The following is a 56508-nucleotide window of genomic DNA, read 5'->3' as shown; positions in this document are numbered from 1 at the left end:
TGTGCCGCTGCCACCGCGGGACATCCGCCGCCGGTTCTTGTGTCGCCGGGCGAGGAGCCGGTCTTCGTCGGCATGATGCCGGGACCGCCGCTGGGAGTCGGCGGAATGCCTTTCGAGGTGACGGAGTTCGATGTACCGACCGGCAGCATGCTCGCGTTCTTCACGGACGGACTCGTCGAGAGCCGCGACGGCGACATCGAAGAGGGAATGGAGAGACTTCGGAGCGCGCTCGCCGGCGCGGACTCAAGCCGGGCCCTGGGCGAGATCAGCCAGAGCATTTTCGAGAGCGTGCTGCCTCAAGAGCCTGCCGATGACGTTGCCTTGCTGCTCGCCCGCACCCACGTCCTCTCGTCCGATCACGTCGCCGAGTGGGAACTCGAAGCCGACCTTTCCCTCGTCGCGCACGCTCGTGAGCTGGTGGTGGGGCAGCTGTCCGATTGGCAGTTGGACGACCTGGGCTTCGTGACGGAGCTCGTCGCCAGCGAACTCGTCACGAACGCGATCCGCTACGCCGGAGGCCCGGTCGGTCTCCGGCTCATCCGGGACCGGGTGCTCGTCTGTGAGGTATCCGACCCCAGCAGTACTCAGCCACGCCTGCGGCGCGCACGGGAGACGGACGAAGGCGGGCGGGGCCTCTTCCTCGTCGCTCAGCTCACCGACCGCTGGGGCAGCCGGTTCACCCGTACCGGGAAGACCATCTGGACGGAGCAGGCGATAGGCGGCCCCCTGGCCTAGTGCTTCTGTCGGTGCGGCTTGAGATGTGAAACGGCCGCGGTGACGGCGTCGAAGCGCATGGTGGTGCGGGATTGCTCGTCGTATCGGTCCCAGTGCGGCATGGCCGGGTGGTTGGGGTCGCCGGTGCGTATGAACGATATCCATGCCTGGTGCATGGTCCTGGCCAGGCCGTCTCTGATCCTGGTGTCCATCCCCGCCAGGAACGGTGCGTGCGACCAGCTGTCGAAATTGTCGAACATGAAGGGCAGCTCGAGGCAGTGCGGGGCGCCCAGGCGGCCATCATGCGCGGGTGTGGGAAAATCGAACTCGTACGCCCAGACCGGGCGGCCCCGTGCCGCCCGCGCTTCCGCGAACGCCAGGGTTGGCTTCCTGAACAGCTCGTCGGTGTTCAGGTCGATGAGGACGTCGATCGGCTGTGCGCCTGGGCGGGCGGCTTCGTACGCCGCGTACGCCTCGGCTGCGCCGTCTCCGAAGGTGTCCTGCGCCCTCCGGAGCACCTGTTCTTTGGTCGTCGACGCGTACGTCTCGTTGAGCGCGAAGCTGAAGGCGGTCTCTTCCCTGGTCCAGCCGATGAGGACGTCGATATCGGCGCCCGGACCGTCGAGCAGGTTCTCGACGGGTTGCCGCGACGCCGTCGAGCCGTCGAGAACCGGCATGAACGGTGCGGCCCAGTGTCCCCATTCCATGGTGGCCGTGAGGAGTTCGGCCGTGGCCTCGACCAGTCGTGGCCACGGGGCCGTGCGCAGTTCGTCCTCGTCCTTCGCGCCGACGATCTCCAGATAGGTCGCGGTGCGGGCCAGGGACTCGGCAGGCGTGGCGAGGAGCATGGCGAGCGGGACGCTCTGGAGGATGGCTCGGCGGAAGAGTCGGCCGTCACCTCCGTGGCCCGCGAGTGCCGCGGTGGAAAGGGCGCCGGCGGACTGGCCGGCGACGGTGACGTTCCCGGGATCCCCGCCGAAGGCGGCGATGTTGTCCTGAACCCAACGCAGCGCGGCGAGTTGGTCGGTGAGCCAGACGTTGCCTTGCTCGGCGCCGTCGTCCGATGCGAAAGAGAGGAGGCCGAGCGGTCCGAGCCGGTAGTTGAGGTTCACCACCACCAGGTCGCCGTTGCGAGCGAAGGTCTCACCGGAGTAGTTGGGCATCGCGCCGGACCCGGAGATGAAGGCGCCGCCGTGGATCCAGACCAGGACCGGACGGCGGACGTCGTCGGTGCCGGGTGTCCACACGTTGAGGGTCAGGCAGTCCTCGTCGAAGGGCGGGAAGCCGTGGCCACCGAGTACGGGGTCGCCCTCGCGGACGGCTTGCGGTGAACTGGGGCCGTGTGCGGTCGCGTCGAGGGTCCGGCTCCAGCCGGGATGCGGCTGCGCGGGGCGCCACCGGAGGGGCCCGACAGGCGGCGCGGCGTAGGGCACGCCCTTGAACACGACGAGGTCGCCTTCGACGATGCCGCGGATCGGACCTGAGCGAGTGTTCACGACGGGAGCGTTGTGGTCCTGAGCGAGACCCATCCGGTGCTTCCTTCCACCACGGTGATCGAGCCCTTGGCAACCATCAAGCTATTGCGTATTTGTAGCGAGCGTCAATATTCTTCGATCCTCTGTTGAAGTGGAGGCTCGGATGGCGACGTGGAGTATCGGTACGACCATGATTCACAAGGTGCTGGAGGCGGAAGTGCCCGTTCCCCTCACCGCGGCCTTGCGGACGGATGACACCGCGCTCCTGAAGAGGTACCCGTGGCCTGCTCCTGAGTTCAGCAGGGTGGACGGCACCTTTGTGCTGTCGGTGCACGGGCTGGTCGTGGACACCGGTACGCGCAGGATCCTCGTGGACACGTGCGTGGGCAACGCCCGGCAGTCGGTGCCGTTCCTGCAGATGCTGGACACCACGTGGCTCGACGACCTCACTGCCCTCGGCTACCCTCCGGAGTCGATCGACACCGTGGTGTGCACCCACCTTCACTTCGACCACATTGGGTGGAACACGCGTCTGGTGGCGGGGAAGTGGGTGCCGACGTTCCCGCGTGCACGTCACCTGGTCACACGTGTGGAGTGGGACCACTGGGCAGACGAAGTAGATGCCGGCCTCCACGACACGATGCGGCCTCTGGTCGATGAAGGTCTTGTCGACTTCGTCGAAACCGATCACCGTGTGTGCGACGGCGTGCGCCTGGAGGCCGCTCCCGGGCATACCCCGGGGCAGGTCGCCGTCGTGGTCGAATCCGGGGAGGAACGTGCGGTGATCACCGGTGACCTCGTACACCACCCGGTGCAATTCATCGAGCCCGACGTCCCCAGCCTCGCCGACAGCGACGCGACGCTGGCCGCCGCCACCCGGCGGGCATTCGTCGAGCGGTATGCCGACACGGGAACGCTCGTCATTGGCACGCACTTCCCCGCCCCCACGGCCGGCCTCCTCCAGCGCGGCGGTGACGGGACCGTGCGGTTCGTCGCGGACGGCCGGCGCTGAGCGGTGGACTTCCGGCAGCTGGAGTACTTCCTCGCCATCGTGGACCACGGCGGCTTCAACCGCGCGGCCGCGGCACTCTACGTGTCCCAGCCGTCCCTGTCCCAGGCCATCCAGGTCCTGGAGCGCGACCTGGGCAGCAGCCTGTTCCACCGGATGGGCCGCAACGCGGTCCTGACCGAGGCCGGCACCGCACTGGTCCCCCCGGCGCGCGAAGCCCTGCACGGCCTGGAACTGGCCCGGGCCAGTGTCGGCGCCGTCCGTGAACTGCGCGCCGGGCGCCTGCACATCGCCGCGATGGCCTCACCCACGGTCGAACCCCTCAGCACCATGGTGCAGCGCTTCACCGACCGCTACCCGGAGGTGTCGCTCGGCCTGCGCATTGCCCTCACCCCCGCGGACGTCATCGAGATGGTGCGCACAGGAGGATGCGAACTGGGGCTGCTGACCACCTCCTCGCCGTTGTCGAGTCCGGACGTCGTCACCCACCACGCCGGAGACCACCGGCTCGTCCTGGTCACCCCGAAGGACGGCCCCTTCCCGGCCTGCCGGGCGGTCCGACGCGAACAGCTCGAAGGGCACCGGCTGATCGTCGGACAGCGAGGGACCGGAATCCGCTCCTACGTCGACGACCTCGGAGCGCAGGGCATCGACGTCCGCATCGCGGTGGAGACCGAACACCGCATGGCCTTCCTGCCCCTGGTGCTGAAGGGCGTCGGGCTGGCGGTGGTGACGGAATCCTGGGCCGACCTGTCCGAACGGGCCGGAGCGCTCGTCCTCGACCTGGAGCCGGCCTCCCTCCAGCACAACGTACTGGTGAGCCGCAAGGCGCAGCTGACGCCGGCTGCCCGCGCCTTCCTGGACATCGCCGTCGACACGGCACCCCGACAGGCCGGCTCATAGGGCCCGCCTATAAGACACATCGGGGATACGTGTTGGACCCGGACGGCACCCGATTGCTGGAATTCGGGCCATGACGAACCACAGCATCGCCCTCATCCCCGGTGACGGCATCGGCACCGAAGTCCTCCCGGCGGCACGCGAAGTCCTCGACACCGTCGGACAGCGCCACGGCATCACCTTCACCTACGAGCAATTCGACTGGTCCTGCGAGCGGTACCTGCGCCTCGGATCGATGATGCCCGAGGACGGCCTCGAGCAGCTCCGCCGTCATGACGCGATCCTGCTCGGCGCGGTCGGTTACCCAGGCGTGCCGGATCACGCCTCCCTCTGGGGACTGCTCATCCCGATCCGCCGGGCCTTCAACCAGTACGTCAACCTCCGCCCGATCCGCGTGTTCGACGGCCTTCCCAGCCCCGTACGCGCGGCCACGCCCGGAGACGTGGACTTCGTGGTCGTCCGGGAGAACACCGAAGGCGAGTACAGCGAGATCGGCGGCCGGATGAACCGCGGGCTTCCCGATGAAATGGCCGTGCAGCAGGCCGTGTTCACGCGGGCGGGAGTGACCCGGGTCCTCGACTACGCCTTCGAACTCGCCGAACGACGCGACGGCCGCCTCACGTCGGCGACGAAGTCCAACGGCATCGTGCACACCATGCCGTTCTGGGACGAGCTGGTGGCCGAGCGTTCCGCCGATCACCCCACGGTCGCCTGGGATCAGGAACACATCGACGCGCTGGCCGCCAAGTTCGTCCTCGACCCCGCCCGCTTCGACGTCGTCGTCGCCTCCAACCTCTTCGGGGACATCCTCAGCGACCTGGCAGCGGCCGTGGCCGGCGGCATCGGCATCGCGCCGTCCGCCAACCTCAACCCCCAGGGCGAGTACCCTTCCATGTTCGAGCCGGTCCACGGATCAGCCCCCGACATCGCCGGGCAGGGCATCGCCAATCCGATCGGCGCGATCTGGTCCGCCGCGATGATGCTCGACCACCTCGGCCACCCCGAGGCCGCGACGGACATCACCGACGCCATCGCCCGCGTCCTGGCCACCACCCCGGTGCGCACGCGCGACCTCGGCGGCTGCGCCTCCACCGCCGAATTCACTTCCACCATCCTTCAGCACCTCTGACGGGGCGCCGAGGAAGGGCACCGTAAACCGTGATGAGGGCGGAGCGCACATGCGCTCCGCCCTCATCCGATGGTTCGTGTCAGGGCCGCAGCCCGGCGAGCAGGGCGCTCGTTCCGGCGAAGTGGGCCGGCCCGGTGTTCCAGTTGACGGACATGGGGCTGATCGCGATCTTGTCAGCGATCACGGCCTCTACGTCGCCGCCCTTGGCGGGAGGCCGCGGCGCGAACTTCACCGTCACCTTCCACGTGCCATCGCCGGAATCGGTGAAGTCAGGCTCCAGCGGCTGCTGGGGGTCCTGCAAGGTCATGGCGACGCCGGCGGCGGTTCCCGTGCCGTCCGCTCCCACGACGGGGTGGTTGATGTTCAGCCCGACGCCCTCGGGCAGCAGGGGGCCGGAGTTCGCCCGGTCCCGCAGCCGGTCGATGAGCTTGACCGCGAAGTCGACGGTGGGGCGCATGGCGTTGACGGTGGCGACCGCGTCGGGGCGGCGAAGCCGCCGGTGCTGAGTGCGATGGCCGGCACGCCGTACTCAAGGGCGGCGACGGCCCCGCCGACCGTACCGGAGTGGTTGGCGAGCCCCGCGACGTTCGGACCGAAGTTGGTGCCGGAGACCACCAGGTCGGGAGCCCGGCCCTCGAAGACCTCGGAGAGACCGAAGGCCACCGAGTCGCCAGGGGTGCCGTCCACGGCCCACACCTTGGGCTCGGGGTGCTTGACCGTCACGGTCGGGGCGCTGAGCACTTTCGTCCCGGTGCCGCTCTGGTTCGTCAGCGGCGCGACGATGGTGACGTGGTGCCCGGCGGCGGTCAGGAGCTGGAAGGCCGTACGGATACCCGGAGCGTTGTAGCCGTCGTCGTTGGTGAGCAGGATCCGCAGTGGGCCGGAGGGCGCACCCTGCGGTGACGCCGCTGCGGGCGCCGTCCCGGCGAGGAGGGGCGTACACAGCAGCAGGACGGCCAGCGGCAGAACTCGCGTACGTCTCACGTCGTGCTCCTTCGAGAAGGGAGGGACGGACGGAGGGAACCCGGCGGGCGTACGACCCTCGGCGTACGCCCGCCGGAGCAGGGTTCGGGCCACCGCCGGGCGGGAAGCGGCCCGGGAGGAGATCAGCGCACGGTACGGATCGGCAGGATGGCGAGGGCGCCGAACAGCGAGAGCACGCCGCCGACCAGGAACAGCGGGGTGTATCCGCCGAATGCGGTGACGACCGCCGAGGCGACGAACGGGGCGATGATCTGCGGCCCGGCATTGGCCATGTTGAGGACGCCCAGGTCGCGGGCGGCATCCTCGGCCCGGGGGAGGACCAGGGTGACGAGCGCCGTGTCGACGGCCATGAAGCAGCCGAAGGCCAGACCGTTGAGCGCGTTGAAGACGATCATGCCGGTCCAGGTCGGGCTGACTACGGGGACCACCATGACGAGCCCGGCGAGCGCTGCGGAGACCCCGACGAACACCTTGCGCCGGTTCCAGCGGTCAGACAGCACACCGCCGACCACCGTGGACACGGCCATCGCGACCATCGTCACCGGGGTGAGGACTGCCATCGCGGCGGCCGGGGAGAGGCCGGCCGGCAGCTCGATGTGGTCGTCCAGGATGTACAGCTGATATCCGATGACCATGAAGTAGCCGAGCACCATGAGCGCACGGCCGATGAAGGCCCATCGGAAGTCGTGGCTGGACAGTGCCGAGAGGAACGCGGCGATCTTCTGGCGCATGGGCACGGCCGGCGCAGGTGCGGACCGGGGGACATCCCGGTAGAACGCGCTCAGCAGCAGTGCCGAACCGGCGGTCAGGGCGCCGAAGATGAGGTACCCCGTACGCACCTGCCCCACGGTCTGCGAGGCGATCAGTACGCCGACGGTGCCGCCGATCGGCAGCGCCAGCCCGACCACCGCGGATGCGGTGCCGCGCTTGGCCACGGGGATCCGGTCGGGCACGACAGCGGTGACTGCGGCCTGGTAGACGTTCAGCGTGGCCTGGATCAAGCACCAGGCGATGCCGACGAGCAGTGCGGTCCGGACGGAGCCGAGGAAGGCCAGTCCGGCCAGGGAAGCCAGGGCGCCGCCCAGGATCCACGGGTTGCGACGGCCGGACCGGTCGGACAGGGCGCCGGCGATCGGGTTGAAGGCGGTCGCGAAGACGGCGCTGATCCCGCCGATCAGACCCAGGAGGGCGACCTTGTTCTCCGGGGCGATCGCTGCGATCTGCGTGGGCAGCAGGACCGAGCCGACACCCATGTAGACGGCCAGCATCGATGAGTTGGCTATCAACAGCAGCAACATGAGTCCGCGCTGCCGGGGCGCTTTCAGCGCCTCATGGGTGCGCGGCTCGGTCAGTTCGTCGGCGGTCATGACGACTCCTCGGAAAGGGAGCAGAGGGGGAGGGGAGCCGCGGGATCGAGTGGCGCGCGGCGATGATGGCTCCTGAACCGGGGCGCATCGAGTTACACGTGTTAGCAATGTGTATGAACACTGTGTAGCACGCGGCCTGTGATCCCGGCTAGAGCGGAATCGAGCTGTCGGGTGGCCGTGGACGGGCAGCGATGTCCGAAAGTTATATCGCATCAGTGATGGCCGTCAGATATACGCGATACTCTCTGTTGGCGCGACGCTACCGCCCGTTGCGGCCGCGACCCGACCGCCGCCCACCGGCGACGTTCTCGGTGTCGCCCTCCCCTGCATCTCTCCGGGTTGCTCCGTGGAGTGAGACGTGCCGCGCTCGCTCGTGTCCGAATCCGTGCACCCGTGCTCCGCGTCCTTCCCGTGTTCGAATGCCGGGAAGGCGGCCATGATTGTAGGTAAAGGTGATCAAATTGACCTTCCTGGGGCGCCCACCCCTGATGCCGTCCGCTTCTCCTCGGCACTACGTGCCCGCTCCCCCGCCGCGCGGCGCGCTGCTGTCCGGGGTCGCGCTCTTGTTGATGGCTTTGTCTGTCGGACTCCTGCTCGGAGGTGAGCAGCCACCGTTCTTCCAGACGCTCGACGACAGCTGGGCGCAGTGGATGGACGGCGGGGGAGGCGGGGCGGCCGCGGACTTCGTCTTCGTACTCGACCGCCTGGGCGGCCCGTTGGGGATGATCTTTCCGCTCGCGCTGTCCGGCGGTCTGTGTGCCTTCGGGCGCTGGAGGTCGGGACTGTTCGTATTCGCAGCCGCTGTCGTGGCGAACATGCTGGTGGTTCTTCCGCTGAAGTCGCTGGTTGACCGCCCGAGGCCGCCGCATCCGTTGGTGCTGGTCAATGACGGCTCGTACCCCTCCGGCCAGGTGTTCACGGCCGTGACTCTCGTGATCGCGGCCGGCATCGTGCTGTTTCCTCCCCGTGCGCGGCGCTGGTGGTGGCTGTTCGGCGCCCTGTACGTCGTGGCCATGATGTGGAGCCGGACCTGGCTGCACGCCCAGTGGCTCAGCGACGTCGTGGCCGGAGCTCTCGCGGGGGGTGGGGTGTGCCTGTTGCTGCACCGGGCCTTCGCTCCGTTGCTGGATCGGGAAGCGCTGCTCGCCTCGGAGGACCGACTCTGGCTCTAGGCTCTGTCCGAAAGTTTGTTACACGTGTAATCTCACCATTGGGGCCGCCGTGACGGGGGAAGTGGCGGGCCGGCCCCGGGTGCGGCGGGAGCGCCCGGGGCCGGTGCGGGGAGCGACTGCGGTCGGCCTTGAGACGGCGGCCCGCGGCAGGGGCCGGCCCACGGAGCCCGCAGTGCGCGTGGGCGGTCCATACGCCTTTTGAAGCTCGGAGGAGAATTCAATGGCACATACTCCGGCGGCCCGGCCGCGCATCCTCGCCGCTCCGGACGGCACGCCGTTCCGCGATCTGAACGGCAACGGCGTCATGGAACCTTATGAAGACCCCCGGCTTCCCGTGGCCGAGCGGGTCGCGGACCTGCTGCAGCGCATGACGCTGGAGGAAAAGGCGGGCCTCCTCTTCCACACCATGATCGCCATCAACCCCGACGGCTCCCTCGTGGAACCGGAGCCGGGAGCACCCGACGACGACCCGATGCGCGCCTCCACCTCCGCGATGGTGACCGGCAAACTGATGAGCCACTTCAACCTGTTCGGAGCGGCAGCCCCGCGCCGCATGGCCGAGTGGAACAACCGCCTCCAGGACCTTGCCGCCACGACCCGACTCGGGATCCCGGTGACCCTCTCCACCGACCCCCGCAACGGATTCGTCGACAATCCGGCAGCGAGCGTGCACACGGAGGGGTTCTCGCTGTGGCCGGAACCGCCCGGCTTCGCCGCCGTCGATGACGAGGAACTCATCCGCAGCCACGCCGACATCGTGCGTCAGGAGTACCTCGCGGTCGGCATCCGCCTCGCCCTCCACCCGACGGCCGATCTGGCCACCGAGCCCCGCTGGCCCCGCGTCCTGGGCACCTTCGGCTCCGACGCCGAGGTGGCCGCCCGCATGGTCGGCGCGTACATCCGAGGGCTCCAGGGCGAGACGCTCGGCACCGGCAGCGTCTCGACGATGACGAAGCACTTCCCCGGCGCCGGACCGCAGCTGAACGGCGAGGACGCGCACTTCCCGTACGGGCGCGAACAGGTCTACCCGGGCGGCAACTTCGACTACCACCTGATCCCCTTCGAGGCCGCTTTCGCCGCCGGCACCTCGCAGGTCATGCCGTACTACGCCATACCCGTCGGCACGCCCTACGAGGAAGTCGGCTTCGGCTTCAACAAGGGCGTCATCACCGGCCTGCTGCGCGAGAAGTACGGGTTCGACGGCATCATCTGCACCGACTGGGGCCTGGTCACCGACGCGCAGATCTTCGGGGGTCCCTTCCCCGCACGTGCCTGGGGCGTGGAGGAGCTGGACCGGCTCACCCGGGTGGAACGCATCCTCGACGCCGGAGCCGACCAGCTCGGCGGCGAGGCGGCCCCCGATCTCATCGTGGAACTCGTTCGCACCGGCCGGGTGACGGCCGAGCGTATCGACAGCTCGGTCACGCGGCTGTTGAGGGAGAAGTTCGTCCTCGGCCTCTTCGACGATCCGTACGTGGACCCCGACAGTGCGGCGCGGATCTGCGGCAACCCGGAGTTCACCGCGTCCGGCCTCGCCGCCCAGAGCCGCTCGATCACCGTCCTCAAGGACCGCCCCAGCGACGCCACGGGACCGCTGCTGCCGCTCGCTCCAGGGGTCCGGATCTATACCGAGGGCCTGGACCCCGCTGTCGCGGCACGGTACGCGACCGTCGTGGAGACACCGGAGGAGGCCGATGTCGCCGTGATGCGCATTGCGGCCCCGTACGACAAGGAGCGGACGACCGGCTTCGAGTCGTTCTTCCGGGCGGGCCGGCTCGACTTCACCGAGGACGAGCTGCGGCCCGTACTCAAGGTGGCTTCCGCCGTTCCGGCCGTCGTCGACATCTTCTTGGACCGGGCGGCGGTCATACCCGAGATCGCGGACCAGGCGGCAGCCCTCGTGGCCAACTTCGGCGCCTCGGACACCGCACTGCTGGACGTTCTCTTCGGCCGGGTAGCGGCCGAAGGGCGGCTGCCCTTTGAGCTCCCCCGCTCGATGGAGAGCGTCGTCGCCGGGCACGAGGACGTGCCCAATGACTCCGCAGACCCGCTCTTCCCTTATGGGCACGGCCTCCGGCTCGGCTGACCTCGGCTCGCCAGGGGGTGGCCGCCGCCCAGCAGCTGCCACCCCCGAGGGGACAGGCTGGTTCCGGTGAGTCGTATCACCAGCCGTTCATGGAGTTCCACCAGCCCCACGCCTGCGGCGTCGGGCTGCTGTCGGCTGCCCGCGCGTCCTGCCGCTTCTCTGGTACTCCCATCAGGGTGGGGGTCGCAGGCGCGGCGGCCGGGGCGTTCGGGGCGGGCCGGATCGGGGCGAACGCCACCGGCAGTTGGTCCGGGGTGCCGCTCCACAGGGAGGGCTGCCAACGCAGAGCGGCGGTGTCGCAATCGCCGGGGCGGACCAGGCTCAGCCGACGCATCAGGACATCGACGGCCGTCTCGGCGATCGAACGGGCCGCGTCCTTGGCGGGGCATCCATGAGAACCGGTTCCCCAGGCCAAGTGGGCACGGCTTCCGATGTCTTGCGAGTCGTGGATGAGGAGGTCGGTGTTGGCGGCCGCCAGGCAGGGAATGAGCAGGTCCCCGGCGCGGACCCGGCATCCTGCGAAGGTGAGATCGTTTCGTGCCCAGCGTCCGGAGATGTTGGGGACCGGCGAGCCGTCCCACAGCGCGCGGTCGGCGGCGTCCGTGACGGTCATCCGACCGGTGGCCACCGCCGAATTCAGGCGGTCGTCGCCCATCAGCAGGCGCATCGTGCCACTGATCCAGCCGATGGTGCTCTCTCCTCCCGAGAAGAGGATCGCCGCCAGGTTGTGTGCCACCTCGGCCCCGGTCAGCTGGGCGGAATGAGCCAGCAGCCATGAAGTGAGATCCGGACCGGGCACTTCACGCTTCTCGGCGACCAGACGATGCAGCGTCCGCATCAATTCGGCCTCGGCGCGCGCCGCGTCGTGGGAGCCCCCGGCGATCGAACCGAGCAGCGCGGCAACCCTCCGCTCCTCGGCCCCCGGTAGTCCGATCAGCACCCTGAAGGCGTACGACACCAGGGGACGCGCGTACTGGGTGACGATATCGGCAGTGCGGTTCATGCCCCATCCATCCACCAACACCTCGGCCTGCCGCCTTACGGCGCTGCGCAGCCGGCGCAGGTCGATGCCGTTCAAGGTCTCGGTCACGGCCTGGCGGTGACGGCGATGTGCCTGGTCGTCGAGGCGGTTCAGGGCCGGACGCCAGCCCAGAACCGCCAACAGAGGGGAGTCCTCGGGCAGCGAGCCCTCGACGATCGTGTTCCAGCGCCGTGCGTCGCTGGAGAAGGCCCGCTCGTTCCATACGAGCTCAAGTACCTCCTGGTAGCCCATCACGAGCCAGGCTCCGACCCCCGGACTGAGTTCCACGGGGGCGATCGCCCCCCAGCGTCGGCGCAGGGCCTCGTAGACATGGCGCGGATCCTGGGCAAGCAGGCCGCCGTGCAGCGGAACCAGACCGCCGTGAACCGGAACGGGGCATTCACGTGGTGACTGGCTGCTCTGATCCATCGGGCTCCTTCCTTAAATATCCAGAAAATCCAGTAATCATCAATGAATGGTGGTGAATGTTAGGGATCGCGAGAGGCACGCCTTGGCGGCCTTGCCTGCCGGTAACGCGTGTAACCTTGGAGGAGAAGCGGTCGGCCGGCCGGAAAAGCGAGCGAAGGAGGACGGCATGGCCAAAGAAACACCCGGCGCTGCCTCCATCACCAGCACGGATGTGGCCCGCCTCGCGGGTGTGTCCCGTGCCACCGTGTCCTTCGTGCTGAACGACACCCAAGGTCACCGGGTCGGCGACAGCACCCGAGCCCGAGTGCTGGCCGCGGCCAAGGACCTCGGATACGTGCCGCACGCCGCCGCCCGCTCTCTGCGTGCCGGGCGCAGCAATCTGGTACTGCTGCCGGCATCGGTCTCCGCGATCGGCAGCCTGGTCAGCGGCTGGGTGGACGAGCTGCAAAGCGAACTCGACCGCCACGGCTACACGACCGTGCTCCACACGGGCCGCTTCCCCGACGCGGCGACCGCCGCGCGCGCGTGGGCGGAACTGCGGCCCGCGGCGGTGCTCGCCATGAACGGTGACCGGATGACCGGCGAGGCCGGCGCCATCCTGCGCCGCGCCGGAGTGCGCGGGCTGCTCGCTGCCGCCGCCCAGCCGGTGGAAGGAATCCACACCGTCGCGTTCGACCACGGGCGTATCGGCGAGGTCGCCGTAGAGCACCTCATCGCCCGTGGACGCAGCAGGATCGGTGTGGTCATGCCGCAGGAGCGCGGCCTTGACGCCTTCGGCCAACCGCGGCTGGCCGGTGCCCAGCGAGTCGCCGCCCGGCACATGGCCACCGTCACGCCGGTGGAACTCGCCTGCACGCGCGAGTCCGCCACGGCCCTGGCCGCGCACTGGGCGGCCCTGGGCCTGGACGCCGTCTTCGCCTTCAACGACGAATACGCCGCTCTCCTCATGCACGCACTCCGAAGCGAGGGCATCGCCGTCCCGGACGAGGTCGCCGTCGTCGGCTGTGACGACCTCGTACTCTCCGCTCTGCAGCAGCCGCCGCTCACCACGGTCCGCCTGCACCTGCCCTCGGCGGCGACCATCGCCGACACCCTCCACGCGCTGATCGAGAAGGGCGCGGCACCGCCGGTGCAGGGCATGGAGGCCGAGTTGGTGCACCGGCTGAGTTCCTGAAGCGGCCTCAGCCCCGGGAGGCGGCGCCCTCGCGGGCTAGCCCCCGTCTGAAGAACCACCAGAGCAACAATGCGGCGCCGGCGCCGACCGAGGCGCCGGCCACGGTATCGCTGAGCCAGTGGGCGTGCAGCCAGGTACGACTCCACATCATGGCCAGGGTGAAAAGTGCGCCCGAGATCCACCATGCGCGCCGCCGCGCCGCCGGTACGAGCAGAGCGCCCACGATCACCACGAGGAGCGCCGCCCCGGCAACGTGACCGGACGGGAACGAACCGTGGTCGACCCGGACCAAGGGGTTCGCCGGTCGGGGTCGGTCCACCAGGTGCTTGAGGACCTGCACGAAGGCCATGTTCCCCACCAGGTAGGTGGTGAGCAGGTAGGACAGTGACCACCAGCGCTTCCGCACGATCAAGAAGATCAGCAGACCGACGGGAACGATCACTCCCAAAGGCCCTCCGAACCAGTTCAGGACGGCTGCCACGGCGGCGTAGAGACCGCCGTGCGGACCTGCCATCCATGTCAGCCAGCGCTCGTCCAGCCCCTGGAAGGGCGGACGTTCGGGATGCGAACGGACAGCGATCCCCAGCAGCGCGGTGACGAGTAGGAAGAAGATTCCCAGGAGAAGTACGCCGCCTCGTGGGGGAGCCGGTATGGATCGGCGGTTCCTGGGAGTGGCCGGGGCGGGAGGGCGAGCAACGCGGATACCGGACATGACAGCCTCTCACGGCCGCGGCAATGCCCGCGGCCCGTATCTGTGTGTCGTACGTGGACTCGCGACGCGAGCACGGGAAGGCATGAGGCGCTGGCAAGCGGCGCGCGGCGCCCCATGCCGCGACAGGAGCGCCGGGAGTGTGGTCAGGCGCCCAGGTGGCGGGCCAGGAAGGCGACACTCCGGGTGACGATCGGAGTGACGTCGGGGGCGCCGAGGAAGATGTGGTCGGCGCCGTCCACGGGCTGGAGGATGACCTCGCCGCCGGCGCTCCTCAGTGCCTCGGCGAGCACCTCGCTCTGGCTGTAGGGCACGAGCTTGTCCGCAGTGCCGTGAACCAGAAGGAATGGCGGGGGAGTCGCTCCATCCGCGTAGGTGAGGGGGCTGGCGGTCCGGGCCAGTTCAGGCTGCTCGTCGGGGGTGCCGCCCAGTAGCGCGGTGAACGGGTTGGGGAATTCGGCCCCCGGCGGAGCCGGCGGCAGGGGATGGGAGAGGAGTGATGCGATCTCGGACACGCCGTACCAGTCCACCACGGCCCGTACCGCGGTGTGCCCGTCGCGCACCCCCACGCTGCCCTCCAGGGCCTCACCGACCGGGCCGTCGGGGCGGGTGAGCCCGGCGAGCGCGGCCAGGTGGCCGCCCGCGGACTCGCCCCAGACCCCGATCCGCTCCGCGTTGACCCCGAAAGTGTCGGCGAACTGCCGGACGTAACGGATGGCGGCCTTCACGTCGTGCAGCTGCGCGGGGAAGGGGGCCTCAAGGCTGTGGCGGTAGTCGATGCAGACCAGGGCGAGCCCGGCCCGCAGGATCGAACCGTGCAGCAGCTCGACGGGAATCGTCGGCGGGGGATAGCGCCGGTCGCCGTGCAGCCAGCCGCCGCCGTGTATCCAGATGACGGCCGGGACCGGTTTGTCGCTCGCGGGCACGTGGACGTCGAGCAGCCGGGGCCGGTAGCCAGGGGTGGTCGCGTAGGTGACCGCGTCGAAGTGACGTACGCCGTTCTCGGCCGCCACGGGCGGCGCGGGAGCCTGGTAGGGGGGGCGGAGGCCACCCCGGGTCGAGCCCGGCCGGAAGTGCTTGCGGCATCGGAGCCTTCTCCATTCGGCATAGATCCAGAAATTCATGCTTCGCGATGTTTGTCCGAAATGCTTGAACTTCTCCAGGGGAGATGCCTAGCATGTTACACGTGTAACACCACCTTGGTCGGTGCTGGCGCCCCGGCATCGGCGAGCGGCTGTGCAGCGCGCCGTTAATGAAATCAAGCATTGCGTATCATTGACGGTCGCAAGATTAGCGAGATACTTGCTCCACTCTCCCTGCTGCCCCGAGATTGAGGTGCCGCCCCATGGAGCTCTCCCCGTCCGCTCATGTCGATACGTTCTGTCGCGATCGGCTCCCGCCCTTCTCCCTCTGGCCCGAACTGCACTTCGATCTACCGGAGTTGCACTACCCGGACCGGCTCAACTGCGCCCGGCGCCTGCTCGACGACACCGTTCGCCAGCAGGGAGCCGACAGGCCCTGTCTGCTGACTCCCACGGACCGGTGGACGTACGGTGACCTCCTGGAACGGGCCAACCAGGTCGCCCAGGTCCTCACCGAGGACTTCGGTCTCGTCCCCGGCAACCGGGTTCTCCTGCGAGGCCCCAACAACCCCTGGCTGGTGGCCGCTTGGTTCGGCGTCCTGAAGGCCGGCGGCGTCGCCGTCACCACCATGCCGCTGCTGCGTGCGGGCGAGCTCGCGGAGCTGCACGAGATCAGCAGGCCGACCGTCGCCGTGTGCGACCACCGCTACCTCCAGGAACTCGCCGCCGCCGGCGCTTCCGCCACTCCCGCGCTGGCCTACGGCGGCCCCGGCGAGGACGACCTCACGGTCCGCTGCGCGGCCAAGGACGGCGTCTTCGACACCGTGGACACCGCCGCGGACGACGTGGCCCTGATCGCCTTCACCTCCGGGACGACCGGGCGGCCCAAGGCCACCCTGCACTTCCACCGGGACGTCCTCGCCAACGCCGACACGTTCTCCCGGCACGTCCTGCGGCCCCGCCCCGACGACGTGTTCACCGGTACCCCGCCGCTCGCGTTCACCTTCGGCCTCGGCGGACTGGTGGTCTTCCCCCTGTACGTGGGTGCGTCGACCCTGCTCGTCGAGCAGGCGGCCCCGCAGCGACTGGCCGACCTCGTGGAGGAACACGGAGTCACCGTGCTCTTCACGGCGCCCACCGCCTACCGGGCGATCATGGAGGCCGGCGCGGTGCACCAGCTGGCCGGACTGCGCCGCTGCGTGTCCGCGGGGGAGGCCCTGCCGGCGGCAGTGTGGGAGGAGTTCCACGCCGCCACCGGACTGGCGATCATCGACGGCATCGGCGCCACCGAGATGCTCCACGTGTTCATCTCGGCTTCCGACGGCGAGATACGCCCCGGCTCGACGGGCAGGCCCGTCCCCGGATACCGGGCCCGGGTGGTCGACGAGGAGGGCCGGCCCATCCCGGACGGGCAGCCGGGGCTCCTCGCGGTCACCGGTCCCACGGGCTGCCGCTACATGGAGGACCCGCGCCAGAGCGTGTACGTGAGGGACGGCTGGAACATCACCGGGGACACGTACATCAGGGATGCCGACGGCTACTTCTGGTACGTGGCCCGCAGCGACGACATGATCGTCTCCTCTGGGTACAACATCGCCGGCCCCGAGGTGGAAAAGGCGCTCGCCACCCACCCCTACGTCGATGAATGCGGCGTCGTCGGAGCCCCGGACGCCAAGCGCGGAATGCTCGTCAAGGCGTACGTGATCCTGCGCCCGGGTGTCGCGCCCGACGGGGCGACGGTCAAGGAGCTCCAGGACCACGTGAAGCGGACCGTCGCGCCCTACAAGTACCCGCGCGCCGTCGAGTTCGTCACCGACCTGCCGCGCACGAGCAACGGAAAGCTCCAGCGCGCCGAGCTGCGCAAGCGCGCCCACACCACCGCCGGCTAGCAGCCGAACGAAAGGCACGATCATGGACACCTCCAGCACGCGGCAGGCGGCCTCCGTACCCACGGACAGCTGCGCCGCCGGATGCCCGGAAGCCCTCGCGCAGAACCTGCCCAGCGTCGTCATCGAGCGGCGTGTCGAATGGCCCGACACGGACGCGGCCGGCCACTACCACCACTCCACCGTCGTGCGCTGGGTCGAGGCGGCCGAGGCTGTCCTGCTGCGCCGCCTGGGCCTGTCCCACCTCTTCGGCAGCACCCCCCGCGTCCACTTCGAGGCCGACTACCGGGCCCGGCTGTGGTTCGGCGAGACCGTCCGTACCGAACTGAAGGTCACCAAGGTCGGCACCAGCTCCCTGCACTACGCCTTCACTGTCCGCGGTGAGGGGGAGGGGACGGCCGCCAGCGGGCGCATGGTCATCGCCCACTCGGCTTCGCACGCCACCGGATCCGCGGCCTGGCCCGATGACGTGCGGGAGGTCCTCACGAAGGCCGGTCCTCAGGCCCCCGAGCTCTTCGCGTGAGCCGAGGCGAGACACCCCCCAGGAGGTGTCAGGTGTGTCGAATTCTTGACGCTCGCCAAATACTCAACATATCCTGGTTTCTGGAACCACTAGGAGGAACACCGTGCGTGTAGCAGTCATCGGGGGAGGGCCCGGCGGGTTGTACTTCGCGGCCCTGGCCCAGCAGCTCTCACCGGAGTGGGAGATCACGGTCTGGGAGCGCAACGCCCGCGACGACGCGTTCGGCTTCGGCGTCGTCTTCTCCGACGAGACGCTGGACGGCATCGCGCAGGCCGATCCCGCGGTGTTCGAGGCGATGTCCGCGGAGTTCGCCCGGTGGAGCGACATAGACGTCCGCTACGGCGGCCAGGTCCACGTCTCCGGCGGCCACGGCTTCGCCGCGCTGGACCGCAACCGGCTGCGGGAGATCCTGCAGAAGCGCTGCGCGGAGCTCGGGGTGCGGGTGCACTACGGCACCCAGGCGCCGCCCGTCGAGGAGCTCTCCGCCGAATACGACCTGGTGGTCGCCGCGGACGGAATCCGCTCCGCGGCCCGCGAGACGTATGCGGCGAGCTTCCGCCCGGACCTGGACGAGCGCCAGTGCCGCTACATGTGGTTGTCCACCGACCGAGTCTTCGAGGCGTTCACCTTCATCGTCGAGAAGCGGGACTTCGGCAGCGTCCAGGTCCACGCCTACCCGTACGACGACAAGCGCAGCACCTTCATCGTGGAGATCGCGGAGGACGACTGGCGGCGAGCCGGCTTCGACGCCCTCGCCGACCGGGAGTTCGAGCGGGGCGAGAGCGACGAGGCGAGCGTACGGCTGTGCGAGGAGATCCTGGCCGACCACCTCGACGGCCACCGTCTGATCCCCAACGCCTCGAAGTGGATACGGTTCACGACCGTCCGCAACGCCTCCTGGCGCCACGGCAATGTCGTCCTGCTCGGCGACGCCGCCCACACCGCCCACTTCTCCATCGGCTCCGGCACCAAGCTCGCCATGGAGGACTCGCTCGCCCTGGCCGCCTGCCTGCACGAGCACGCCGACGTGGCCTCGGGACTCGCCGCGTACGAGAGCGAACGCCGGCCTGTCGTCGAATCCACCCAGCGCGCCGCCCAGGCCAGCCTCGAGTGGTTCGAGAACGTCGGCCGCTACACGGACCAGGACCCCCCGCAGTTCGCCTTCAACCTCCTCACCCGCAGCCGCCGCGTCACCTACGACAACCTGCGCGTGCGGGACGAGGAGTTCACCACCTCCGTCAACGCCTCCTCGCCGGTGCCGCCCATGTTCCGCCCCTTCCGGCTCGGCGGACTGCTGCTGCGCAACCGGGTCGTCGTCCCGCCCACCGCCCTCTACACCGCCCGCGACGGAGTCCCCGGTGACTTCGACCTCGTCCACCTGAGCACCCAGGCCCTCGGCGGCTCCGGCCTCGTGCTCGCCGGAATGACCGCCGTCAGCGCCGCCGGGCGCGCCACCCCCGGATGCCCGGGGCTGCACACCGACGAACAGGAGGCCACCTGGCGGCACATCACCGACTTCGTCCACGGCCAGACCGACACCCGCCTCGGCATCCAGCTCACCCACGCCGGCCGCCGCGCGGCGGCCCACGCTGACGGGCCGCCGGTCGCCGCCTCCGCCCTGGCCTGGGACGAACGGAGCCCGGTGCCACGCGAAGCCACCCGCGCCGATATGGACACCCTCGTACGGGACTTCGTACGCGCGGCCCAACGCGCCGACCGGGCGGGCTTCGACGCCCTGGAACTCCAGTACGGCCACGGCCACTTGATCTCCGGCTTCCTCTCCCCGCTGACCAACCAGCGCACCGACGAGTACGGCGGCACCCTGGCCGGGCGCCTGCGCTTCCCCCTCGAAATACTGCGCGCCGTACGGGCGGTGTGGCCCGCGGACAAGGCGCTGCTCGTGCGGATCTCCGCCGCCGACTGGGCCGAGGGCGGCCTGAGCGAGGCCGACGCGGTCGGGATCGCCCGCGCCCTCGCCGAGGCGGGAGCCGACGCCATCGACGTCTCCACCGGCGAGGTCGTCGCCCATGAGCGGCCCCGGTACGGGCGCAGCTACCAGACCCCGTACGCCGACCTGATCCGCAACGCCACGGACATCCCCACCATCGCCGTCGGCGCGATATCCACGTACGACGACGTCAACTCGATCATCCTGGCCGGCCGGGCCGACCTTTGCGCCGTCGGCCGCGCTCACCTCCACGACCCCCTGTGGACCCTGCACGCTGCGGCCGCCCAGGGCTACAGCGGCCCGGCGGCACCATGGCCCGCATCCTGGAGGGCGGGCAGCGGCCGCCCGCCCGGTGCACGCACCGACCGGATCGCGCCCCGGCTCCAGCTGCTCCGCGAGGCTTCCGCCCCTGTGCACCAGCGCTGGGTTCCGCACCTCCCTGCTGCCGCAACCCCAACGGCTGCCGCATCCGCCTGCTGACCTGGAGAACTGATGGACAATCTGCCACGCTTCACCGCCGCGGCCGTGCAGGCGGCTCCCGTCTACCTGAACCCCGCAGCCACCGTCGAAAAGGCGATCGGGCTCATCGCGGAAGCCGCCTCCCACGGAGCCCGGCTCGTCGTCTTCCCCGAGGTGTTCATCCCCGGATACCCGTACTGGAACTGGACGATGAACCCGGTCCAGGGCTCGCCTTGGTACGAGCGCCTCTACCGCTCCGCCATCGACGTTCCCGGCCCTTACGTCGACCAACTGCGCGCTGCCGCCCGCCAGTACGGGGTCGTCCTCGTGATCGGCGTCAACGAACGCGGACCGCACAGCCTCGGCGTCCTCTACAACACCCTGCTCACCATCGGCCCGGACGGCGCACTCCTCGGCGTCCACCGCAAACTGGTCCCGACCTGGGCGGAGAAGCTCACCTGGACCGGCGGGGACGGCAGTTCGCTCAAGGTGCACCAGACGCCCGTCGGCCCGCTCGGCGCCCTCGCCTGCGGGGAGAACACCAACACTCTCGCCCGCTTCGCCCTCCTCGCGCAGGGTGAACTGGTCCACGCCTCCTGCTACATCGCCCTGCCGGTGGCGCCCGCCGACTACGACATGGCCGAGGCCATCGCCGTACGGACCGCCGCCCACAGCTTCGAGGGCAAGGTCTTCTCCGTCGTCGCCTGCTCGACCATCTCCCCGGAGATCGTCGACGCCATCGCCGGGGACGACGAGGAGCTGCGCAAAAAGTTCGCCCGCCCGCGCAGCGCCCTGTCCGGGATCTTCGGCCCCGACGGCCGCCCCGTCTCGGAGCCGCTCGTCGACGACGAAGGCATCGTCTACGCCGAGATCGATCTGGCCCGCTGCATCCAGCCCAAGCAGATGCACGACATCGTCGGCCACTACAACCGGTTCGACATCTTCCAGCTCCACGTCGACAACCGCCCGCGCACGCCAGTGACCTTCGCGACGGATCCGGCGCACACCACGGCACCCCTCTCACCCCTCTCCACCGAAACCACCGGCATCACGAAGGAGGACGCATGACCACCGAGTACGACGACAGCCAGCTGGGCCGGGCCCGGGTATCCGACTCGCCTGAACTCGCCGCGTTCTATGGCGAACTCGCCCAGCTCGAAGCCGGCGCGCTGTGGACCGTCGCCAACGACATCGAGCCCTGGTACCCCCAGCCGAAATCCGTACCCGTGCTGTGGCGCTACAGCGAGCTGCGGCCCCTGGTCCGCAAGGCGCTCGACCTGGTCAAGGCCGACGACGCCGGCCGTCGAGTGGTGATGCTCGTCAACCCGGGCCGCAAGGACGTCAGCGCCGCCGTCGGACTCCTCTACACGGGCCTGCAGATCATGGGCCCCGGCGAGGCAATGACCGCCCACCGCCACCAAGCCGCCGCGCTGCGCTTCGTCCACGAGGGAACGGGCGCCTGGACGATCGTCGACGGCCAGAAGCTGAAGGTCGGCCCCGGCGACTTCGCCATCACCCCGAACGGGACCTGGCACGAGCACGGCAACGAAGCGGACGACGCCCCGGTCATCTGGCAGGACGGACTCGACATCCCGCTGGTCAACGCCCTGGACGCGGGCTTCTACGAGGTCCACCCCGAGCTGTACCAGACCCCGGGAAAGGTCATCAACTCCTCGGTGCTGACGTACGCCGCGAACCTCCTGCCGTACGGCGTGGAGAAGTGGACCCGGCCCTACTCGCCCCTGCTCGCCTTCCCCTGGGAGCCCACCTACGAGGCCCTGCGCAATCTGGCCAAGGCCACCGAGGGATCCCCGTACGACGGCGTGATCGCCGAGTACACCAACCCGGTCACCGGCGGCTCGGTCATGCCCACCATGGGCGCCCACATGCAGCTCCTGCGGCCCGGCCAGGCCACCCGGGCCCACCGCCACACCGGGTCGGTCATCTACACCGCGGCCAAGGGACACGGCGTCTCGGTGATCGCCGGACAGCGCTTCGAGTGGAAGAAGGGCGATATGTTCTGCGTCCCCTCCTGGGCCTGGCACGAGCACCACAACCTCGACCAGTCCGAGGACGCCTGCCTCTTCTCCTTCAACGACTTCCCCGTCATGCGCTCCCTCGGCTTCCACCGCGAAGAGGCATACACCGACAACGGCGGACACCAGCCCACCCCCTGAACCGCTCCGCCGTACCGGACGCCGCCGGCCCTGACACCGGCGCCGGCACGGCGGAGCACCAGGCCGGGGGCGGTTTCCTGCCCCGTACCGCCCCCGGACCGGGGCGGCGGTGGAGCAACCTGAGCTCCGCCGCCGCCCCACCTGTCCACAGCAACCCTCTTCCCCGTCACGCGCAAGGAGCACCCATGCGGCTGGTCACCTACACCCTCAACGATTCGCCCCTCCGCCTCGGGGCGCAGGTCGACGACCTCGTCGTCGACCTCGCCACCCTGGCCGGCCTGGCCGACGTGCAACTCCCCTCGGACCTCCTGTCGTTCATCCAGGCAGGCGCGGCCGCCCAGGACGCCGCGCGTAGCCTGCTGGCCGACGGCCCCGCGGCGTGGCCGGCCGATGCCGTGCACCGGCTCGACGAGGTGTCGCTGTGGGCCCCGCTACGCCCAGGCAAGATCATCGGTGTCGGACTGAACTACGTCGAGCACGTGGAGGAGTCCAGCCGCAGCCTGGACACCGACAAAGAACGGCCCACGCGCCCCGTGCTCTTCAGCAAGCCCGCCACCGCCGTCACCGGCCCCGGACAGCCCATCCTGCACAACGCCGACCTCACCACCCAGCTGGACTGGGAGTGCGAACTGGCCGTCGTCATCGGCCGCACCGCCTTCCGGGTGAGCGAGGAGGACGCGTACGACCACATCTTCGGCTTCAGCATCGTCAATGACATCAGCGCCCGCGACCAGCGTCGCTCCGGCCAGTGGTTCTTCTCCAAGGGCCAGGACTCCTACGCCCCCTTCGGCCCCGCCGTCGTCACGGCCGACGAGATCCCGGACCCGATGGACCTCGACCTCTCGCTGCGCGTCAACGGCGTCACCAAGCAGAAGTCGAACACCCGCCACATGCTCTTCCCCATCGCCCGCCTCATCGCCGACATCTCCTCCGGCGTCACCCTCGAACCCGGCGACGTCATCGCCACCGGATCGCCCGCGGGCGTGGGAGCCGGCATGGTCCCGCCCGAGTTCCTGCACCCCGGCGACACCGTCGAGGCCACCGTCGAACTCATCGGCACCCTCGCCAACCCCGTCGTCGACGCCCGCTGAGGAGCGAACATGTCCCCCCGTACCTACCGCATCGGCCAGATCGTGCCGAGCTCCAACGTCACGATGGAGACAGAGGTCCCGGCGATCCTGCACGCCCGCGAATCCATCGCGCCGGAACGCTTCACCTTCCACTCCAGCCGGATGCGCATGACCCATGTGACCCCGGAGCAGCTGAAGGCCATGGACGCCGACTCCGACCGGTGTGCCGTCGAGCTCTCCGACGCGCACGTGGACGTACTCGGCTACGCCTGCCTGGTCGCCATCATGAGCATGGGGCTCGGCTACCACCGCACCTCCGAGGAACGCCTGCACGCCCGTACCGTGGAGAACGGCGCCCCCGCCCCCGTGGTCACCAGCGCCGGGGCCCTCGTCCACGGGCTGCACACCATGGGCGCCAAGAAGGTGGCCCTGCTCGCCCCCTACATGCGGCCCCTCACTCAGACCGTCGTCGACTACCTCACGCACGAGGGCATCGAAGTCCTCGACTACCAGGCGCTGGAGATCCCGAACAACCTCGACGTGGCCGCCCACGACCCGGCCAAGCTGCCCGGTCTGGCCCGCGCCCTGGACTACGCCGACGCGGACGCGGTGGTCCTCTCCGCCTGCGTCCAGATGCCCTCGCTCAGTGCCATCGAGGAAGCCGAGCAGCTGCTCGGCAAGCCCGTCGTCTCCGCGGCCGTGTGCACGGCCCACCAGATGCTGCGCGCCCTGAACCTCCCGGCCGTGGCCCCTGGCGCGGGTCACCTCCTGTCCGGCGCCTACGCGGAAACGCCGCCGGCGCGGCAGTCGTACACCGCGCGGTGACGGCGCCACGCCGCCCCGTCGTCGCACACCCGGCCCGCCGTGACCTGGACCTCGACGGTGCCCCGTCCGCCAGGCTCGGTAGGATCGCGACCGCAGACGACGGAAGGCGATCATGGCGGACAGTACCCTCAGGCCCAGCTCGTTGATCAACACGGTCTACGGGGCGTTCGCGCGCCGCCTCGGCGGCTGGATCTCCGTCGCCGACCTGATCACCCTGATGTCCGAGCTCGACATCGACGGCCCGGCCGCGCGCTCGGCGATCTCCCGGCTCAAGAAAAAGGGTGTACTCGAACCGGAACGCCGCGGCGCCACCGGCTACCGGCTCAGCCCGGCCGCGCACCCCGTCTTCGACGAGGGCGACCGGCGCATCTTCGGCAGCCTGGAACCGGCGAAACTCAGCGACGGCTGGGCGATGGCCGTCTTCTCCGTACCGGAGTCCGAGCGCTCGTACCGCTACCAGCTGCGCACCCGGCTGACCTGGCTCGGCTTCGGCAACATCGCCCCCGGCGTATGGCTGGCACCCGGCCGGCTCCTCGACGACGCCCGCGGCATGCTCATCCGGCGCGGGCTCAGCGACTACGTCCACCTGTTCGCCGCGGACTACGCCGCCTTCAGCGACCTGCCCGAGACGGTCAGCTCGTGGTGGGACTTCCCGGCGATCCAGGAGCAGTACGCCACCTTCACCGACGCGTACGGTCCCGTCGCCGCGGGATGCGCGCAGCAGCGCGACATCGACGGCGGCGAGGCCTTCCGCCACTACGTACCCATGCTCACCCAATGGCGCCGACTGCCCTACCTCGACCCCGGCCTGCCAAGTGAGCTGCTCCCGGCCGACTGGAACGCCGTTGCCGCGCGTCAGATCTTCCAGCAACTGCACGACGTACTCGCCACGCCGAGCCTGCTGCACGTACAGCAGGTCACCAGCCTGGAAGAGGCGCCGCCCGCCTCCTAGATCCGGGCACGCTCAGCACGGCACCAGGTCCCGCGGTGCGCAGACGGCGCGGGACCTGGTGGCAGGGCTGTTCGCCGCAGAGCAGCGGCGTGGTTGTGGTTACGGCACTGCCGGATGGTGCAGGCGGCGCCAGTATCCGGCGATGTCCTCGGTGGCGGTGGTGACCGAATCGAGGGTCATCGTCGTGCGGGAGTCCCGGCCGTAGCGGTCCCACTGTGGCATGGGGTGGTGGTTGGGGTCGCCGGTGCGGATGAAGGAGATCCAGGACGAGTGCATGGTCGCGGCGAGACCGTCACGGACCCTGGGACCCAGCCCCGCCAGGAAGGGCGCCTGCGACCACTTGTCGAAGTTATTGAACACGAACGGCAACTCCAGGCAGTGCGCGGCCGCGAGTTGACCGTTGTGTGCGGGCGTCGGGAGGTTGAACTGGTACGCCCAGACCGGACGTCCACGGGCCGCTCGCCGTTCGGCCAGCGCCACGCAGGGCATGCGGAACAGGTCGTCGGTGATCAGATCCATGAGCACGTCCAGCGGGCGGGCGCCCGGCCGGGCCTCCTCGTAGGCGGTGTAGGCCTGGTCCGCCCGGCTTCCGAAGGTGTTCCGGGCTCTGGCGAGCACCTGCTCCTTGGTCGCCGCGGCGTACGGCTCGCTGAGGGCGAAGGCGAAGTTCGCCTCCTCCCTGGTCCAGCCGATCAGGACCTCGATGTCCGCCCCGGCGCCGCTGAGCAGCAGGTCGGCCGGGTTGCGGTCCAGCGTGACCTCGTCCAGCACCGGCAGGAACGGGGTCGACCAGTACCCCCACTGTCCGGTGCGCCCGAACATCTCGAAGGTGGCGGCGATCAGGCGCGGCCAGGGCACGGCGCGGAGCTCCGCCACGTTCTTGGCTCCGACGATGTCCAGGAAGGTCGCGGTGCGCTGCAGTGACTCGGCGCGGGTGGGGATCTTCAGCCCGAGCGGTGGGCTCTGCAGGATCGCGCGCCGGAACAGCGGGCGGCCCTTGGTCGTCCGGGCGCCGGCCAGCGCCGCGACCGACAGTGCGCCGCCGGACTGTCCGGCGACGGTGATGTTGTCCGGGTCGCCGCCGAACGCGGCGATGTTGTCCCGTACCCAGTTCAGCGCGGCGAGCTGGTCGGTGAGCCAGAAGTTCCCGCCGGCGCCGTCCTCCCCGAAGTAGAGGTAACCCAGCGGCCCAAGACGGTAGTTGATGGTCACGGCGACGAGGTCGCCGTTGCGAGCGAAGGTCTCGCCGGAGTAGTTCGGCAGCGAGCCGGATCCGGAGATGAAGCCGCCGCCGTGGATCCACACCATCACCGGCCGCTTGGCGCCACTGGCTCCCGGGGTCCAGACGTTGAGCGTGAGGCAGTCCTCGTCGAAGGGGGGCGAGCCGTGCGTTCCGAGCACCTGGTCGCCGCCTTCCCGGTAGGGCTGCGGTGCGCTCGGTCCGAAAGCGGTCGCATCGCGCGTCCCCTGCCAGCCCGGATGGGGCTGAGCCGGCCGCCACCGCAGAGCGCCGACGGGCGGCGCCGCGTAGGGCACCCCCTTGAAGACGTTGAGGTCCCCCTCCTTGCTTCCGCGCAGTCGGCCCGCGGGTGCCTCCACCACGGGCGAGGACGCGTGCGGGGCGGCCTGTGCGGTGCCCCCGCCCGGCATGCCGGAGAGCAGTGCGGCACCGGTCAACATCCCGCTGTTCTTGAGGATCTTGCGCCGCGATGGATCATCGGTCATGTTGCTTCACTCCCTGACTGATCAAGAGCCCGTCGCCGAATCGACATAGCGTGATTGTGGCGAGCGTCAGTATTGCGCTATGCGTTAGGGCGGGGTCAAGGGGTGAGCTCCCGCGTGATCCGTGATGTCGAGAACTCTTGACGCCCGTCGGCATTACGCGATAGACACGTGTCACCTTCCGATGTCCCTGCCAGGCGGTCAGTGCGCTGGCCCGGGCATCGGCTCTCGCTTCGAGCCTGTCCTGCGGCGACGAAACGCACATCCCGACCGGCAGTCAGGCCACCCCTGGGAGCCGGCCCCTCTTCTGGGACCCCTCAAGGCAGCCCCATCAGCAACATCCGGCCTTCCAGGGCTGGTTGACAACGTACGGAGTTTCCATGGCAGGTCGAATTCGTCCCGTTGGTCTGATCGCCGTGACGACGGCAGCTCTCTTCCTGACCACGGCATGTGGTGGCGCCAGCCTGGGGACAGGCGACGGCGACAAGCAGAGCGGGCCCGTGAAGATCGGGCTCCTCGTCCCGCAGTCGGGGACCTACAAGGCGCTGGGCGACGACATGAAGCAGGGCTTCGAGCTCTACGTCGCACGGCACGGCGGCAAGCTCGGCGGGCGCGAGGTGGAGATTGTGATCGCGGACGAGGGGGAGACGGCCGACTCGGGCAAGGCGGCAGCGGAGAAGCTGGTCAAGCAGGACCGGGTGCTCGCGGTGAGCGGGGTGGTGAGCTCGGCCACCATCAACGGGGTCAAGGACCTCTTCGAGAGCAGCAAGGTCCCGCTCGTCGGCTCGAACGCCTCGCCGACGACCCTGACCGGGACCAAGTACGTCTGGCGCACCTCGTACGTCAACGACGAACCCGGCAAGGCGCTGGGCAAGCACGTGGCGGAGAAGGCCGGCGGCCCGGTCTTCCTGATCGCCGCGGGCTATCAGGCGGGCAAGGACGAGGTGGAGGGCTTCAAGTCCACCTTCCTCCCGGCGGGCGGCAAGCTGGCGGGGGAGGAGGTCTACACGCCGTTCCCGGGGACCAAGAACTTCCAGCCGTACCTCGCGCAGATCGAGAAGTCCGGGGCGAAGGCCGTCTTCTGCTTCTACGCCGGCGGTGCGGCCGTCGACTTCGTCAAGCAGTACCGGGACTTCGGGCTGGCCGGCAAGATCCCGCTCTACGCGCCCGGCTTCCTCACCGAAGGAGGCGTCCTCAAGGGGCAGGGTGGGGCGGCCGAGGGCATCTTCACCGCACTCAACTACGGCGCGGACCTGGACAACGCGGCCAACAAGGAGTTCGCGCCGGCGTACACGTCCGCCTACGGTGCGGCCCCGACCACGTACGCCATGGCGTCATGGGACGCGGCGCAGGTCCTCGACCGGGCGATCAAGGCCGCCGGTGACACGGTGACCTCGGAGACCGTCAACGCCGCCATCGCCGGAGTGGGGAACATCGACAGCCCGCGAGGCACCTGGCGGTTCAACAGCGGCGGCACCCCCGTCCAGCCCTGGTACCTGCGCGAGGTCAAGCAGGGGGCCAATACCGTCAGCTCCGAGCTCGTCCGGCTGGGCGGCTGACATGTACGGATGGTTGGACGGCAACTTCGTCAGCGTCATCGACGGGGTCGCGTTCGGTCTGCTGCTCTTCACGATCGCGGTCGGACTCTCCCTGGTCTTCGGCATGATGGACGTGCTCAACCTGGCCCACGGCACGCTCTACCTCGCCGGGGCCTACATCGCCTACGCCCTGTCCGACGGGAGCCTGTGGGGCCTGCTCCTCGCGCTGGCCGCCGGCGCCCTGGTGGGCACCCTGGGCGGAGCGGCGCTGACGTTCCTCACCCAGCCACTGGCCCGGCGCGGGCACCTCGACCAAGCCGTGCTGACGCTCGGCATCACCTTCATCGTTGCCGATCTCCTCGCCGCGACTTTCGGTGGCGACGTCCTGCCCACCGATCCGCCGACGTCCCTGCGCGGGACGGTGGACCTCCTCGGCCACGCCTATCCGGTCTACCGGCTCGTGTTCATCGGCGTCGCGACCGGCCTCGCCGCCGTCGTGTACCTCGTCTTCGAGCGCAGCTCGCTCGGAGCACTGGTACGGGCCACGGTCGCGGACCGGGACATGGTCCGCGCGCTGGGCGTCGACATCCGCAAGGTGCTCTACGGGGTCTTCGCGCTCGGCGCGGCCCTGGCCGTGGTCGGCGGTGTCCTCGGGGCGCCGATCCTGGGCCCCGGGCCCGGCGTCGACGAGACCGTCCTCGTCCTCTCGCTCGTCGTCGTGGTCGTAGGCGGTCTCGGATCCGTCCGCGGCGCGCTCGTCGGCGCTCTCCTCATCGGGCAGGTGCAGACGCTCGGGGTGGCGCTGCTTCCGGAGTACGCGCCCTTCCTGCTCTTCGGCACCATGCTGGCTGTGCTCGTCGTCCGCCCGCACGGCCTGGTCCCGTCGGGGGTGCGCACATGAGCCCGTCCGGATCCGGCGGATCCGCCGCACGGCGGCTGTCCATGACCGCCGTTGCCCTCGGGCTCGCGGCGGCCCCGTTCCTCCTCGGCTCGTACGCCATCGGCACCCTGTCGCGGATCCTGGTGTTCGCCCTCCTCGCGATCAGCGTGAACCTGCTCACCGGCCTGACCGGACTGCCGACCCTCGGCCAGTCCGCCTACTTCGGCGTCGGCGCCTACACGGCGGCCATCGTCGCGACGCGGCTCACCGACGTCGGGGTACTCCAACTGCTCATCGCCGCCGGCGTCTCCGCGCTGGTGGCCGTGCCCACGGGATGGCTGGCGGTGAGAGCCCGTGGCGTGGTGTTCCTGATGCTGACGCTGGCCATCGGAGAAATCGCCTACAGCGCCGCAGTCAACTGGAAGTCACTGACGAACGGCACCGACGGAATGTCTGGCATCCCGCCCGTCGTACCGCTGCCGGGCATGTCCGCACTGGAGCTTGACGGGCTCGTGTACTTCTACGTCCTGGCCGTGTTCCTGGCGCTCTTCGCGGTCGTCTCCCGCCTGGGCTCGACACCGTTCGCCCTCGCGCTGCGCGGAATCCGCGACAACGAGCGCCGCATGAGCGCGATCGGATACCCCACCCGGCGGTACGCCCTCGCCGTCTACTGCGGCGCCGGTGCGCTTGCAGGCGTCGCCGGCGGCCTGTGGGTGTCGGTGCAGCGGTTCGTCTCGCCCGGCGACGCGGGATTCGAGATCGCCGCCTTGGCGCTGCTCGCCGTCGTCATCGGCGGCTCCGGCTCGATGTGGGGGGCTTGTGCCGGAGCTGCGCTCGTCTGGCTCACCCGCGACTACCTCGGAAACCTCGAAGCCGTCGCGGGACGCGGCCCGTTGCTGCTCGGACTGTTCTTCGTCATCGCCGTCTACGCGCTGCCCCGCGGGCTGGCCGGCGTACGGCTCCCGCCCAAGCTGACCCGAAAGAGGACGGCGTGACGACACACGATCTCCTGGAACTCCGCCGGGTGTCACGGCACTTCGGGTCCTTCCGGGCCCTGGACGAGGTCGATCTCACCGTCCGCCAGGGTGCCCGGCACGCGGTCATAGGCCCGAACGGCGCGGGTAAATCGACGCTGTTCGGCCTGATCTCGGGAACGCTGGCGACGACCGCCGGAAGCATCCTCGTCGATGGTGAGGACGTGACGCGGCTGCCAGTGGACCGCCGGGTCGGACTCGGCGTCGCCGCGACGTTCCAGCACTCCAGTCTCTTCCTGCGGGAGACCGTGCTGGAGAACGTTCTGCTCGCCGTGCTCCGCCGGGCCGGCGGCGGACTCGGCGGCTGGCGGAGGGTGAGTGCCCGGACGACGGCGATCGCGCGGGCGCGGACGCTGCTCGAGCGGGTGGGGCTGCCCACCCGGCACGACGTCCAGGCGGCCGCCCTCTCCCACGGCGAACGGCGGCAGCTGGAGGTCGCCGTCGCTCTGGCCACCGAACCCCGGCTGCTGTTGCTGGACGAGCCGGCCGCCGGGATGTCTCCGGCGGAGACGGCGCGACTCACCGAACTCGTCGCCGCCCTGCCCGCTGAAGTGACGGTGCTCCTGATCGAACACGACCTCGACATGGTCTTCGAGCTTGCCGACACGGTGACGGTCATGCACCTCGGCAGACACCTGACAACCGGCTCCCCGGACGAGGTCCGGGCCTCCAGCGAGGTCCAGAGCGCCTACCTCGGCACGATGGAGGCCGCCTCGTGAAGCCGTTCTTCAGCATCCGAAGCCTCAGCTCTGGTTACGCCGGCGGCGTGGTCCTGGGCGGTGTCGATCTCGACCTCGACGAAGGCGGGATCGTCGCGGTCCTCGGACGCAACGGAGTGGGGAAGACCACCCTCATCTCGACCGTCATGGGTTTCGTCCGGCCGTACGAAGGCAGCGTCACCCTCGGTGGCCGGGAGATCGCCGGATCCCGTGTCGATGTGATCGCCCGGGCCGGGGTGGGTGTCGTTCCGCAGGGGCGCCGGGTCTTCGCGCCGCTGACCGTGGCAGAGCACCTGGCGATCGCCTCGAGGCGTTCGACCCGGGGCCCGTGGACGAGGGCCCGCATCCTCGACCTGCTCCCGCGCCTGGGGGAGCGCCTCGGGCACCGCGGTGACCAGCTCTCCGGCGGCGAGCAGCAGATGCTCGCGATCGCCCGCTCCCTGCTGGGGAATCCGCGTCTCCTCCTCCTGGATGAGCCGTCCGACGGCCTCGCACCTGCGATCGTCGCCCAAGTGGGTGAGGTCATCCGCGAGGTGAGTGCGCAGGGCATGTCGGTGGTCCTCGTCGAACAGAACCTGGGGCTCGCCTTCTCCGTCGCCCAGAGCGTGGCGGTCATGCAGAAGGGCCGCATCGTCCACGAGGCGGCCTGCGCGGAATTCCGGTCCAGCCCCGAAGACCGGCGGCGCCTGCTGGGCGTCGACTGACCGCGGCGCGGAGGCGATCGCCGACCGCGCTCCCGCCGGTGCACCCGGCGCGGCGGCGCCCACCCCCAGCGGCTCCGCCTCGCCCGGCCGGACCGCGGTCAACCCAGGGGCGCTGCGCGCCGCCCGAGACAGTGAGCATGTGGTCCCGCCGACGCGGTCGGGACCGGTCGCGGCCTGCGAGACGAGCACCGTACCGGGGCTCGTCTCGCAGCCACTCTCTGACCACCCGTCAGGCGTCAGAGGCCCGACTCCTTGTGCCATATTCGGCGGGACGCCGAGAGCGGGTCCTCGACGACTGACGGTTCGGTGTCCCAGAGGCGAGTCGTCGGCTGTTCCGTGGTGAAGGGTGCCCAGCCGGGATCGCCCGAGGCGGCGAAGGAAATCCAGGAGGCACGGAGCTGTTCGGACAGGCGCGTGAAGTCCCGGGACGGGACCTTGCCGCCGAACAGGAAGCCGGCCAGAGGCCCTCGTGTGTGGCCGAAGGTCGCCGGTATGTCCACGGTGTGACAGGCCCCGAGGGCCCCGCCGAAGGCCGGACTGTTCCACGTGAAGTCATAGAGCCACGCTCGTCCGCCCGACGCGGCGTGTGCCTCGGCCAACCACGTCGCGGGCATCCGGAACAACGCGTCCGAGAACATGGTGACGTACAGCTGGGAGTCGGTCAGATCCGGGTGTGCGGCGCGGTAGTCGGCTGCGGCCTGACGGCCGAGCCCCAGTCCGTCAGTGACGGCATCGAGGTCGAGGTCGCGCATCTTCGCCGAGGCCTGCGCGGGCTTTCGTGATGCCCGATCGCGGAATCCCGCGCGTGCCGCCGCGAACATCATGGGCATGGCCTTGACCATCGCGCCGAGTTTGATCTTGACGAGGCCGCGTTCCATGGCGAACAGAGTGAATTCGTCATGCGTGTAGCCGGAGATCAAGTCGACGTCACGTGCGCACCCTGAACGGAGGGCGAGCCATGGCTTGTCGACCACAGTGATGCCGTCGATGACGGGCGAGAACGCGGTGATGGCCTCGGGAGTCGTCCACTTCGCCGGATCCGCTCTCATCGCCGGCAGAGGCGCGTCCTGTACCGCCAGGAGGGCTTCAGGGGGCACGGAAGCCAGACCGTCGAGGCCCACGCCGACCTCTTCCCCGATCATCGCGGCGATCCGCCGGGCTTCCTCCTCGGGCAGGAACCGCCCGGCCATGCTCTGGACGATGGCACGACGGAACAGACCGCGCGCGCCGGGTGCGGTCAGCAGGGCGGCGACGGACGCGCCTCCGCCGGACTCGCCGAAGATCGTCACGTTGTCCGGGTCGCCGCCGAAGGCCGCGATGTTCTCTCGTACCCATGTGAGTGCGGCGGCCTGGTCGAGGAAGCCCCGGTTGGCGGGTGCCCCCGGTACATAGCCGAATCCCTCGAATCCGACGCGGTAGTTGAACGTCACCATGACCACGCCGTCCCGGGCGAGCACCTCGCCGTCGTAGCTCGGATCAGCGGAGTAGCCTGTCTTCCACCCCCCGCCGTAGATCCACACCATGACCGGCAGTCGGTCACCGGCGCTCCCTGGGGTCCAGACGTTCATGCTGAGGCAGTCCAGGCCGTCCTCCGGCCGCCAGGCCGGGGGCATTCCGGGAACCAGCGGCAACTGTGGTGGTGCGGCGCTGAAGGACGTGGCCGGACGGACACCGTCCCAGGCGGGGACCGGAACCGGCGCCTGGAACCTGAGGGCCCCTTCCGGGGGGAGGGCGTAGGGAATGCCCTTGAAGACCGACAGCCCGTCTTCGGCCGATCCCTCGACCTTGCCGGTCAGGGTCTCGATGACAACACCCATGGGGTGGCTCCTTTCACGTGGAGAGTCTGAGGACCGCGTCGAGCAGGCATTTCCCGCCGAACATCAGGTCGGTGATCCGGGCATGCTCATCAGGTGCGTGGATGAGCCGCATGATGTCCGCGTCGCTCGCGGAGGGAAAGAATCCGACCACCCTCGTGTCGGGGAAGGCGCGGGCGTCCGTGGCTGCCGGATTGATGTACGGCAGGACCCGCGCACCCGGTTCGTGGGCCGCAACCGTGTCGCCCAGAACACGCAGGATCTCCGGGTCGTCGTGGACGGCGTGGCTCACTCTGCCGTGCAGCAGTGAGACTTCGACACGGTCACCGGCAGCCCGTTGCACCTCCTCGACCCACCGATCGGGCAGCTCACCGGGCAGCAGGCGACCGTCAAGCACCACGCTTGCCTCGACGGGCACCACGTTCTGCCGGTGCCCGGCGGACAGCATGGTGGGAGTGGCGGTGTTGTGCAGCCCCGCGACGACGAACTCCCGTAGGACGGGATCGATGGGCAGGCTGTGCGCGCCGGCCCAGGCCGGCGTCCGGACCAACCGCTCGATCGCCTCCGCTCCCTCGCCCGGGTGCAGGTCCGCGAGGGTGGCGAGCATGCGCCGCGAGGTCGGCTGCAGCACCGACTCCGGGGCGAACGCGCGCAGCCTCAGCAGTGCCTCTGCCAACGCGAAGACCGCCGACTCCGAGCGCGGGACGGAGGCGTGGCCGCCCGGTCCGCGAGCGGTGACCCGCATCCGGGCGCTGCCCTTCTCGGCCACCTGGACGGTGTAGACGGGGCCGCCGGGAGTCACGAAGCGTTGGCCGCCGCCTTCGTTGAACGCGAACTCGGCCTCGACGAGGCTGCGGTGGTTCTCCCACAGCCAGTAGGCACCCAGCCGGCTGCCGGCTTCCTCGTCGGCGGTGACCACCAGCAGCACGTCCCGCCGCAGCGGGATCCGGTGCGCGGCGAGGAGTTGCATGATCAGCAGGCTCGCGGCGACTTGGCCCTTCATGTCGAGTGCCCCGCGGCCCCACACGCGGCCGTCGGCAACCTCGCCCGAGAAGGGGGGACGGCTCCATCCGTCAGGCCCCGCGCCGACAACGTCGGCGTGGCCCAGCAGCATGAGCGGCGGTTCCTGTCCGGTCCCGGGCAGCCGTGCGACGAGGTTGGCCCGTCCGGGCTCGGACTCCAGAACCTCGTGTGCGATACCGGAGCGGGACAGCTCGCGGGAGAGGTGGCGGGCGACGGCGATCTCATTGCCCGGAGGGTTTGAGGTATCCAGGCGGATCAGCGCCGAAAGGTGGCTGACGAGGTGTCGTTCCTGGTCGGCCCAGCAGAAGGGCAGAGACATCGGCCGAGGTGACGTGGACATCTGCGCTCCGAAGCCTCTGTGGCTTGAATGGGTACTGGCGATGTTACACGAGTAACAACGCCAAGGAGGGTTAGCTGTTCAGGGCGGGTTGGCGGGGTGGTTGGCGTAGTGCTTCTCTGTGAACTCGATGGGGCTGAGGTAGCCGAGGCGTTTCTGGATGCGTCGACTGTTGTAGAAGCCGTAGATGTACTCGAAGAGCGCGAGGTTCGCCTCGGCCCTCGTTTCGAAGACGCGGCCGCGGACGCACTCGGTCTTGATGAGCATCCACAAGTTCTCCGCCAGGGCGTTGACAGTCGTATGAGTCGCCACCGACCCCATGGATGCCTCGATTCCTGCTCTGACCAGGCGTGCTGTGAGCTTGATGGATGTGTACTGGGCGGCTTTGTTCGCGGACCGGGCCGCCCCGGTCCCATCGACAAGGGGGCGGCGCCCTGCTCCCCAAGGCCTTCTGCCGTGAGTGGCGGACTGACGACGTTGTCGACCAGGGGGGCCACAAGATCGGCGTGCTGGAGGCCGTCTCGCCCCGGATACAGTCGAGCGGTCCACCTCATAGAGCTCGGCTAGGGCCGCATGCGGCAGTCCCAGTCGCGGGTGGGACTGCGTGACCAGCAGCCGGTCGGTGAACGCGAGCCGCTGCTTGGGACCCGCGCCGGGCGCCCTCCTGCGGTCCCCGCCGCGGCGCTCGCGCAGCGACGACTCCCGGGCAGCCTGCCACTTGGATGCGAGTTCATTGAGCAACTCGCCGAAGTGTGCACGAGAGACGCCGGACAGGGCAGGATGGGAACAGGCCGCACGGGCCCAGGCGAGCCTCGCAACTCGACCAACTTGTGCGGCCCTTGCTGCGTTACGGTTCAACCCCGTCGACATCAGTAAAGGCCAGGAACCGATGAGTGACCCGAAACCAGTCGGCGTGACCTTGCTGGTGCTGTACTCGCCGAGGCTTGAGGAATGCCGGCGCTTCTACCGGCACCTCGGCCTGGGCTTCACCGCGGAGCAGCACGGCCAAGGCCCCGAGCACTACGCTGCGGTCCTCCCGGGCGGCACGGTGTTCGAGCTCTACCCAGCCCGCCCGGGACGTCAGACGGACGCCCTCCGCCTCGGCCTGGCCGTCGACGCCACCACCGCCACTCCGGCACTCACCCCGGGACGCCACATCCTCACCGACCCCGACGGCCGCACAGTCGAAGTCCACGCAACCTGAACACCGTCAATCGCGCCCAAGGTCGTTAGCGCGGCCCGCCCGCAGCCGCAGCTGTGCGCCGGGCAGTGACCTGCGACAAGGGCGACCTGTTGGATGAGGCTGATCCTTTGGAGTGGACGCCCTGACAATGGATCTTGATGGTCCAGGGAGGGATGTCCAGGTGGGGACGCAGGTCTCCGTATTCGGAGGAGTTCAGTCAGGACGCAGTCGCGCTCTTTCGGGCCGCGGCCGGGAAGCGAACGTACGCTGCGGTGGCCTCGGATCTCGGTATCACCGCGGAGTTCCTGCGGACGTGGGTCCGCAAGGATGAGGCCCCGGCCACGTCTGACGGCCGTGACGCCGGCGTCAGCGTGGGGGAGGAACTGGCCCGGCTACGGGCTGAGAACGCCAGGCTGCTCAAGGCCGAGCAGGAGTGGCGGCTGGAGCGCGAGATCCTGCGCCGGGCGGCCGCCTATTTCGCGCGGGAGGTGAAGCGAGATCCCGCCGCTGGGGCTTCATCTCCGAGAACCGTGCCGACTTCGGCGTCAAGCGGATCTGCCGGGTGCTCGGGGCGTCCCGCGCCGGCTACTACCGGCACCTGGCCACCGGGCGCTTGACCTGCGAATCTGTCTTGTCGGAAGGCGCAGTTGGGGGACGGTCCGGCTGTCGCGGTCATCGCGGCCAGGAGGTGGGCGGCGGCCGAGGTGCCGTGCTGGAAGTCGGGAGCGGCCTTGCCGTCGACAGCCAGTGAGTCCGAGCCGGCGGTGTCGACCAGGCCGCCCGGGCAGGTCAGGGTCGTGCCCCGACGGAGCGTCGCGGCGCTTGGAGGGACCCGTATGACGAGCGCGCGATCAGGCCCTGAGGTGACGCCGCGGCGGCCCTGTGGCTGAAACTCCCCAGATTCTCCCCAGGGTTGATTGCGGGCCGCACAGCGGCCGGACTCGATCTGGCCGAGGCCTTGGAATTGAAAGGAGATACGCGAGGTTGCCTGGGAATAGGGCCGCAGAAAGGGCTGTGCCTTGCCCGATTACGCCCCTGGGGCGGGTGAGCCGCCCTCCCGATATCCTCGCCGCAGGTGATCTCGGTATGTGAACTCGGAAACTCCCCAGTGTTGGCTGGCGGGGGCTTGGGAAGGGCGAGCTGGCGCCTTGGATGTGCAGGCCCGTGAGCCATGTAGCCTGGGAAGATGTTGACAGAAGTCACGGCGACCCGCTATGTCACGCCCCTGCGCGAAGGCGGCTCGCTTCCCGGTGTCGTCGAGGCCGACGACCTCGGCATATACGTCATGTAGGCCCCGTGGTGGGGCCCGTGACCTGGGAATATCTGCCACTGCGTGGCGCTGACCTGCAGGGATGCTTCTTTCGGATCCTTTCACGGGCTTTCCTGTTTACACGGTTCAAACTCCCCAGGGACTCCCCAGGCGGGGGTGAAACTCCCCAGCCGCTCCCCAGCGGGGGCGGCTGGGGAGGGTCTAGTAGGACCCCTGTTCAACGGGCGTGGCCTGGCCTTCCGCTACCCGTCCGTCCCCGGCGGATCCTCTTGGCGCAGACGTGACCTGGGCGGTAGTGCGTTGATGGGATGGGAAGCCTGAGAGGACTCCCACGGCTCGGCACCGCTTGATCGAGGTAGGGCAGCGCGGCATGGGCTGCAGCCCACGCGCCGGGGGTCGGCCTGGATCGAACGGCAGTACGGGCTTCCCGGGCGACGGTGCAGGTGGCGTCCGAGATCGGGGATTCCGAGTTGAGTGGTATCGCGGGAACCCGGATCGGCAGGGCCCGCGGTCGGCGGGGATCTGGGCGCGCACTGCTCGGCTTCGGCGACAGTGGCGGCCCCCCACCGTCTCCGAGGGGCCGCGTGCGCCGGAGGCGTCGGCACTGCAGGTTCGCTAGCGAGGCCTGAGGGCGGGTCGGGAGAAGCGCGGTGGCTGGCCGAGTGCCACTGGAAGCCAATTCGAATGCAAGCGCGCCGAGGGCGTCGGGGGAGTTGTGGTCGAGAGCTGGATGGTCCAGGCCGGCCTGTTGCGGTCGGTGCCTCGGTAGGCCGTCCATGCAGGCAGGCCGCTGTGTGGTGTCCGTGTGGCGTGTTTTGTCAGTGGATGCGTCCTGACGCAGTCGCGTGGCCGACTTGTCAGGTCCGCGAAAAAATACCCATCTCTGATGTGTTATGCGGATTGGCTCGGTGATCGCCGAGTTCGAGCTTGACCCCCTCGGTGGAAACCATGGAGTTCCCAGGCGAACTCATGACCCGTCAGATGCAGCGGCTACGCGACCTCCGTTGACCGCCGGCCGCCGCTCAGCAGGTCTGGACGGTGCCGCCCGGCCAAGGTCCGAGTCACGTTTTACGAACCCCAAACGGACCACCCAGTCCCAGTCCGCCTTACCGACCTGCGTGGCGTTCGGATCGTCCGTGACCTACGTCTGAGCCTTACGGAGGAGTCCTGGACGTTGTCCAACACCATCCCTGTGTCAGGCCCTCGCCCTATGTTGAGCCGGTGATTCGTGTTGCATCTGACCACCGGGTGGCACAGTGACCCGGCACACCGAAACAGCCACCAACCAGCACCAGTGCTCAAACCCTTACTGTCTCTCACATCACTGTCACGAAACCGAGCGATCGCACTCTGACGCTTGCCGCCAACCAGCTGACGTCCTCGGCGGGTCGGCAGCGCGCGGGCGAGGGCCGCTGGGAGCGTGTTCGCATGGCACCCGAGGCAGGCACACGCGAGAAGCGGGCGGGGGCGGGGGTCGTTCTACTGACACTGGCCGCCGGCCAGTTCCTGATGGCGCTCGACAGCTCCGTCATGAACGTCTCGATCGCGACCGTGGCGGACGACATCGGGACCACGGTGACCGGGATCCAGGGTGCCATCACGGCGTACACGCTCGTGATGGCGATGTTCATGATCCCCGGCGGCAAGGTCGGCGCGCTCATCGGCCACAAGAAGGCGTTCCTGATCGGCTGCGTGATCTACGGCTGCGGATCGCTGATGACCGCTCTGGCCCCGAACCTGTCCGTGCTCCTGCTGGGCTGGTCGTTCCTTGAAGGGCTCGGGGCCGCGCTCATCCTGCCCGCGATCGTCGCGCTGGTCGCCGGGAACTTCACGGTGGAACGCCGGCCGGGCGCCTATGGGCTGGTGGCCGCCTCGGGAGCCGTGGCGATCGCGATCGGGCCGATCATCGGGGGTGTCGCCACGACCTACTTCTCCTGGCGCTGGGTCTTCGCCGGTGAGGTCGTGATCGTGCTCGCCATCCTGGTGTTCGCCCGCCGCACCGCCGACGCGCCGGTCGGCGAGCGCCGGCGTATCGACCTGGTCGGCGCCGTGTTGTCCGCCCTCGGGCTGGGGGTATTCGTCTACGGGGTGCTCCGCTCGAGCGAGTGGGGCTGGTTCCTGCCGAAGCCCGGCGCGCCCGCCTGGCTCGGGATCTCCCTGGTCGTGTGGCTGATGCTGGTGGGCCTGCTCCTGGTGTGGATCTTCCTGCGCTGGGAGGCACGCCTCGTGGAGCGGCACAGGGAGCCACTGGTGGACCCGGCCCTGCTGCGCAACCGGCAGCTCACCGGCGGCCTGACGATGTTCTTCTTCCAGTACCTCGTCCAGATGGGCGTGTTCTTCGTCGTACCGCTGTACCTGTCGGTCGCACTCGGCCTGTCCGCGCTCATGACCGGCGCGCGCATCCTGCCGCTGTCCCTGACCCTGCTGGCCGCCGCGATCCTGATCCCGCGCTTCCTCCCCGACGTCTCACCGCGCCGGGTGGTGCGACTGGGAATCCTCGCCCTGCTCGCCGGCGCGGTGGCCCTGCTCGCCGCGCTCGACGCGGACGCGGGTGCGGAGATCGTCACCGTCCCGCTCCTGCTGATCGGGCTCGGCATGGGAGCGCTTGCCTCGCAGCTCGGGGCGGTTACCGTGTCTGCGGTGCCCGACAAGCAGAGCGCGGAGGTCGGCGGCATCCAGAACGCCGTGACCAACCTCGGTGCGTCCCTGGGAACAGCCCTCGCCGGGTCGATCCTGATCGCGGCGCTCACCACGTCCTTCCTCACCACCATCGAGCAGAACAAGGCCGTTCCGGCCGAAGTCACGGGCCAGGCGAGCGTCACGCTGGAGAGCGGCGTGCCCTTCATGTCGGACGCACAGCTCAAGGCAGCCCTCGAAAAGGCCGGCACGAGCCCGGACGTGGCCTCGGCCGCGATCGAGGCGAACACTGCGGCGAGACTCGACGGCCTGCGCGCCGCTCTCGCCCTCCTCGCCCTCACCGCCCTCCTCGCCATGTTCTTCACCCAGCGGATCCCGGCGACGGCGGCCGGAGCGGCGCGCCCCACGGCCACGGCCTAAAATGGGCCTGACAGGCAAGCAAGGCATGTCCGGCGGCCCCGGTGTCCCCTACGGGCCGTTCGGCCGGTCCGGGAGGTGTCATGGCCGTACCCTCCGACGCGGCGCCCCAGCGCACGCCCCAGCACCCGCAGAGTGATCCCGCGGTCGCCTGACACGGCTGCTGGGCCTGTTGCTCGTCCTGCTCGGAGTGTTCGAAGTGGTGATGGCCTTCGCCGTGCGTTCAGCCACCCGCCGGGCCGTGCCCGCGCCTCCAAAGTGGCCTCCGGGTTAGTCCGCACGGCCAGGAAGGAGCGCGTCCATGTCACCGACATCGCCGACATCGCCGACCTCGACCACCTCGACCACCGCGATGCGCGCGGTGGTCGAGAGCACCCCCGAGGAACGCGCGGCCCACGGCAAGGAGGCCCGGCGCCGCTCGCCCCGGTCGCAGCACGCCGTGTACCGGCCGTCTCCGGACCGGCCTGACCCGCTGGCGACCTTGGAGGCGCAGTCTGCGGCGCGGGTCCCTGAGCTGGTCCCGATCCGCTACAGCAGGATGTCGGAGTCTCCCTTCCGGTTCTACCGAGGGGCTGCCGCGATCATGGCGTCCGACCTGGCAGGCAGTCCCGACGCGGGGATCACGGCGCAGCTGTGCGGCGACGCGCACCTGCTGAACTTCCGGCTGCTGGCCTCTCCGGAACGGCGGCTGATGTTCGACATCAACGACTTCGACGAGACGCTGCCCGGTCCGTGGGAATGGGACGTCAAGCGGCTGTCGGCGAGCCTGGTCATCGCCGGCCGGGCGAACGGGTTCGACGACGCCGAGCGCGCACTCATCGTGAGGTCCGGCGTGCGCTCGTACCGCGAGGCGATGCGCGGTTTCGCCGGGATGGGCAACCTCGACGTCTGGTACGCGAAGATCGACGCGGACCGCCTGGAGGCCCTGACCGCCGGTCAGCTCGACGCGGGCGGGCGGAAGAAGCTGGCGGGTTCCCTGGCGAAGGCCCGCACGCGCGACACCTTGCAGGTCTTCGGGAAACTCACGGAACTGGTCGGCGGACGGCCGAGGATCGCGGCGGACCCCCCGCTGCTGGTGCCCATCGCCGACCTCCTGCCGGACGTCGAGCGCAGTGCGCTCGAGGACCAGTTCCGCCGGCTGCTCGATCGCTACGGCCAGACGATCACAAGCGACCGGCGGGTACTTCTGGAGGACTACCGGCTGACGGACATGGCCCGCAAAGTGGTCGGCGTCGGCAGCGTCGGTACCCGCTGCTGGATCCTGCTGCTGCTCGGCCGCGACGGCCAGGACCCGCTCTTCCTGCAGGCCAAGGAGGCCGACACCTCCGTACTCGCCGCCCACGTCGGCGCGAGCCGGTACCCCAACCAGGGCGAGCGTGTGGTGGCGGGACAACGGCTGATGCAGGCGGCCAGCGACATCTTCCTCGGCTGGCAGAGGATGGAGGGGATCGACGGCAAACAGCGCGACTTCTACATCCGCCAGCTACGCGACTGGAAGGGGATCGCCATGCCGGAAACGATGTCGCCCGGGCAGTTGAAGACGTTCGGCGAGGTATGCGGGATCACCCTCGCCCGGGCACACGCGCGCTCCGGCGACCGGATCGCGATCGCCGCCTACCTGGGTCGCGGCGAGACCTTCGACCGGGCGCTGGCCTCCTTCGCCGAGGCCTACGCCGACCAGAACGAACGCGACCATCAAGCCCTGCTCGACGCCATCCGCGCGAAACGGCTGCCGGCCCGAGAACTCCCGGCGCCCTGACCGCGTACGGATCCGGTGGATCGCCGGAGGGGCCGGAGGCAGATCCCGGGCCCCACCCAGCCGCCGTCCGGCGACATGAGCGATCGGATCGCCCAGCTCAAGGAGCTTGGGGCGTCGAAGGAGCAGGGAATCCTGGCCGGCGCGGAGTTCGCGGAGCAGAAGAGCGGAATTCTCAACTCCTGACGTCACCGGGCCCTGCAATCTGCATCGGTGCTTCGCTACGAAGGAAGATCTGGCCGGTGAGCCGCCCGTCTATTGCCTGAGCGCCGCTCACGCGCACCCCCAGGGCTTGTTCCATGTCCACGCAGCCGCGGCCGGTCACGGTAATCCGCACCAGCAGGACGAGTACCAGCCCCCGACGAAGCAGGGCATGAGTACACGCCTCAAGGTGGCGGCTCGGCTGCGTCGAGTAGGCGCGTCGTGGTGCGGTGGTCGGCCCGATACTCACGGCGCGACTTACGGTGTATTTGAGGCGCGCTTCGCGTTTTTGCTCCTGCTGGTGCCCGTGCTGGTTCGACGGGGCTTGGCGGCGGGCACAGTCTTCCGCCTCGTGGCCTCCTCTGTGACTGTGACCGCCTGCGAGGGCGCTGTCGGGCTCGGTGTGGTCGGCCACTTGAACTCGATTTCCAGCTCGACCTGCCCGCTCCCGACCTCGACCTCAATCTCGCTGCGAAGGTCGTCGGGGATCCGCAGGCTCAGCGTTCCGGAGTCGAGTTCCAGTTCGGCAAGCCCGCCTTCCCTGAGCACGGCTGCGAGTGCCGTGAGCTGGTCAGCCGCCTCAAAACGCGACAGCAAGCGCTTCTGCTCAAACTTGAGGTCCGTCATCCTTGTTTCCCATCCGGCATAGACGGTGCATAACGCCCATTCTGAGGCCATGTGGGGGATCGGACATCCTCGTGCTGCCGCCGCGGCGGCGAACCGCCGTGGCGAAGCAGGCCGCCCAGTCAGCGCGCCTTGCCGGCCGACGATCGCTTCACCCGCCGCCTATGGCTCGTCGGTAGACGTCTCTACCAGCGCACAGGCCAATCCAGCAGCGCTCGGTGCAAGATGCGGGGCCGTCCGGCGGATGCTGCAATGAGAACAGAGCTGCGTCCTCCCACTGACGTGTGTGCGTCGCAAACCCGTTGCCGCAGAACAGTGCCGGGCCGCCGCTCTCACTCAAGGAGTGCTCATGAGCGACGACATCGAAGACATGGGCCCCGTCGACTACCTGGTCGTCGAGTTCCCCGGCAACCGGATGACGGGCGAGGCATTTCCCCTGCTGATCGACCTGGTGGACAAGGGCCTCATCCGCATCCTCGACCTTCGGTTCGTACAGAAGGACGCCGACGGTAGCGTGACGGCCCTGGAACTCACCGGGCTCGGCGACGACGTCGACTCGATGGGACTGGCCGTCTTCGACGGCGTGTCCTCCGAACTGCTCGACCAGGAGGACCTCGACGAAGCCGGCAACGCCCTCCAGCCCGGAAACGCGGCCGCGATCCTGGTGTACGAGAACCGGTGGGCAGCCCCCTTCGCCCGAGCCCTGCGCCGCAGTGGTGCACAGATGGTGGCGAGTGGCCGCATCCCCGTGCAGGCCATCCTGGCCTCCATCGACGCGGAGGAGGCCGCCGCCGGAGGTCAGCCGCCGCAGTGAGCCAGCCTCCGGCCTCAGCCGGTCCGATCGCCCCACATCTGCTTGGTTCCAGGGCCCAGGGCCCCATGCGGCCACGCCAGCATCGCTTTCCTGGTGGCTGTCTTCATCTCCAACATGCCCGAGAGCCTCGGCGCGACCTCAGGCACTATCGCCTCCGGACACACCGCCCGCCAGCCGGACGTGGTGGAGGTCCCTGGTCGCAGTGGCCGCAGCGAGCACCGCTGTCGGGTACGGCATTCTGCGGCTGCTGCCCGAGGCCAACGGGCGCTTCGCGGAAGGGTTGCCGGATCGGTGCTGGCGATGCTCGCCACCTCGATGATCCCCGAGGCGTACAAACGCGGCGGCACGGCGACGGGCTTGCTGACCGTCCTGGGCCTTGCGGTCGCCGGCGACCTGTCCGCGCTCGGATGACCGGCCCGCCGAGTCACGCGCCGGGGGCCCAAGACAGCTATATGGGTAGTCGCCCCAGGGGTGACCGCTGTGAAGCCGTCGTCAGCACTTGAGGCCCGTGGCTGCTGAGGTGGTGGCCTCGTCCAGCTTGAGGATCTGGGGCTGCAGCTTGGCCAGCGCGTCCTGGCCCGTGGTCTCCCCCGGGAGGGCGTCGTATGCCTTCTTCAGGTCCTCGGCAGCTGTCTGGACGGCCGAGCGCTCGGCCTCCTTGAGCTGGCTCGCGTTCTCCTTGACACTGTTCCAGTCGTCCTGGACGGCCTGGTGGGCCTCCTTCACCTGGTCCTTGGTCGCGGACGACGGGCTGAGCGCTCTGAGCTTGGCATTGTCGGCCTTGAGCTCGGACAGGTCGGTGCACAGCTTACTCGCGGCATTCGTGGCCTCCTCCGAGGGCGAGCTGCTGTCGTCGGAGCAGCCGGTGAGACCGAAGACCGCGGTAGCGCAGAGCACGCCGATCACGGGAAGACGCTTCATGGGGACTCCTCAAGTGAGATGGCTCAGCCGTACGGATCCACGCGGAACCCATCACCACATACACACGGCCGAGCACGTTTCGCACCCCCACACTCGCCATCGGGATCTCGCGGATGGCGGGGCTCGCTCGTGCGACGTGGCGCCTCACCTCGGCTCACGCCGGCCACCTCCGCAGCAGATCGCACGCAGAGACGTTCTCTGGGGCAGCTCCGGGCGAGTGAAGCCGCAGCGGCATCCCGGCCGCGTCCGCCGGCGGAGCACCGCGGCAGCCCGAACATGGGCTCACACAGTCGCCCGTCCTGCCGTCAGGAGCCCTTCCCCCGTGCTCGAACGCAAGCAGCGCAAGGACCGCACCGAAGTCACCTTCATCCTGCCCGCCGACACCCCGCCCGGCCCGGTCAGCGTCGTCGGCGACTTCAACGACTGGCGGCCCGGTACGCACACCCTGGCCCCGCGGCGCGACGGCATGCGCGCCGTCACCGTGGCCCTGCCCGGCAAGAGCGTCCACTCCTTCCGCTACCTGGCCGCGGGCGACTACTGGTTCAACGACGAAGCTGCGGACGCCCACGACGGAATCAACAGCCGCCTGCACACCTGAGAGGTACTGCCCCGGTCCGCGATACGGAGGGCAGCGCTTTGGCGGGGCGCGCAGGGGGCGTCACCCGCCCAGGCGTTCAGGTCCTGACGTCGTCGTCCGTACCGGCTTCTCATCGGGAACCAGCCCGAGCATGTCGAGCAGCATCTCCAACTCCGCCGGGCTGTGGGCATGCGCGGCCACCGTACGGCGAGCCGCCACACGGTCAGCCGGGGCGAAGGGCGAGAGGACGGGTGGGTCGTCGCACGCGAACGGATCTTTCATGAGGAGATGCGACCACACCGGCGACGCGACAGCAGCCTGAAAGTGCTCCGCCGGCCACGTCGGGCGAACGGCGAGACGACATCCAGCCGAGCGGCCATTCGGCTCCGTCCCGCACCCGTGAACTCACGTGGTGGCGGATCATGCGGTGATCAGGGCCGCGACCGCCGGCAGACCGGCTTCGGCCAGTGCCCGGCGCTGGCGGTCCGCCGCAGTGCCCTGCTGGAGGAGCCGGTGAACGAGCGCGCCCACTTCGCGGTAGTCGCCGCTCTCTTCGAGAGCAGGCGTGATGTGCCGCAGCAGCATGCACAGCACGTCCCCGCTGCTCCGCATCCGGCCGGCCGGGTCTACCAGCGTGCTGCTCATCCCGTGCCGGGCTGCATGCCACGTCGCGGCCTGCAGGACCTCGGGCCGGCACAGCGCGGGAGGGGCTCCCGCCTTTTCCTCGGCGATCGCGGTGGCGGCGAGCGCACGGACGACCCCGGCGAGCATGACGGCGTCGTCTGCCTCGAGCTGCACGTCGCAGCAGCGCACCTCGACGGTCGGGTACCGCTCCGACAGCCGGGCCTGCCAGTACAACTGCCCCCGATCCGGGATCACCCCCGATTCCAGCAGTCCGTCGGCCCGTGCCTCGTAGTCCGCGATCCCCGCGAAGTACGGCGGTGGGCCGCTGACCGGCCAGCGGCCGAAGATGATCGTGCGCCAACTGGCGAACCCGGTGTCCCGCCCGTCCCACAGGGGCCCGTTCGACGACATCGCCAGCAGCGTCGGAAGCCAGATCCGCAGCCGGTTCAGGACAGCCACTCCGGTTTCCCTGTCCGGGACGCCCACGTGGACGTGCATCCCGCAGATCAGCTGCTCGTCGACCAGCAGGCGGGCCTCTCCTGCCATCTTCAGATACCTCGCCGTGCTGGTCACGGGCACGGGTGCCACGTCCCTGACCGGCGCGGTGGCGGAGATCGCGATGCGGCAGCCGTTCGCCCGCGCGGCGGATGCGACCGCATGACGCAGACGCAGGAGATGGCCCCCTACCTCCTCCAGGGCTGTGCACACCGGGCTGGCGACCTCGATCTGCGCCTGCAGCAGCTCGTCCTGGACCTCTCGCTCGTCCGCGATCGGCGCCAGGCTGGCTGTGGCACGCACTTCCTGCACAAGCGGAGTGGGCAGGAAGGTCTCCGGGTGGATCAGCAGGTACTCCTCCTCGACCCCAAAAGTGATCACGATATGTGGCTACCCCAAACCGTGGTGATCACCCAGGAGAAGATCCGTTTCGGCGCAAAGGAGGGAGGCAAACGGTCGCTCGTCGCGTCAGCGTGTCCCGGAGCCACTTGACGAACCGTTGCAGGTTGTCCAGGACGTGGCCGAAATGGTTCGTTCCGGGTGGGCCAAGGCTCGGGACTCACCCTGAAGGCGTGGGCGTGATCTGTCGGGTGGCGGAGCGCAGTGCGAAGGCCATCACCACCTCGAATACGCCGAGCAGGACGAGCCACAGTCCCAGCAGTCGCGTCAGGGCGACCGCGGAGTCCACCGGGAAGCAGAGCACGACGATTCCGGCGACGGAGCCGAGGGCGCCCAGGGCGAAGAGCAGGCCGCGTTGCACGAGCGCGCGGTCGGCGATCGCGACGTAGGCGGTGAGCACTCCGGTCAGCAGCCAGAACACTCCGACGATCAGGGACAGCGTGCCGATCGTCTGCATCGGATGCCGCAGGACCAGGACTCCGGCCAGGAATGCCAGCATGGAGATGAGGATTCCCGCCAGTCTGCTGCCGCCCCCGTCACCGCTGTGCGAGAAGGCCGTGACGAAACGGAAGCCGCCGGCCACCAGGAGCTGGAGGCCGATGATCACAGCCAGGATGTGCAGCGTCTCGTCGGGCCAGACGAGCACCAGGATGCCCGGGATCAGGGTCGCGAGGGCGAAGCCGAGCGCCCAGTGCCACGAGCCTCCGAGCTGCTTGAGAACGTCCTCGGGATCGCTCTGCCTGCGCTGCGGTGCCGCGTCGGGGGATACGGTCATCACGCCTCCCGGGCCGACCGAAGGCCCGTAGAGGCCCTTCGAAGCCATCGGACATGCCTTGTGTACCTATCGGCTCATGTTAGGCCGGTATGACACGGGCCGCCGCTCCGGGCGAGTCCTCGACACCAGGCAGGAACGAACGACTGCAGCCCTTCGTGTAGGCCCTGAGCTTCCGAAGCCACGGTGCCCACGTTGCCGATCCACCCAGCCCCGAGTCCCAGGAGCGCCCTTGGCTGTTCAAGGGCAACTTGACTGCGGATCGTCGTGAACGAGGGCGCAGATCATCTGCTCGCCGCGCCGGTGGTCCGGATATGCCGTTAGCAGTTCAGCCTTGAAGTCGTTCCACTGGCGGGTGATCTCGGCGGTGGCGCCGGAAGTGGCGTGGTTGAAGTTGTCATCAGTCTTCGAGCGGTGGGACGCGGCGGTGTCCTTGTTCAGGGCGCGGTTGTGAGTGACTCGGTCGGCACAGTCGTCGGCCTTGACGCCGGTGGAATCGAAGTCGGAGTAGCAGCCGGTCGTGAGGTCCACGGGTATCCGTGCCCGTGCGTCCCGGGTCCAGTCGGCGTCTTTCATGGTGCTGTAGCGGCGAATGTCGAAGAAGGGGGCGACATCGGTACGTCCCAGTCCGGGAGGGTCGGCGAGGCCGACAGGACCGGGGGCGGCCTGGTCGGACCAGTTCGAATGCGAGTAGAAGTCCTGGAGCTGGTGCCAGCCGCGACCAAGCTGTTCGAGGACGTCGCACTTGGCGCGGTCGGGAGTCTCCTTCCAGGTGCAGTGGGAGGACAGGTCGTTCTGGTCGGCCCGGACCTTGCCGTGCACGTCGACCAGGCCGTCGGCTGCCCGGACCGCGTTCCGGAAGCGGGCGACGGAGGTACGGATGCAGGCGAGGAGCTCGGTGGTGGCCTCGTCCCGGCTGCGGGGATAGTCCTCGACGTAGCGGGGTGCGAGGTAGTCGGCGTTGTCGCAGTGCAGAGGGCCGAGGAGGAAGTATCCGCCGTGGTCGTTGGCAGTGATTGCCCCGTTGTGCGCATCAGCCATCTCGAACAGGGTGGCCGGCTCCCAAGGCAGGGCTCCCCGTGTGATGGTCTCGTGGTTGCCGCCGTTGAACGCGTGTGCGGGGCCGGACGGCACAGCGCCAAGGGCAATCGCGAAGCCGGCCACAACGGTCGTTCGCGCCAGGCCGGGCCGAAGGCCGTATGACACGCGACGCTCCAGTCGTACGAGTGGTGCGGAGCCGAAGCTTCTCGGTGCCCCCCAGCAGCTGGGCTTCCGACGGAGACGGACGTCTACCTGCAAGCCTAACGAACCACCGGTGGGTCAGCCTGGTGCCTCCCGCGGTGGGCGCAACTGAACGCGCGGACCCCTGGTGCCACGTGTCCAATGGCCGGGAAGCGGTCTTTCGCCTCAGCCGTCCCCAGGGAGCGTTATGAGTGTGCCGCCCGATCCGACAGTTGTGTCGCCCGCTCCGGTTCGGACGGGTGGCCGGCGTGGCCGGCGGATCGTGACGAGTGCCGTTTCGGCGGTGCTGGTCACGCTCACGTGCATCTTCGTACCGGTCTCGCTCCTCACGGTCTGGGTGCACGACATCGTGCTGGACACCGCCGGTACGTGTCCACCGTCTCCCCGCTCGCCTCCGACCCGGCGATCGAAGCGGCCGCCGTACACCGCATCACCGAGGCGGCCGACGTCCGGGTCGACGGCGCCCAGGTCACGTCCGACCTGGCGGCCTGGCTCCAGGCCCAGGGGCTGCCGGACCGGGTGGGCACGGCGGTCAAGGCGCTGGGCCCGCAGCTGGACTCCGCCGCCGACGCGGCTGTCTCCAAGGTGGCGACCCGCCTCGTGGAGAGCGACCGCTTCGAGAAGATCTGGACCACCGCCAACCGTGCTGCGCACTCCTCCGTGGTGCGGGCGCTGACCGGTGAGGGCCGTGGCGCGGTGGAGGTCGAGGGCGGCACCGTCACGCTCGACATCGGGGATGCGGTGGAGAACGTCAAGCAGGACCTCGTGAAGGCGGGGCTGGCACCTGCCGAGAAGATCCCCGAGGTCGACAAGCAGATGGTGCTCTTCCAGTCCGACGAGCTGGCGAAGATCAGAGGCGCGGTCCACCTCCTCGACGTCCTCGGCAACTGGCTTCCCGTGCTCACGGTGGTCCTCGGCACCATCGGGGTGCTGCTCGCACGTCGCCGACGCCGAGCGCTGGTGACCACCATGCTGTGCGCGGCCGCCGCTTGCCTGATCCTCGCCATCGGCCTCGCCGTCGCCCGCCGCTACTACCTCGACCACCTTCCGGAGCAGGTCCAGTCGCCCGCGGCCGCGGCGGCGATCTTCGACACCCTCGTGCGGTTCCTGAGGGTCAGCCTCCGTACCGCGCTGGTCCTCGGGGTCGTGGTGGCGCTCGGCGCCTACCTGTCCGGGGCCGGCCGACTGCCGCGCGGTGTGCGAGGTACGGCGGAGCGCGCGGCCGACTCCGCAGCGGGCTGGGGCGCCGCCCACGGAGTGCACACCGGCCGCGTCGGCACGTGGGTACAGGCCCACCGGCGCCTGCTCACCACCGGAGCGCTGCTGGTCCTCGCCCTCGTGTTCGCCCTGTGGAACCACCCCACGGTGCTCACGGTCCTGCTCCTGGCCCTCATCCTGCTCGCCGTCCTCGCCGTACTGGCACTGCTGGCGGCCGGCGGCCGGGTGAGCACGCGGACGGAACCTCCGGAGGGACGGTAGCCGGGCACCCGGTGATCGCACCTTCCTGAACGGGTACCGGTCGTTGCCTGCGTGGCGATCATCTGAGGGGCCCGCGAGACTGAGAGGGCCGGAGCAACAGCGCCCGGCGGCGGCGACCCAAGCGGGAATTCCGCCCGTGATAGCAGGTAGCAGCGGGAACACAGGTGATTGCACATGTGTCGATGGCTCGCCTACTCGGGGACACCCATGTTGCTCGACACCATCCTTTACAAGCCCGCCCATTCGCTGATCGACCAGAGCCTGCATTCCAAGCTGGGCGTCGAGACGACGAACGGCGACGGGTTCGGTGTCGGCTGGTACTCGGAGGACAACGACTCTCCGGCGCTCCTGCGGGACGTAGGTCCCGCCTGGAACAACCGCAACCTGCGGGAGATGGCGGACCACGTCCGCTCACCGCTGTTCTTCGCCCACATCCGGGCGTCGACCGGGACCGCGGTGCAGCAGTCGAACTGCCACCCGTTCCGGCACGGCCGTTGGATGTTCATGCACAACGGAGCCATCACCGGCTTCCACCTCATGCGCCGCGATCTCACGCTGCTCGTCGACCCCGCGCTGTACGCGGACATCGAGGGGACCACGGACTCCGAGGTGATGTTCTTCCTGGCGCTCACCTTCGGCCTGGACCAGGACCCGCCGACCGCCGTGGCCCGGATGGCGGGAGTGGTGGAGCGCGCCGGCCGCGACCACGGCGTGGAGTTCCCCCTCCAGATGACGCTCGCCATCACCGACGGCGAACGCGTGTGGGCCTTCCGCTACTCCAGCGGGCACGCCTCCCGTTCGCTGTTCTACAGCAGCCGGGTGGACGCACTGCGCAGACTGCACCCCGATGTCGCCTTCCTGCAGGAGATCTCGGAGGAGACCCGCCTCATCGTGTCCGAACCCCTCGGCGACCTGCCCGGCGCCTGGAACGAGGTACCGGAGAGCAGCTACGGCGTCGTACAGACCGGGGCGGACGAGCTCTACCCCTTCACGCCGGAACCGGCATGACGCGGCGACTGATGCACACGGGCCCGTGATTCACCCGTCCCAGGTGCCATCGGCGCACTGGTGACCAGGCCCCGCCTCAACCGACAGGAGACCGCGATGAATGGCGCGATGCTCGATCTGGCAGTGGACTACCCGCTGCTGAACATGTTCTGGACCATGATGCTGTGCTTCTTCTGGGTGCTGTGGTTCATGCTGCTCTTCCGCGTCATCGGCGACATCTTCCGCGATGACGAGATGAACGGCTGGGGAAAGGCCGGATGGACCATCTTCGTCATCCTGCTGCCCTACCTGGGCGTACTCGTATACCTGATCGCCAGGGGGCGGGGAATGGGCGAACGCGAGCTGAAGAGGGCCCAGCAGCACGAGAAGGCGTTCCGCTCCTACGTACAGGAGAGCGCCGGCGCCAGGAGCGCTGCCGACGAGCTGTCCCGGCTCGCCGAGCTCAAGAACCGCGGAGACATCACGGCAGCCGAGTACGAGCAGGCCAAGGCCAAGGTCCTCACCTCCTGAGGACCTTGGCCGCTCGGGGCACCCGCCGGGAAGGTGTAGATCGGGCGTGAGACATGACGAGCTTGTCGTCTCGTCGACTGCCGATGCCCGCCTTTGTGCGGCGGCGTCCTGCGAGCCGTGGAGGGGTGATGCACCCTTACCCGCCCATCGCCGATGCGGGGAGCCAGGCTCCGCCGCCCTTCAGCACGGCTGATCCGGTGCGGCAGTTCATGGACATGCACCGTTTCTGGCACGACTGGATCGGCCGATGCAGTTACCGCGGCCGCTGGCAGCAGATGGTCAACCGCGCGGCCATCACCCTCAAGCTCCTCACTTACGCGCCCACCGGCGGGCCCGTCGCCGCTGCCACCATGTGCCTGCCCGAGCAGGAGGGCGGGGAGCGCAACTGGGACTACCGCTACACCTGCGTGGGCGACGCCTCCCTCTCCGTACGCGCCATGCGCGACCTCGGTTTCACCGATGAGGTCGACGGCTTCCGCCGCTGGTTGCAGCGGCGCCTGCAGGACGGCGGCGCCCCCAACGGCGAGCCCGCCTGGATGCGCTCCGCGGGCGTGCTCGACTGGCTGTGCGACACGTGGGACCGTCCCGACGAGGGCATCTGGGAGACCCGGGGCGGCCGGAAGGACTTCACGTACAGCCGCCTCATGTGCTGGGTCGCCTTCGACCGTGGAGTCCGCCAAGCCGTGGCCACCGCCCGCCCGGCGGACCTGAACCGCTGGACCGCCGCACGCGACGCCATCATGGAACAGATCACGACCCACCCCACGGGGGAGCAACTCGGCAACTTGCCGCAGGCCTTCACGTACCTCGCCGTCATCACCGCCGCCCTCGCACTCGACACCGAACTCGACCAGGCCTCAAGGCGCGCGCAGTGAGAGCGACACGGGTGACACCGCAGCCCTTCCTGTCGGTCGGGGACGAGCACGGGCGGGGTGCGTAGCCATGGTGCTGGACCTGCTCCTCATCGGCTTGGCCGTCACGCTCTTTCCGTTGCCGATCATGGCCTTCGTGCTGGTCGTCTCCGTACCCCGAGGGGTGCGCAAGGGGCTGGCCTTCATCCTGGCCTGGCTGTCCTGCCTGGTGACCGTCATCGCGATCGTTCTGTTCCTGACCGGCGGCGAGCCGCCCCCGCCCCGCTCTCCGCCCTCCATCGCGGCACTCGTCGCCACGCTGGTCATCGGTGTGGGCCTGATCGTCTACAGCGAGCACAGGCGTCGCCGGCGCCGCCGTACCGCGACGGCCCCGGGTCCCTCTGAAAAGGAGCAGCGTGAGGCTTCCGGGACTTCGCTGTCCTCACGCATGAACGACGCCACCGGATGGTCCGCGGCCGCGCTCGCCGTGCTCCTGCAGCCCTGGGGGATGGTCGGTGCCGCTGCCGCCACCGTCGTGCGAGCCAATCTCTCCCACGGCGCGTCCTATCTGGCTCTGGCGGCGTTCTGCCTCCTGGCCACCTCCAGCCTGCTGGCCATGGAGCTGTACATGGTGTTCGCGCCGGAAAGGGCCCAGCTCGCCCTGACGAACTTGCGCGAATGGCTCGAACGTCACCAGGACCCGGCGATCGTGGTCACCTGCCTCATCCTCGGCCTGTGGCTCGTCGGCAGGAGCCTCTACCAGCTCGCGGGATGAACGCGGCGGGGGATGAACACCGCGCACGTCGCCGGACGAGGAGCCATGACCCCTGAGGGGCGCTGGGAAGTCAGGAGTTGAGGAGCCTGCTCTTCTGCTCCGCGAACTCCGCCTCGGTCAGGATCCCCTGCTCCTTCAACGCTCCGAGCTCTTTGAGCTGAGCGATCCGACTGCTCATGTCGTCGGCCGGCGGCTGCGGGGGAGGCGGGGGCGGGGCGGGCGCGGCTGCGGCGTGCTGCTCGTAGGCCTGAGTGTCCTGCTCGGCCCACCGGCCCGCCTGGCGCCGCGAGACCCGGTTGGAAACCGCCGTCGCAGTACCGGCGACCACCGCGGTGCGTGCTATTCCTCGAAGAAGACCGGACACGACGCTTCTCCTCACCGACCGGGCCAAGCCGAACAGTCCAGCCGACGGCCCCCGGCCTTCTTCCAGCATGGCACCCAGGGCTGGCTTCGCGCACTGTCGGACCGGTCCGGCGGCGGGGAAGGCCATCCGGGCGGCAACCGCAGGAGGCCGACCGGTTGCGGGACATACTGCGCTCGCCCGGCTACCGCAAGGTCCTCGTCGTTTCCGCCGTCATCGGCGTCCCGGTGTCGCTGATCGCGTTCTGGTTCCCCGTCGGGCTGCACGAACTGGAGCACATCCTCTGGACGGACCTGCCGGAGGCCTTGGGGCGGGACGGGCCCCCGTGGCGGTGGCCGCTGCCCCTGCTGATGGTGTCCGGAGTCGTCATCGGTCTGGTCGCATCCCGTCTCCCCGGGGCGGGCGGTCACGTGTGGCGGGTGCGGGCGGGCTACAACTCTTCGCGGTCATGCTGCCCGCCCTCCTCTCCAGCGGAATGGGATCCCTGGTCTTCACCGGCTTCGGGCGGCGGGAAAGACGGGACCGCCGCGCAGGCTGCCCAGGCAGAGGGTGCCGAGCGCGCGATCAGGCCCTGAGGTGACGCCACGGAGGCCCTTTGGCTGAATCTCCCCAGATTCTCCCCAGGGTTGATTGCGGGCCGCACAGCGGCCGGCCTCGATCTGACGTAGGCATTGGAATTGAAAGGAGATGCGCGAGGTTGCCTGGGAATATGGCCGTAGAAGGAGCTGCGCCTTACCCGATTACGCCCCTAGGGGCGGGTGATCCGCCCTCCCGATGTCCTCGCCCCAGGTGATCTCGGTACGTGGAGTCGGATATTCCCCAGCGTTGGCTGGTGAGGGCCGGTGAAGGGCCGGCTATTCCCCGACGGCGCCTTGGATGCCCAGGCCCGTCGGGTGTGTAGCCTGGGAAGATGTTGACAGAAGTCACGGCGACCCGCTATGTCACGCCCCTGCGCGAAGGCGGCTCGCTTCCCGGTGTCGTCGAGGCCGACGACCTCGGCATATACGTCATGAAGTTCACCGGAGCCGGACAGGGCCGCAAGACCCTGGTGGCCGAGGTCATCTGCGGACGGCTGGCCCAGCGGCTGGGGCTGCGCGTCCCCCGGCTGGTGCAGATGCAGCTCGACCCGGTCATCGGGCTCGGCGAACCGGACCAGGAGGTCCAGGAGCTGCTGAAGGCGAGCGGCGGGCTGAACCTGGGGATGGACTACCTCCCCGGCTCGATCGGCTTCGACCCCCTCGCGTACCAGGTGGACCCCGTGGAGGCGGGGCGCGTGGTCTGGTTCGACGCCCTGATCAACAACGTCGACCGGTCGTGGCGCAATCCGAACATGCTGGTCTGGCACGGAGACCTCTGGCTCATCGACCACGGCGCCACCATGATCTGGCACCACAACTGGCCCACCGCCGGGAGCGCCGCCGCCAAGCCGTACAACGCCTCCGACCACGTGCTGGCCCCGGTCGGCCCGGACATCGCCGCGGCGGCGGCCGCGCTCGCTCCGCTGGTCACCGAGGAACTGCTGACCGAGGTCGCCGCCGACGTGCCCGACGAATGGCTGGTCGACGAGCCCGGCTTCGACTCTACCGACGCGCTGCGCCGCGCCTATGTGGAGGCCCTGCTGCCGCGTGCGGCCACGATCCACGAGAGGATCACGACGGAGGCCGAGGCGAAGGTCCGGACGGGTCCGCCCGGCTGGCTCGCCGACCGCCTCGACCCCCGTCCCCGGAAGATGAAGAGCGACAGCGAGTGATCAAGCGGGACGTGTTCGAGTACGCGCTGGTGCGCGTGGTGCCCCGGATGGAGCGCGGCGAGTGTTTCAACGCCGGCGTGATCGTCTACTGCCGGGCGCATTCCTACGTCCGTGCCCGCATCCACCTCGACGAGGCCAAGCTCCTCGCGCTGGATCCGGGTGCCGACGTGGCCGGGGTGCGGGCCGCCCTGCGCGGCGTCGAGGGCGTGTGCGCTGGCGGTGAGTCCGCGGGTCAGGCCGCGGGTGACGACGCGGGGCGGCGCTTCCGGTGGCTGATCGCCCCGCGCAGCACGGTGGTGCAGCCGGGCCCGGTGCACACGGGCCTGACCGCCGACCCCGCGGCGGAAGTGGAGCGGCTGCTCGACCTCCTGGTCCGGTGAGGCGCTGACGGGCATGGGCTCGGGAGCCCTGGCACGCGGTGGCGTTGACACCGGGTGCCAGGGCTCCTAGCGTCTCCTCAGCTGAAGCTACTAAGCGGTTGCTCACCTCTGAGGGCCGCTTTCCCAGTGCGAGGAGATCCAGCATGTCCACCACCGAGCAGCGCGTCGCGATCGTGACCGGGGCGGCCCGGGGCATCGGCGCGGCCACCGCCGTACGCCTGGCCGCCGAAGGCCGGGCGGTCGCCGTACTCGACCTGGACGAGGCGGCCTGCAAGGACACCGTGGAGACCATCACGGCGGCCGGCGGCACGGCCGTCGCGATCGGCTGCGACGTGTCCGACAGCGCGCAGGTGGAGGCTGCCGTCGAGCGGGTGGCGAGCCTGCTCGGCGCCCCGACCATCCTGGTCAACAATGCGGGTGTGCTGCGGGACAACCTGCTGTTCAAGATGAGCGACACCGACTGGGACACCGTCATGAACGTACACCTGCGCGGTGCGTTCCTGATGTCGAAGGCCTGTCAGAAGCACATGGTGGCAGCCAAGTTCGGCCGGATCGTGAGCCTCTCCAGCAGCTCCGCCCTCGGCAACCGCGGCCAGGCCA

At 69.4% G+C, this 56508-nt stretch carries 52 protein-coding genes and 1 pseudogene (2 of these 53 running past the window's edge); 35 read left to right on the top strand and 18 right to left on the bottom strand.

Annotated features, from left to right (window positions below; all coding sequences use genetic code 11):
• Positions 1 to 735, top strand: the end of a protein-coding gene (locus tag ACIQV3_RS09750) for a SpoIIE family protein phosphatase (RefSeq protein WP_403711477.1). It extends 1335 nt beyond the left edge of the window; the window shows 735 of its 2070 coding nt (coding positions 1336–2070); the start codon falls outside the window, past its left edge; its stop codon occupies positions 733 to 735.
• Here ACIQV3_RS09750 and ACIQV3_RS09745 read toward each other — a convergent pair.
• Positions 732 to 2210 carry a carboxylesterase/lipase family protein gene (locus ACIQV3_RS09745; RefSeq protein WP_403711475.1) on the bottom strand — a complete coding sequence of 493 codons (1479 nt, stop codon included), beginning with the start codon at positions 2208 to 2210 and terminating at the stop codon, positions 732 to 734. The genes ACIQV3_RS09750 and ACIQV3_RS09745 overlap by 4 nt on opposite strands.
• A 181-nt stretch (positions 2211 to 2391) precedes the next feature.
• Here ACIQV3_RS09745 and ACIQV3_RS09740 point away from each other — a divergent pair, with 181 nt between their 5' ends.
• From ACIQV3_RS09740 to ACIQV3_RS09730, 3 genes are all read left to right on the top strand, one after another.
• Positions 2392 to 3201 (top strand): MBL fold metallo-hydrolase, encoded by an 810-nt coding sequence (locus tag ACIQV3_RS09740; RefSeq protein WP_403711473.1) that lies wholly within the window; start codon positions 2392 to 2394, stop codon positions 3199 to 3201.
• Between the two features lie 3 nt (positions 3202 to 3204).
• Positions 3205 to 4101, top strand: a complete 897-nt coding sequence (locus tag ACIQV3_RS09735) for a LysR family transcriptional regulator (protein ID WP_403711471.1) — start codon at positions 3205 to 3207, stop codon at positions 4099 to 4101.
• Between the two features lie 70 nt (positions 4102 to 4171).
• Entirely contained in the window at positions 4172 to 5227 is a 1056-nt protein-coding gene (locus ACIQV3_RS09730) for a tartrate dehydrogenase (protein WP_403711469.1), read from the top strand.
• A gap of 79 nt (positions 5228 to 5306) precedes the next feature.
• On the opposite strand, the gene ACIQV3_RS09725 is transcribed toward ACIQV3_RS09730, so the two are convergent.
• From ACIQV3_RS09725 to ACIQV3_RS09715, 3 genes are all read right to left on the bottom strand, one after another.
• Positions 5307 to 5684, bottom strand: coding sequence for a hypothetical protein (locus ACIQV3_RS09725; RefSeq protein WP_403711467.1), 378 nt, complete (start codon positions 5682 to 5684; stop codon positions 5307 to 5309).
• On the bottom strand, positions 5591 to 6211 hold the full coding sequence (locus ACIQV3_RS09720; protein ID WP_403711465.1) for a 5'/3'-nucleotidase SurE: 621 nt from the start codon (positions 6209 to 6211) through the stop codon (positions 5591 to 5593). Before ACIQV3_RS09720 ends, ACIQV3_RS09725 begins: the two co-directional genes overlap by 94 nt.
• 122 nt (positions 6212 to 6333) lie before the next feature.
• Entirely contained in the window at positions 6334 to 7578 is a 1245-nt protein-coding gene (locus ACIQV3_RS09715) for an MFS transporter (RefSeq protein WP_403711463.1), read from the bottom strand.
• Between the two features lie 452 nt (positions 7579 to 8030).
• Here ACIQV3_RS09715 and ACIQV3_RS09710 point away from each other — a divergent pair, with 452 nt between their 5' ends.
• Together ACIQV3_RS09710 and ACIQV3_RS09705 are read left to right on the top strand one after the other, a co-directional pair.
• Positions 8031 to 8750, top strand: a complete 720-nt coding sequence (locus ACIQV3_RS09710) for a phosphatase PAP2 family protein (protein WP_403711461.1) — start codon at positions 8031 to 8033, stop codon at positions 8748 to 8750.
• A gap of 220 nt (positions 8751 to 8970) precedes the next feature.
• A complete protein-coding gene (locus ACIQV3_RS09705) occupies positions 8971 to 10836 on the top strand; it encodes a glycoside hydrolase family 3 N-terminal domain-containing protein (protein WP_403711459.1) in 1866 nt (621 codons plus the stop codon).
• A 76-nt stretch (positions 10837 to 10912) separates the two neighbouring features.
• Here the strand turns inward: ACIQV3_RS09705 and ACIQV3_RS09700 are convergent, their stop codons facing one another.
• The gene (locus tag ACIQV3_RS09700) at positions 10913 to 12109 is read right to left on the bottom strand and encodes a cytochrome P450 (protein ID WP_403711457.1); all 1197 of its coding nucleotides are present in this window, start codon (positions 12107 to 12109) and stop codon (positions 10913 to 10915) included.
• A 343-nt stretch (positions 12110 to 12452) separates the two neighbouring features.
• Between ACIQV3_RS09700 and ACIQV3_RS09695 the strand changes: the two genes are divergently transcribed.
• Positions 12453 to 13460, top strand: coding sequence for a LacI family DNA-binding transcriptional regulator (locus ACIQV3_RS09695; RefSeq protein WP_403711455.1), 1008 nt, complete (start codon positions 12453 to 12455; stop codon positions 13458 to 13460).
• 7 nt (positions 13461 to 13467) lie between these two features.
• On the opposite strand, the gene ACIQV3_RS09690 is transcribed toward ACIQV3_RS09695, so the two are convergent.
• Positions 13468 to 13974: a phosphatase PAP2 family protein gene (locus tag ACIQV3_RS09690; protein WP_403711453.1), complete on the bottom strand. Its 507-nt coding sequence runs from the start codon at positions 13972 to 13974 to the stop codon at positions 13468 to 13470.
• A gap of 341 nt (positions 13975 to 14315) precedes the next feature.
• Positions 14316 to 15182 (bottom strand): alpha/beta hydrolase fold domain-containing protein, encoded by an 867-nt coding sequence (locus ACIQV3_RS09685; protein WP_403711451.1) that lies wholly within the window; start codon positions 15180 to 15182, stop codon positions 14316 to 14318.
• Between the two features lie 332 nt (positions 15183 to 15514).
• Here ACIQV3_RS09685 and ACIQV3_RS09680 point away from each other — a divergent pair, with 332 nt between their 5' ends.
• The 8 genes from ACIQV3_RS09680 (at position 15515) to ACIQV3_RS09645 (ending at position 25091) form a co-directional block, all read left to right on the top strand.
• The gene (locus tag ACIQV3_RS09680) at positions 15515 to 17140 is read left to right on the top strand and encodes an AMP-binding protein (RefSeq protein WP_403711449.1); all 1626 of its coding nucleotides are present in this window, start codon (positions 15515 to 15517) and stop codon (positions 17138 to 17140) included.
• Between the two features lie 22 nt (positions 17141 to 17162).
• Positions 17163 to 17660, top strand: coding sequence for an acyl-CoA thioesterase (locus tag ACIQV3_RS09675; RefSeq protein ID WP_403711447.1), 498 nt, complete (start codon positions 17163 to 17165; stop codon positions 17658 to 17660).
• Between the two features lie 103 nt (positions 17661 to 17763).
• Positions 17764 to 20088 (top strand): FAD-dependent monooxygenase, encoded by a 2325-nt coding sequence (locus ACIQV3_RS09670; protein WP_403711445.1) that lies wholly within the window; start codon positions 17764 to 17766, stop codon positions 20086 to 20088.
• Between the two features lie 12 nt (positions 20089 to 20100).
• On the top strand, positions 20101 to 21135 hold the full coding sequence (locus ACIQV3_RS09665) for a carbon-nitrogen hydrolase family protein (protein WP_403711443.1): 1035 nt from the start codon (positions 20101 to 20103) through the stop codon (positions 21133 to 21135).
• Entirely contained in the window at positions 21132 to 22244 is a 1113-nt protein-coding gene (locus ACIQV3_RS09660; protein WP_403711441.1) for a cupin domain-containing protein, read from the top strand. Before ACIQV3_RS09665 ends, ACIQV3_RS09660 begins: the two co-directional genes overlap by 4 nt.
• A 185-nt stretch (positions 22245 to 22429) precedes the next feature.
• Complete coding sequence (locus ACIQV3_RS09655) at positions 22430 to 23335, top strand: fumarylacetoacetate hydrolase family protein (RefSeq protein ID WP_403711439.1); 906 nt, start codon at positions 22430 to 22432, stop codon at positions 23333 to 23335.
• Between the two features lie 9 nt (positions 23336 to 23344).
• Positions 23345 to 24139 (top strand): Asp/Glu racemase, encoded by a 795-nt coding sequence (locus tag ACIQV3_RS09650; protein ID WP_403711437.1) that lies wholly within the window; start codon positions 23345 to 23347, stop codon positions 24137 to 24139.
• Positions 24140 to 24251: 112 nt separating this feature from the next.
• The gene (locus tag ACIQV3_RS09645) at positions 24252 to 25091 is read left to right on the top strand and encodes a PaaX family transcriptional regulator C-terminal domain-containing protein (protein WP_403711435.1); all 840 of its coding nucleotides are present in this window, start codon (positions 24252 to 24254) and stop codon (positions 25089 to 25091) included.
• 99 nt (positions 25092 to 25190) lie between these two features.
• Here ACIQV3_RS09645 and ACIQV3_RS09640 read toward each other — a convergent pair whose 3' ends face one another.
• Positions 25191 to 26816 (bottom strand): carboxylesterase/lipase family protein, encoded by a 1626-nt coding sequence (locus tag ACIQV3_RS09640; protein ID WP_403711433.1) that lies wholly within the window; start codon positions 26814 to 26816, stop codon positions 25191 to 25193.
• A 377-nt stretch (positions 26817 to 27193) separates the two neighbouring features.
• Between ACIQV3_RS09640 and ACIQV3_RS09635 the strand changes: the two genes are divergently transcribed.
• From ACIQV3_RS09635 to ACIQV3_RS09615, 5 genes are read left to right on the top strand one after another with little or no spacing between them, the layout of a single operon-like run.
• Positions 27194 to 28372 (top strand): ABC transporter substrate-binding protein, encoded by a 1179-nt coding sequence (locus tag ACIQV3_RS09635; protein ID WP_403711431.1) that lies wholly within the window; start codon positions 27194 to 27196, stop codon positions 28370 to 28372.
• Position 28373: 1 nt separating this feature from the next.
• The gene (locus ACIQV3_RS09630) at positions 28374 to 29252 is read left to right on the top strand and encodes a branched-chain amino acid ABC transporter permease (RefSeq protein ID WP_403711429.1); all 879 of its coding nucleotides are present in this window, start codon (positions 28374 to 28376) and stop codon (positions 29250 to 29252) included.
• Positions 29253 to 29293: 41 nt separating this feature from the next.
• Entirely contained in the window at positions 29294 to 30226 is a 933-nt protein-coding gene (locus ACIQV3_RS09625) for a branched-chain amino acid ABC transporter permease (RefSeq protein ID WP_403711427.1), read from the top strand.
• Positions 30223 to 30984: an ABC transporter ATP-binding protein gene (locus ACIQV3_RS09620; protein ID WP_403711425.1), complete on the top strand. Its 762-nt coding sequence runs from the start codon at positions 30223 to 30225 to the stop codon at positions 30982 to 30984. The genes ACIQV3_RS09625 and ACIQV3_RS09620 overlap by 4 nt, the downstream gene beginning before the upstream one ends.
• Complete coding sequence (locus ACIQV3_RS09615; RefSeq protein WP_403711422.1) at positions 30981 to 31688, top strand: ABC transporter ATP-binding protein; 708 nt, start codon at positions 30981 to 30983, stop codon at positions 31686 to 31688. The genes ACIQV3_RS09620 and ACIQV3_RS09615 overlap by 4 nt, the downstream gene beginning before the upstream one ends.
• A 236-nt stretch (positions 31689 to 31924) precedes the next feature.
• Here the strand turns inward: ACIQV3_RS09615 and ACIQV3_RS09610 are convergent, their stop codons facing one another.
• From ACIQV3_RS09610 to ACIQV3_RS09600, 3 genes are all read right to left on the bottom strand, one after another.
• Complete coding sequence (locus ACIQV3_RS09610; RefSeq protein WP_403711420.1) at positions 31925 to 33505, bottom strand: carboxylesterase/lipase family protein; 1581 nt, start codon at positions 33503 to 33505, stop codon at positions 31925 to 31927.
• Positions 33506 to 33518: 13 nt separating this feature from the next.
• Positions 33519 to 34844 (bottom strand): M20/M25/M40 family metallo-hydrolase, encoded by a 1326-nt coding sequence (locus ACIQV3_RS09605; protein ID WP_403711418.1) that lies wholly within the window; start codon positions 34842 to 34844, stop codon positions 33519 to 33521.
• Between the two features lie 99 nt (positions 34845 to 34943).
• Complete coding sequence (locus tag ACIQV3_RS09600) at positions 34944 to 35174, bottom strand: IS3 family transposase (protein WP_403711416.1); 231 nt, start codon at positions 35172 to 35174, stop codon at positions 34944 to 34946.
• Between the two features lie 577 nt (positions 35175 to 35751).
• On the opposite strand from ACIQV3_RS09600, the gene ACIQV3_RS09595 reads away from it, so the two are divergent.
• The 4 genes and pseudogenes from ACIQV3_RS09595 (at position 35752) to ACIQV3_RS09580 (ending at position 42128) form a co-directional block, all read left to right on the top strand.
• Positions 35752 to 36066 carry a glyoxalase/bleomycin resistance/dioxygenase family protein gene (locus tag ACIQV3_RS09595; protein ID WP_403711414.1) on the top strand — a complete coding sequence of 105 codons (315 nt, stop codon included), beginning with the start codon at positions 35752 to 35754 and terminating at the stop codon, positions 36064 to 36066.
• 152 nt (positions 36067 to 36218) lie between these two features.
• Positions 36219 to 36691, top strand: a pseudogene (locus ACIQV3_RS09590) (transposase); the annotation flags it as partial.
• Positions 36692 to 38743: 2052 nt separating this feature from the next.
• The gene (locus ACIQV3_RS09585; RefSeq protein WP_403711412.1) at positions 38744 to 40372 is read left to right on the top strand and encodes an MFS transporter; all 1629 of its coding nucleotides are present in this window, start codon (positions 38744 to 38746) and stop codon (positions 40370 to 40372) included.
• A 298-nt stretch (positions 40373 to 40670) separates the two neighbouring features.
• On the top strand, positions 40671 to 42128 hold the full coding sequence (locus ACIQV3_RS09580) for a DUF2252 domain-containing protein (protein WP_403711410.1): 1458 nt from the start codon (positions 40671 to 40673) through the stop codon (positions 42126 to 42128).
• A gap of 456 nt (positions 42129 to 42584) precedes the next feature.
• Here the strand turns inward: ACIQV3_RS09580 and ACIQV3_RS09575 are convergent, their stop codons facing one another.
• Complete coding sequence (locus tag ACIQV3_RS09575; RefSeq protein WP_403711408.1) at positions 42585 to 42953, bottom strand: amphi-Trp domain-containing protein; 369 nt, start codon at positions 42951 to 42953, stop codon at positions 42585 to 42587.
• A gap of 346 nt (positions 42954 to 43299) precedes the next feature.
• Between ACIQV3_RS09575 and ACIQV3_RS09570 the strand changes: the two genes are divergently transcribed.
• Entirely contained in the window at positions 43300 to 43764 is a 465-nt protein-coding gene (locus ACIQV3_RS09570; RefSeq protein ID WP_403711406.1) for a DUF6325 family protein, read from the top strand.
• A 492-nt stretch (positions 43765 to 44256) separates the two neighbouring features.
• Here the strand turns inward: ACIQV3_RS09570 and ACIQV3_RS09565 are convergent, their stop codons facing one another.
• The gene (locus ACIQV3_RS09565; protein WP_403711404.1) at positions 44257 to 44685 is read right to left on the bottom strand and encodes a hypothetical protein; all 429 of its coding nucleotides are present in this window, start codon (positions 44683 to 44685) and stop codon (positions 44257 to 44259) included.
• 322 nt (positions 44686 to 45007) lie between these two features.
• Between ACIQV3_RS09565 and ACIQV3_RS09560 the strand changes: the two genes are divergently transcribed.
• Positions 45008 to 45283, top strand: coding sequence for an isoamylase early set domain-containing protein (locus tag ACIQV3_RS09560; RefSeq protein ID WP_403711402.1), 276 nt, complete (start codon positions 45008 to 45010; stop codon positions 45281 to 45283).
• A gap of 60 nt (positions 45284 to 45343) precedes the next feature.
• Here ACIQV3_RS09560 and ACIQV3_RS09555 read toward each other — a convergent pair whose 3' ends face one another.
• The 4 genes from ACIQV3_RS09555 to ACIQV3_RS09540 form a co-directional block, all read right to left on the bottom strand.
• On the bottom strand, positions 45344 to 45544 hold the full coding sequence (locus ACIQV3_RS09555) for a hypothetical protein (RefSeq protein ID WP_403711400.1): 201 nt from the start codon (positions 45542 to 45544) through the stop codon (positions 45344 to 45346).
• Positions 45545 to 45682: 138 nt separating this feature from the next.
• Positions 45683 to 46762, bottom strand: coding sequence for a glutamate--cysteine ligase (locus ACIQV3_RS09550; RefSeq protein WP_403711398.1), 1080 nt, complete (start codon positions 46760 to 46762; stop codon positions 45683 to 45685).
• A 178-nt stretch (positions 46763 to 46940) separates the two neighbouring features.
• Positions 46941 to 47555, bottom strand: a complete 615-nt coding sequence (locus ACIQV3_RS09545) for an HdeD family acid-resistance protein (RefSeq protein ID WP_403711396.1) — start codon at positions 47553 to 47555, stop codon at positions 46941 to 46943.
• Positions 47556 to 47792: 237 nt separating this feature from the next.
• Complete coding sequence (locus ACIQV3_RS09540) at positions 47793 to 48593, bottom strand: hypothetical protein (RefSeq protein WP_403711394.1); 801 nt, start codon at positions 48591 to 48593, stop codon at positions 47793 to 47795.
• A 570-nt stretch (positions 48594 to 49163) separates the two neighbouring features.
• Here ACIQV3_RS09540 and ACIQV3_RS09535 point away from each other — a divergent pair.
• The 5 genes from ACIQV3_RS09535 to ACIQV3_RS09515 all read left to right on the top strand — a co-directional run bounded on the left by ACIQV3_RS09535 (position 49164) and on the right by ACIQV3_RS09515 (position 53417).
• Positions 49164 to 50273: a hypothetical protein gene (locus ACIQV3_RS09535; RefSeq protein WP_403711392.1), complete on the top strand. Its 1110-nt coding sequence runs from the start codon at positions 49164 to 49166 to the stop codon at positions 50271 to 50273.
• 174 nt (positions 50274 to 50447) lie between these two features.
• Positions 50448 to 51281 carry a class II glutamine amidotransferase gene (locus tag ACIQV3_RS09530; RefSeq protein WP_403711390.1) on the top strand — a complete coding sequence of 278 codons (834 nt, stop codon included), beginning with the start codon at positions 50448 to 50450 and terminating at the stop codon, positions 51279 to 51281.
• A gap of 96 nt (positions 51282 to 51377) precedes the next feature.
• Positions 51378 to 51791, top strand: coding sequence for an SHOCT domain-containing protein (locus ACIQV3_RS09525; RefSeq protein WP_403711388.1), 414 nt, complete (start codon positions 51378 to 51380; stop codon positions 51789 to 51791).
• A gap of 128 nt (positions 51792 to 51919) precedes the next feature.
• Positions 51920 to 52666, top strand: coding sequence for a glycoside hydrolase family 15 protein (locus tag ACIQV3_RS09520; RefSeq protein WP_403711386.1), 747 nt, complete (start codon positions 51920 to 51922; stop codon positions 52664 to 52666).
• Positions 52667 to 52733: 67 nt separating this feature from the next.
• Positions 52734 to 53417 carry a GAP family protein gene (locus ACIQV3_RS09515; protein ID WP_403711384.1) on the top strand — a complete coding sequence of 228 codons (684 nt, stop codon included), beginning with the start codon at positions 52734 to 52736 and terminating at the stop codon, positions 53415 to 53417.
• Positions 53418 to 53487: 70 nt separating this feature from the next.
• Here ACIQV3_RS09515 and ACIQV3_RS09510 read toward each other — a convergent pair whose 3' ends face one another.
• Entirely contained in the window at positions 53488 to 53781 is a 294-nt protein-coding gene (locus ACIQV3_RS09510; RefSeq protein ID WP_403711382.1) for an SHOCT domain-containing protein, read from the bottom strand.
• A 155-nt stretch (positions 53782 to 53936) separates the two neighbouring features.
• Here ACIQV3_RS09510 and ACIQV3_RS09505 point away from each other — a divergent pair, with 155 nt between their 5' ends.
• From ACIQV3_RS09505 to fabG, 4 genes are all read left to right on the top strand, one after another.
• Positions 53937 to 54353, top strand: a complete 417-nt coding sequence (locus ACIQV3_RS09505) for a hypothetical protein (RefSeq protein ID WP_403711380.1) — start codon at positions 53937 to 53939, stop codon at positions 54351 to 54353.
• A gap of 335 nt (positions 54354 to 54688) precedes the next feature.
• Positions 54689 to 55528: a HipA family kinase gene (locus ACIQV3_RS09500; protein ID WP_403711378.1), complete on the top strand. Its 840-nt coding sequence runs from the start codon at positions 54689 to 54691 to the stop codon at positions 55526 to 55528.
• Positions 55525 to 55908: a DUF3037 domain-containing protein gene (locus tag ACIQV3_RS09495; RefSeq protein WP_403711376.1), complete on the top strand. Its 384-nt coding sequence runs from the start codon at positions 55525 to 55527 to the stop codon at positions 55906 to 55908. The genes ACIQV3_RS09500 and ACIQV3_RS09495 overlap by 4 nt, the downstream gene beginning before the upstream one ends.
• 143 nt (positions 55909 to 56051) lie before the next feature.
• On the top strand, positions 56052 to 56508 hold the 5' portion of the coding sequence (fabG, locus tag ACIQV3_RS09490) for a 3-oxoacyl-ACP reductase FabG (RefSeq protein ID WP_403711374.1). Its footprint extends 305 nt past the window's final position; 457 of the gene's 762 nt are visible here — the first part of the coding sequence; the start codon lies at positions 56052 to 56054; its stop codon lies beyond the right edge, outside the window.

This window comes from Streptomyces sp. NPDC099050 (assembly GCF_044759865.1).
Lineage (GTDB): Bacteria > Actinomycetota > Actinomycetes > Streptomycetales > Streptomycetaceae > Streptomyces.
This window is presented reverse-complemented; position numbering and strand designations above follow the sequence as displayed.

Excerpts from the sequence above, each read along its gene's own strand:
- ACIQV3_RS09605 (WP_403711418.1), bottom strand. The coding sequence starts at position 34,844 with ATGTCTCTGCCCTTCTGCTGGGCCGACCAGGAACGACACCTCGTCAGC.
- ACIQV3_RS09635 (WP_403711431.1), top strand. The coding sequence starts at position 27,194 with ATGGCAGGTCGAATTCGTCCCGTTGGTCTGATCGCCGTGACGACGGCA.
- ACIQV3_RS09690 (WP_403711453.1), bottom strand. The coding sequence starts at position 13,974 with ATGGCAGGTCCGCACGGCGGTCTCTACGCCGCCGTGGCAGCCGTCCTG.
- ACIQV3_RS09640 (WP_403711433.1), bottom strand. The coding sequence starts at position 26,816 with ATGACCGATGATCCATCGCGGCGCAAGATCCTCAAGAACAGCGGGATG.
- ACIQV3_RS09555 (WP_403711400.1), bottom strand. The coding sequence starts at position 45,544 with ATGAAAGATCCGTTCGCGTGCGACGACCCACCCGTCCTCTCGCCCTTC.
- ACIQV3_RS09585 (WP_403711412.1), top strand. The coding sequence starts at position 38,744 with ATGGCACCCGAGGCAGGCACACGCGAGAAGCGGGCGGGGGCGGGGGTC.
- ACIQV3_RS09680 (WP_403711449.1), top strand. The coding sequence starts at position 15,515 with ATGGAGCTCTCCCCGTCCGCTCATGTCGATACGTTCTGTCGCGATCGG.
- ACIQV3_RS09580 (WP_403711410.1), top strand. The coding sequence starts at position 40,671 with ATGTCACCGACATCGCCGACATCGCCGACCTCGACCACCTCGACCACC.
- ACIQV3_RS09515 (WP_403711384.1), top strand. The coding sequence starts at position 52,734 with ATGGTGCTGGACCTGCTCCTCATCGGCTTGGCCGTCACGCTCTTTCCG.
- ACIQV3_RS09675 (WP_403711447.1), top strand. The coding sequence starts at position 17,163 with ATGGACACCTCCAGCACGCGGCAGGCGGCCTCCGTACCCACGGACAGC.
- ACIQV3_RS09570 (WP_403711406.1), top strand. The coding sequence starts at position 43,300 with ATGAGCGACGACATCGAAGACATGGGCCCCGTCGACTACCTGGTCGTC.
- ACIQV3_RS09530 (WP_403711390.1), top strand. The coding sequence starts at position 50,448 with ATGTGTCGATGGCTCGCCTACTCGGGGACACCCATGTTGCTCGACACC.
- ACIQV3_RS09695 (WP_403711455.1), top strand. The coding sequence starts at position 12,453 with ATGGCCAAAGAAACACCCGGCGCTGCCTCCATCACCAGCACGGATGTG.
- ACIQV3_RS09655 (WP_403711439.1), top strand. The coding sequence starts at position 22,430 with ATGCGGCTGGTCACCTACACCCTCAACGATTCGCCCCTCCGCCTCGGG.
- ACIQV3_RS09650 (WP_403711437.1), top strand. The coding sequence starts at position 23,345 with ATGTCCCCCCGTACCTACCGCATCGGCCAGATCGTGCCGAGCTCCAAC.
- ACIQV3_RS09545 (WP_403711396.1), bottom strand. The coding sequence starts at position 47,555 with ATGACCGTATCCCCCGACGCGGCACCGCAGCGCAGGCAGAGCGATCCC.
- ACIQV3_RS09565 (WP_403711404.1), bottom strand. The coding sequence starts at position 44,685 with ATGAAGCGTCTTCCCGTGATCGGCGTGCTCTGCGCTACCGCGGTCTTC.
- ACIQV3_RS09645 (WP_403711435.1), top strand. The coding sequence starts at position 24,252 with ATGGCGGACAGTACCCTCAGGCCCAGCTCGTTGATCAACACGGTCTAC.
- ACIQV3_RS09705 (WP_403711459.1), top strand. The coding sequence starts at position 8,971 with ATGGCACATACTCCGGCGGCCCGGCCGCGCATCCTCGCCGCTCCGGAC.
- ACIQV3_RS09575 (WP_403711408.1), bottom strand. The coding sequence starts at position 42,953 with ATGACGGACCTCAAGTTTGAGCAGAAGCGCTTGCTGTCGCGTTTTGAG.
- ACIQV3_RS09625 (WP_403711427.1), top strand. The coding sequence starts at position 29,294 with ATGACCGCCGTTGCCCTCGGGCTCGCGGCGGCCCCGTTCCTCCTCGGC.
- ACIQV3_RS09500 (WP_403711378.1), top strand. The coding sequence starts at position 54,689 with ATGTTGACAGAAGTCACGGCGACCCGCTATGTCACGCCCCTGCGCGAA.
- ACIQV3_RS09610 (WP_403711420.1), bottom strand. The coding sequence starts at position 33,505 with ATGGGTGTTGTCATCGAGACCCTGACCGGCAAGGTCGAGGGATCGGCC.
- ACIQV3_RS09700 (WP_403711457.1), bottom strand. The coding sequence starts at position 12,109 with ATGGGCTACCAGGAGGTACTTGAGCTCGTATGGAACGAGCGGGCCTTC.
- ACIQV3_RS09630 (WP_403711429.1), top strand. The coding sequence starts at position 28,374 with ATGTACGGATGGTTGGACGGCAACTTCGTCAGCGTCATCGACGGGGTC.
- ACIQV3_RS09725 (WP_403711467.1), bottom strand. The coding sequence starts at position 5,684 with ATGCGCCCCACCGTCGACTTCGCGGTCAAGCTCATCGACCGGCTGCGG.
- ACIQV3_RS09525 (WP_403711388.1), top strand. The coding sequence starts at position 51,378 with ATGAATGGCGCGATGCTCGATCTGGCAGTGGACTACCCGCTGCTGAAC.
- ACIQV3_RS09665 (WP_403711443.1), top strand. The coding sequence starts at position 20,101 with ATGGACAATCTGCCACGCTTCACCGCCGCGGCCGTGCAGGCGGCTCCC.
- ACIQV3_RS09520 (WP_403711386.1), top strand. The coding sequence starts at position 51,920 with ATGCACCCTTACCCGCCCATCGCCGATGCGGGGAGCCAGGCTCCGCCG.
- ACIQV3_RS09730 (WP_403711469.1), top strand. The coding sequence starts at position 4,172 with ATGACGAACCACAGCATCGCCCTCATCCCCGGTGACGGCATCGGCACC.
- ACIQV3_RS09595 (WP_403711414.1), top strand. The coding sequence starts at position 35,752 with ATGAGTGACCCGAAACCAGTCGGCGTGACCTTGCTGGTGCTGTACTCG.
- ACIQV3_RS09540 (WP_403711394.1), bottom strand. The coding sequence starts at position 48,593 with ATGGCTGATGCGCACAACGGGGCAATCACTGCCAACGACCACGGCGGA.
- ACIQV3_RS09715 (WP_403711463.1), bottom strand. The coding sequence starts at position 7,578 with ATGACCGCCGACGAACTGACCGAGCCGCGCACCCATGAGGCGCTGAAA.
- ACIQV3_RS09660 (WP_403711441.1), top strand. The coding sequence starts at position 21,132 with ATGACCACCGAGTACGACGACAGCCAGCTGGGCCGGGCCCGGGTATCC.